The sequence below is a fragment of the Paraburkholderia polaris genome (genome assembly GCF_012927345.1).
In the GTDB taxonomy this organism is placed as follows: Bacteria; Pseudomonadota; Gammaproteobacteria; order Burkholderiales; family Burkholderiaceae; genus Paraburkholderia; species Paraburkholderia polaris.
In genome coordinates, this window is record NZ_JABBGJ010000039.1 from 1 (window position 1) to 57,671 (window position 57,671).

Here is a 57,671-nt window from a genome sequence, read left to right on the forward strand (position 1 = left end):
GCCACCCCCGAAAGGGGGTAGCACGTGACGGTTGAGATCAGTGTTGTGCCAGAAACAACACAACCCCAACAGCTTTACCCCTCTGGTGAGCATCACCAGAAACTACTTCTTCCAGATTGGTTGTGCCGCCCACAAAGGCGACACGACAACAAGTCATGCCTGATGACCATAGCGAGTCGGTCCCACCCCTTCCCATCCCGAACAGGACCGTGAAACGACTCCACGCCGATGATAGTGCGGATTCCCGTGTGAAAGTAGGTAATCGTCAGGCTCCCCAGCAGCAAGCAAAAACCCCACCCCACAAGGTGGGGTTTTTGCGTTTGCGGCCGTAAAAAACCGCACGCAGAGCGAGCCTCGCGTCCAGCCGTGCCATCACGACTGCGATAGCACGCTCACACCGGGACTTCGTCCGGGTGTCTGTCCGTCATAACGGCCGGAGCTGAAAGCATCGCGCGACCTTGCCCGATGCGATCCAATTCCTCCGGCATCACTCCTTCCCGATCCGGAGCGCGTTCGCGTAACCCGTCAACTCCAGATAAGCACGTCCGACGTCAGTCCACCCAAACCACCTTATTTCTGCTCTGCCAGGAATCGTTGTGCCAGCTGAACCCAGTACGTTGAGCCGATCGGCAGTAGCTCGTCGTTGAAGTCATAGCTCGCGTTATGCAGCATGCAAGGCCCTGCACCATGTCCTGAGTCTCGGTGACCACCGTCGCCATTACCGAGAAACGCGTAACAGCCCGGCTTCGCCAGCAGCATGAACGAAAAATCCTCGGCGCCCATCGTCGGCTCGACCGAGTCGTCGACATTTTCTGCTCCGACAATTTCCTTCATGACTGCCACAGCGAAGCGGGTCTCTTCGCTACTGTTGATGGTCGGCGGATAGTTGCGATGGAAGTGGATATCGACCGAGCAATCGTAAGCCTCAGCTGTGCTCTCGGCGATCTTGCGCATGCGTGCTTCAATCAGATCGAGCGTTTCGGTGGTAAAAGTCCGCACGGTGCCTGCGATCCATGCATCGTCCGGAACAACATTGACGGCGTCGCCAGCGTGGATCTGGGTGATCGACAGTACCGCGGTATCGAGCGGCTTCTTGTTTCGCGTGATGATGCTCTGCAGCCCATTCGCGATCTGCACCACCGTGAAGACGGGGTCGCGGCCATTATGCGGGAGCGCCGCATGCGCACCCACTCCTTTTATTTCAATACGAAATTCGTTGCTGGACGCCATGATCGGGCCTTCGGTCACGCCGAAGTGGCCTGCCGGCATGCCTGGCCAGTTGTGAACTCCGAAAACCGCATCGACCGGAAACTTCGTAAACAGGCCATCGTCGATCATGGCCTGTGCGCCGGCACCCCCTTCTTCTGCCGGTTGAAAGATGAACACGATCGTGCCGTCAAATTCGCCGTGCTTGACCAGATGCCGCGCCGCGCCGAGCAGCATCGCGGTATGTCCGTCATGGCCGCACGCGTGCATTTTGCCGTCGTTCTGCGAGCGATGGTCGAAACTGTTGAGTTCCTGAATCGGCAGCGCATCCATGTCGGCGCGCAGTCCGATCGAGCGCGATCCGTTGCCGCGTTTCAGCACGCCGACTACGCCCGTTTTGCCCAATCCGCGATGAGTTTCGATGCCCCAGGACTCAAGTGTCCTGGCAACCAGATCCGCAGTTGCTGTTTCTTCGTAACGCAACTCGGGGTGCGCATGAATCGTTCGTCGGAGGGTTTGAATTTCGCCGCGGGCGGCCTGGATTTCTGGGATCAGTTTCATGATGGTGCACTTGTGCTTTGCTTTGCGTGGAATCGCTCGGGGCCATATCGCCCGGGCACGTTGATAGTCGATTCTACGCCGAAGCCATTTTTGGCGGCACTATGCGGATCAACGGCCAACGGACGTAATAAAATCCGGAGTCACCCCACCGCTTACCGTTCTCATGGACGGACCGCCGATCAATGCCCCGACTGAATTCGCCCGCGCGGTATGCCCGCACGATTGTCCCGATACCTGTGCGATGCGCGTAACCGTCGAAGGCGGACGGGCGGTCAAGGTCGTCGGCGATCCCGATCACCCTCCGACTCAAGGCGCGCTATGTACCAAGGTCAGCCGCTATGCCGAGCGGGTACACCATCCGCATCGGTTGACGACACCGATGAAGCGCATCGGCCGCAAAGGCGAAGGCCGTTTTGAACCGATCAGCTGGGATGAGGCGTTCGAGCTAGCCGCAGCACGCCTGTCGGAGATCGCAAACCGAGCGCCAGAAGCCATCATGCCGTACAGCTATGCCGGCACGATGGGCCTGGTTCAGGGTGACAGTATTGCGCAGCGGTTCTTTCACAAACTCGGGGCATCACAGCTGGACCGCACGATTTGCGCAGCCGCTGGTGCGGCCGGGCTGAAATATACCTACGGCGCCAGCCTCGGCATGCTCACCGAGTTTTTCGCTGAGAGCGAGGTCATCCTGATTTGGGGCTCAAATCCAATCGCGTCGAATCTGCACTTCTGGACGCGCGCCCAGGAAGCCAAGCGGCGGGGTGCACGGCTGATCGCAATCGACCCGTACCGCTCGCTGACGGCGGAAAAATGCCACCAGCACATTGCATTGAAACCCGGAACCGACGGCGCTTTAGCGCTCGGCATGATCAACGTGTTGATCAACGAAGATCTGCTCGATCACGCCTACATCGCGGCCCATACGCTGGGCTTCGATGAACTCAAGGCGCGCGCGCTCAGTTATCCGCCCTCACGTGCTGGTCAAATTTGCGGTGTGGACGAGCAGGTGATCGTCGATCTTGCACGCCTTTACGGCAGCACGAAAAAGGCCGCGATTCGGATGAACTACGGCATGCAGCGGGTGCGTGGCGGCGGTAATGCCGTACGCGCAATCGCCTGTCTGCCTTCGCTGACAGGCGCGTGGCGCGAGCGGGCGGGCGGTGCGCTGTTGTCCTCGGGCGGGTGGGCGCCGGTGGACTCGCACGCGTTGCAGCGCCCGGACCTGATGCCGGGCTGGCCCGCCAAGGCATCGCGCGTCATCAATATGAACGCAATCGGCGACGCGTTGCTGCACTTGGGCGACGCCACGTTCGGTCCGAAAGTCGAGGCGATCATCGTCTATAACTCGAATCCGGTCGCGGTCGCACCGGACTCCGAACGGGTTGCGGCAGGTTTTGCACGCGAAGACCTGTTCACGATCGTGCTCGAGCACTTTCAGACCGACACCGCGGACTACGCCGATCTGCTCTTGCCTGCCACGACGCAACTCGAGCACCTCGACGTGCACAAGTCGTACGGGCACACCCACGTGATGGTCAACTTGCCGGCGATCGCGCCGGTCGGCGATGCACGCCCGAACACGGAGATCTTTCGCGGCTTGGCGCGCCACATGGGCCTGCAGGAGCCGGCGCTTTACGATAGCGACGACGCCATCGCGCAGTCGGCATTCCGCTGGAATGACAAAACGCTCGAAGGCGTCAGCTGGGATTCGCTCAAGAAAACCGGCTGGGCCGCGCTGAACCTGCCTGACGCGCCATTCGCCGAGGGCGGTTTTCGCACGCCGTCCGGTAAATGCGAGTTCTTCAGCGAGCGCCTTGCGCAGCAAGGGCTCGATCCGTTGCCGGACTATCTGCCGCCTTACGAATCCGCAGACGGAGCGCCCGAGCTCGCCGCCCGTTACCCGCTTGCAATGATCTCGCCGCCTGCCCGCAATTTCCTGAACAGCACCTTCGTGAACATCGAAAGCCTGCGCTCGACGGAAGGCGAGCCGCACCTGGACATCCATCCGGCCGACGCGCAGCAGCGAAACATCGCCGAGGGTGACCAGGTGCGCATATTCAACGATCGCGGCGCAATGCAGGCGCGCGCTCGCGTCACCGACAAGGCACGTAAAGGGCTCGTGGTCGGCTTGTCGATCTGGTGGAAGAAGCTCGCGCCCGACGGCCGCAACGCCAATCAGGTCACCAGCCAGGCGCTCACCGATCTGGGCGGATCGGCCACCTTCTACGACTGCCTCGTCGAAGTCGAACGCGCCTGAAAATACGCTCAAAAATCTCGCAGCAGCGGCCCCCAATGGGTTCGAGGCTGCAGTCTAACTCAGCCGCTTTTCGCGAATAGCAAAGGGATGCCCATGCTACGATGCATTTTTAGCACGACCATTCGAAAATAAAGGAGGAGACGCTGCATGGACAAAATCTGGCTGAAATCTTATCCACCCGGCGTTCCCGCAGAGATTGATCCGACTCGCTATTCGTCCGTCGCCGAACTGCTCGAAGAAGCCTTCCGCGACCACCGCGCCAAACCGGCGTTCGTGTGCATGGGCAAGGAGATCAGCTACGGCGAACTGGACGCGCTCTCGCGCAAGCTGGCCGCATGGTTTCAGTCAAAGGGACTTGCCCGCGGCGCGCGCATCGCGATCATGATGCCGAACGTGCTGCAATATCCTGTCGCCATTGCGGCGATCTTGCGCGCGGGCTACGTGGTGGTGAACGTGAACCCGCTTTACACCCCGCGGGAGCTCGAGCATCAGCTCAAGGACAGCGGCGCGGAAGCGATCATCCTGCTCGAGAACTTCGCTGTCACGCTGCAGGCGATCGTGCGCAATACGTCGGTCAAGCACATTGTCGTCGTCGCAATGGGCGATCTGATGGGCGTGAAGGGCACACTGGTGAACTTCGTCGTGCGCCGCGTGAAGAAGATGGTGCCGGCATGGAGTCTGCCCGGCCACGTCAAATTCAACACCGCGATCGCCGAGGGCGGCCGCCAAAGTTTCAAGTCGGTCCAGCAAGGCCCGGAGGACGTCGCGTTTCTACAGTACACGGGCGGCACGACCGGCGTGGCCAAGGGCGCGACGCTCTTGCATCGGAACCTGATCGCCAACGTACTGCAGTCGGAAATCTGGCTCGATCCGGTTCGCGCTAACCGCACGGACATCGATCAGTTCATCACGGTTGTCGCGTTGCCGCTTTATCACGTCTTTGCGCTGACGGTCTGTGGACTGCTGACAATCCGTACGGGCGGCCTCGGCGTGCTGATTCCAAATCCGCGCGACATCCCCGGCATGATCAAGGCGCTGGAAGGCTATTCGATCACGACGATTCCGGCCGTCAACACGTTGTACAACGCAATGCTGAACAGCCCGGACTTCCACAAACTTGATTTTTCGAAGCTGATCGCCGCAAATGGCGGCGGTATGGCGGTGCAGGAAGCCGTCGCCAAGCGCTGGTTCGAGCATACCCATACGCCGATCATCGAGGGCTACGGTCTGTCGGAGACGTCGCCGTGCGTCACCTGCAATCCGGTCACCGTCACGGAATATAGCGGCACGATCGGTTTGCCGCTGCCATCGACGGAAATCTCGATTCGCGATGATGAAGGCAACGAGGTGCCGCTCGGCCAGCCGGGAGAAATCTGCATTCGCGGCCCGCAGGTGATGGCTGGCTACTGGAACCGTCCGGACGAAACGGCCAAGGTCATGACGCCGGATGGCTTCTTCAAATCGGGCGATGTCGGCTTGATGAACGAAAATGGCTTCGTCAAGATCGTCGACCGGAAGAAGGACATGATTCTGGTCTCCGGCTTCAACGTCTATCCGAACGAGATCGAAGACGTGGTCGCCAAGATGCCGGGGGTGTTCGAAGTTGCCGCGGTCGGCGTGCCGGATCAGCATTCAGGCGAAGCGGTAAAGCTGTTCATCGTGAAAAAGGACCAGGCACTTACTGATGCAGACATCTTCACGTACTGCAAAACGCAGTTGACCGGCTACAAGCGGCCGAAGATCGTCGAATTCCGGACTGAGCTGCCCAAGAGCAATGTCGGCAAGATTCTGCGTCGCGAATTGCGCGACGGCCGGGCGTAAGCGCGTCATGCGCGTCGAGCCTGCCGGCCTGAACAGAGCTGAGACGAAGTAACGCGCATTTGCGGCGAAGAAAAAGAAGGCCCGGCAGACGAACGTCTGCCGGGCCTTCTCTCTGAGCCGTCGTCTCCACGCAAACCAGCCGACAATGCGCGGCGCGCGGCTATAAAAAAAGGCGCCCGAAGGCGCCTTTGAGGCAAACTGCTTTATTACGACTTATTAGAACTTGTGGCGGATACCGATGCGAGCCGTGAACTGGTTCTGGTTCGACGAACCCGTCAGGCCGTTGATGCCTGCCGTTGCGTCAACCACGCCAGTGCCAGCTTGATTCAGCACTTCGCCCAGAGCGTGTTGGTACACACCCGTCACGTACACGTCGGTACGCTTGGACAGGAAGTAGTCCACGCCAACCGCGCCTTGGTGATACTGGGCGGTCGATGCGCCGTCGATGCTCGCGCCGCGGGTGTAGTCATATGCAGCGCCGACCAGCAATGCCGGGGTCAACTGATACTTGAAGTTGAGTTCCGCATTGTTGAACGTAGCCGATTGACCACGGACCGCCGGTTGTGCGAACGCCACGCCGAGGTTCGAGAACTTGATGTTCGAGTACGTCAGGCCAATCGTTGCGGCGCCGAACGTGTATGCACCACCCGCACCGATCACTTGGTACGTGTTAGCCGAAGCGTAGCTGGCATAGACCGGCGACTGCACGGCGAAGTTCGAGAGGGCACCCGCGTTCGTCGAAGCCGTGCCACCGTCGTTGAACAGGCCGCCCGATGCTGCCGGGGTGCGCGCGTTCAAGTAGCCGACGCCCAAGACCAACGGACCGTTGTTGTAGCCAGCGCCCAACGACCAGATCTGGTTGCCGGTGAAGTTGCCTGCCTGGCCACCGAAGCTGTACGTGCCGCCGAACGTCAGGCCGTTGTAGTTCTGGCTCGTGTACTTAACCGTGTTGTTGGTGCGGTACGCGTTGTTGAAGTTGTCGATGTCGCCCGGGTGAGCAGCGATGTAGCCGCCCCATTGGTCGCCCGCTTCCAGCGGACCGACGTAGTCAACGACGGAGTCGTACTGACGACCCAGCGTGACCGTGCCGAACTGGCTCGACAGGCCGACGTAAGCTTGACGACCGAACATCAGGCCGCCTTGACCCAGCTTGCCGCTGTTCACGTCAAAGCCGTTTTCCAACACGAAGATTGCCTTCAGACCGCCGCCCAGATCTTCCGTGCCGCGCAGGCCGAAACGCGAACCTTGCAGAACGCCGCTGGACAGGTTGTACAGGTGCTTGCCACCCGAGTTGGTGTTGATGTTGAAGCCTTCGTCAATGATACCGTACAGGGTCACGCTGCTCTGAGCATGAGCGACGCCTGCGAATGCGCCCAGTGCTGCGAGAGCGAGAAGCGACTTTTTCATCGAATGATCTCCAAGGATTACGAATCTTTTGTACAAGGCGAATATTTGTCTAGCGTTGAGGCCTTGCTTGTCCAACTTCGCGAGAAGTTGCACGTAATGTAACAAAAGGCATACATGCCACAAAGAAAAAGGAGATGGCCAGCACGGTTCCTGTTTCGTTTACGCAACATGGTCTAAAATTGGACGTTGGCCGTCGGAATCGTTTGAATTCAAGGTCTTCGCGAAATCGGTTTTGCCGCGCAAAGCCTTGTCGCGTGTACCCATCAGCGCGGCGGGCCGGTTGTCGAATCAGGGAGTGCTGAATGTTTCTGGACGAGTTGATTAGCGAGTTTGATAGGGGTTTACGCTCGATGACCGGCGTGTCACGGATGAGTCGTCCGTTGCCGGTTCCGCAAGAATCGGCGGCGGAGCCTGCGGAACTCTCCCCGGCGGAACGCGCGCACGCGGCCGGTTTGATGCGCGTGAACCATGTCGGTGAGGTGTGCGCTCAGGCGCTTTACCAGGCTCAGAAACTCGCTACCAGGTCGCCGTCTTTGCGGGCCGTGTTTAATCACGCTGCCATAGAAGAAGAGGATCATCTGGCGTGGACCGCCAAACGCCTCGCGGCGCTCGATTCGCGTCCAAGCCTGTTGAACCCGCTCTGGTACACAGGTGCGTTGGCAATCGGCCTCGCGGCAGGCCGCCTGGGTGATCGGGTGAGTCTCGGCTTCATGGCCGAAACCGAACGCCAGGTTGAACAGCATCTGGATAGCCATCTGGATCAGTTGCCCGCGGCTGACCGTGAGTCGCGCGCAATCGTCGAACAGATGCGCGTCGACGAGGCGGAGCATGGTAAGTCCGCTATGGACGCAGGCGGCGTCGAGTTGCCGTTCCCGGCGCGCGCGTTGATGCGCGCTGTATCGAAAGTCATGACTCGCACCGCTTACTACATATAAGTTCGAGACCTCTGCTCACGCACCGCCTGAAAGTGGGGCGGCGCTTCGCGCGCCGTCCGCCCGAAATACCTGGAACGCCAGCAAACACCTCCCGATCCCGCTTCACGATCTCTTACATTCCGCGCCTTTCCCTCGTACTTTTCACGTATCACCTTCACAAGGTTCACTAGCTCATTCATTTATAACGGTTTTCCGTTTTATGTCTGACGTGAAGGAGTCGCGCTAAGTCCTTGTTCTAACAAACAAAATTCGCTCGAAAAGCGTGTATCTCCCTTGACCCCTGTTTAGCGTTACTCTAAAGTGGGAGACAGTGTGAGAAAGTGTATTTTTGTGTGATCTCACCGGCAGTTTCGGGTAGATTTTCACGAATCGGGCAGCCGGCGCAAAAACGCCGCGAGCAACTACGTTGCATGGGACCAGAGTAAAGCGCTAAAGCGCTAACTCTGGTCGACAGGGGAGAGCGAAGTGTTCCAAGGGGCGTCGGCGCTGACGCTCGATGCGAAAGGGCGGATGTCGATTCCCTCTCGCTATCGGGATGCGCTGCAAACACAGGCAGAGGGCCGGGTGACGATCACCAAGCACCCGGACGGCTGCCTGTTGCTCTTTCCGCGCCCGGAGTGGGAGATCTTCCGCGACAAGGTCGACAAGCTGCCCATGAACGCAGCCTGGTGGAAGCGCATTTTTCTCGGTAATGCCATGGACGTCGATATGGACGGCGCGGGCCGTGTGCTCGTGTCGCCGGAATTGCGCGCGGCCGGCTCGCTGGAGAAAGAAGTGAACCTGCTCGGCATGGGTCGTCACTTTGAATTGTGGGATGCACAAATTTACGCAGCAAAGGAACAGGCAGCGATCGCCGAGGGCATGCCCGAAGCGTTAAAGAATTTCACGTTCTGATCGCGGACTACATATATGGCACCTGCGATGGGAAATGAATTGCAGCATCGCACGGTGCTGCTGGAAGAAGCGGTCAGCGCGCTGGTTACACGCGCGGACGGCGTTTATGTGGACGGTACGTTCGGGCGCGGTGGCCATAGCCGGTTGGTGCTGGAGAAGCTGGGTGAGTCGGGGCGCCTGATTGCGTTCGACAAAGACCCGCTCGCCATCGCCACAGCTCAGCAGATCGCCGATCCGCGCTTTGGCATCGTGCACGAGAGTTTTGCTTCACTGCGTGACGCGATTGCGGAGCGTGGAGTAGGGCGGGTGTCGGGTGTTTTGCTGGATCTGGGCGTGTCGTCGCCACAAGTCGACGATCCGGAGCGGGGTTTCAGTTTCCGCGCCGACGGCCCGCTCGACATGCGGATGGACCCGACGCGCGGCGAGTCCGCAGCTGACTGGCTGGCGCGGGCCACGGTGCAGGAACTGACGGAGGTGATACGAGATTATGGGGAAGAACGGTTTGCTTTTCAGATTGCAAAGGCGCTTGTTGCTCGCCGGGCAGAGTCCGACCGTCTTGGGCCTCTCGTCAGCACGGGCGAGCTTGCCCAAATCGTGGCTAACGTCGTCAAAACCCGTGAGAAGGGCAAGGATCCGGCAACCCGCACCTTTCAAGCTATACGGATTCACATCAATCAAGAGCTTGCGGAGCTGCAAGTCGTTTTAGAAGCAGCGTTGTCGCTGTTGGAGCAAGGGGGGCGGCTGGTGGTCATCAGCTTTCATTCGCTCGAGGACCGGATCGTCAAGCGATTCATGCAGGCGCACGCCAGTACGCCAGCGGTAGACCGCCGTCTGCCGATTCGCGCAGTCGATCTGCCGAGCCCTCCGCTCAAAATCATCGGCCGCGTGTTCGCAAGCGACGCTGAAGTCGCCGCGAACCCGCGCGCCCGTTCTGCCGTGATGCGTGTGGCGGAGCGGATCGCACCATGAGTCGCCTCAATATCTTCCTGCTGATGATCGTGATGGGCTGCGCTTTGTCTGTCGTCAACGCAACCAATCAGCAGCGCCAGATCTTTATTCAGTTGCAGCGCGCGCAATCGCAGGAGCGCCAGCTGCAGCAGGATTATTCACAGCTTCAATATCAGCAGAGCGCGTTGTCGAAGACTTCGCGCATCGAGCAGATCGCCACTGATTCTCTGAAGATGCAATCGGTCACGACCGGGCGCACCCAGTACCTGACGCTCGACCCGGGCGCCGCCAGGGCTGAGGACGCGCCGATCCCGACTTCCGGCCCAGCCTCGGCGCCGGTTGCGACCCGTCGCGGAGGCGTGCGATGAAAAAATCGTCGACTCGCAAAAGTGTCGCCTTTTCGGCGAACCCGATTCTGTCGGTGCGCCTGCCCATGTGGCGCTCGAAACTCGTCGTGTTCATGCTGTTCATGGCGTTTGTCGCGCTGACCGCGCGCGCCTTCTGGATTCAGGGGCCGGGCAACGCCTTCTATCAGAAGCAGGGTGAAATCCGCTATCAGCGCCGCCTCGAACTGCCGGCCACGCGCGGCAAGATTCTCGACCGCAACGGCCTCGTGCTCGCCACGAGTCTGCCGGTGCGCGCGATCTGGGCGATTCCCGACTCGGTGCCGGACGACCTCGGCGCCGACAAGCTGAACCAGCTCGGCACGCTGCTCGAAATGACGAACAAGGAATTGCGCGCCAAGCTGTCGGAGGACAAGAACTTCGTCTACGTGAAGCGCCAGGTCCCGGTCGACGTCGCCGCGAAAGTCACCGCGCTGGACATCCCCGGCATTTACGCGCGCGACGAGTACAAGCGCTTCTATCCGGAAGGCGAGATCACGGCTCACCTGATCGGCTTCACCAACGTGGAAGACGAAGGCCAGGAAGGCGTCGAACTCGGCGACCAGAAGTTGTTGGCCGGTATGTCGGGCAGCCGCCGCGTCATTAAAGACCGCATGGGCCACATCATCGAGGACGTGGACGAACAGGTTGTGCCGCATAACGGCCAGGACGTCGATCTCTCGATCGACAGCAAGATCCAGTACATCGCTTATACGAACCTGAAAGCGGCCGTCGAAAAATTCAAGGCGAAGGCCGGCGCGGCGATGGTGATCGACGTGCGGACCGGCGAAGTGCTTGCGCTGGTTAACTACCCGACGTACAACCCGAACGACCGTTCGCACCTCACGGGCGACCAGCTGCGCAACCGCATTCTCACGGACACCTTCGAGCCGGGCTCGATCATGAAGCCGTTTACGGTGTCGCTCGCGCTCGACCTGCACCGCGTGACGCCGACTACACTGGTAGATACGGGACCGGGCCGCTTTGTGCTCGACGGTGCGCCGATTACCGACGACAGCGCGTTTGGCGTGCTGACGGTGGGCGGCGTGATCCAGAAGTCGAGCAACATCGGCGCGACGAAGATCGCCATGCAGCTCAAGCCCGAAGAGATGTGGAACATGTACACCAGCATCGGTCTCGGCCAGGCGCCTAAGGTCGGCTTCCCGGGCGCGGCGGCGGGCCGTCTGCGTCCATGGAAGAGCTGGCGCCGCATCGAGCAGGCGACCATGTCGTACGGCTACGGCTTATCGGTGTCGCTGTTCCAGTTGGGCCGTGCGTACACCGCGATCGCGCATGACGGCGAGATCATGCCGGTGTCGATTTTCCGCACGCCAGGCGATCAACCGGCAACGGGGCCGCAAATTTTTGCGCCCACCACCGCTCGCGAAGTGCGCGCGATGCTCGAAACCGTCACGGCGCCCGGCGGCACGTCGCCGGATGCGGCCGTGCCGGGCTATCGCGTCGGCGGCAAGAGCGGTACCGCCTACAAGCACGGCGCTCACGGCTACGACCACTCCAAGTACCGCGCTTCGTTCGTCGGCATGGCGCCAATGCCGAATCCGCGCATCGTCGTCGCCGTGTCGGTCGACGAACCGACTGCGGGCAGCCACTTCGGCGGTCAGGTGTCCGGTCCGGTGTTCTCGGCGATCGTCGGCGATACGCTGCGTTCGCTGAATGTGCCGCCGGATATGCCGGTCAAACAGATGGTCGTGTCGGACGATTCGGCGCCTGCCGCGCCGAGCGCGCCGCCCTCACCCGCGACGGTCAAGAAACTTTCCACCAGCAGCGGGGCGAAGAAGATGACGATCTCCGCCAACGCGAAAATTCATCCTGGAGTTGTGCGATGAGCGCGCTGCGTAAGAAGCATCCAGCGCACCGGCAGATCGCCGACGCACTTAACTGGCTGCACGCCCGCGTGCAGCCAGGCGCGCATCTGCACGCCGACACGCGCTCGATCGCAGCGGGCGATGCGTTTTTTGCCTACGCGGTCGACGGCGCTGACAACCGCCCGTTCATCGACGGCGCGATCGAGCGTGGCGCAGCAGCCGTGTTGGTTCAGCCCGAAGGCTTTAGCGGCGCGATCGATGCGTCCACGACACTGGCCGTGCCGGCGTTGAACGAACTCGCAGGTTCGATTGCGAGCGCCTGGTATAACGATCCGAGCGACGGCATGCTGACGGTCGGCATCACCGGCACTAACGGCAAGACCTCTTGCAGCCAGTGGATTTCCGCAGCGCTGACCGCGCTCGGCAAACGTTGCGCGATCATCGGCACGCTCGGCACCGGTCTGCCGGGTCACCTCGTGCACACCGGCTTCACGACGCCTGACGCGCCGCAACTGCAACGCAGTCTCGCGCAGCTGCGCGACGCCGGTGCGCAAGCAGTGGCGATGGAAGTGTCGTCGCACGCCTTGCATCAAGGTCGCGTGAACGGCACGGCGTTCGACATCGCCGTGTTCACGAATCTCACGCAAGACCACCTCGACTATCACGGCACGTTCGAAGCCTACGAAGCTGCCAAGGCGCGTCTATTCGCATGGCCGGAACTGCGTGCCGCGGTGATCAACCGTGACGATGCCGCCGGTCGCCGTCTGCTCGCGAGCACGAAGGGCCACGCGCGCACGATCGCCTACGGCCTCGACGAATCGCTCAAAGACGCGCCGCAAGCCGATGCGTCGGGCGCCGCTGCGTCGAGCGCCGATGCGTCGGGCGCCGCCGCATTGTTGCTCGCCTCGAATGTGCGCGCAACCGCGACTGGCACCGCGTTTCATCTGGCCACATCAGACTGGGGCAACGCCGAAGTCGAAGTGCAAACACTCGGCGCATTCAACGTCAGCAATCTGCTCGGCGTACTCGGCGCTTTGCTTGCAGCCGACGTGCCCTTTGACGCCGCGCTTGCCGAACTGGCGAAGCTCGAACCGGTGAATGGCCGCATGCAACGTCTCGGCGGCCGCTTGCAGAACGATGAGCCGCTCGTCGTGATCGACTACGCGCACACCCCGGATGCGCTGGAAAAGACCCTGGAAGCACTGCGCCCGATGGCGGCGGCACGCGGTGGCGAACTGATCTGCATGTTCGGCTGCGGCGGCGACCGTGACGCGACCAAGCGTCCGCTAATGGGAGCGATCGCCGAGAAGCTCGCCGACGGCGTGGTCGTGACCAGCGACAACCCGCGCAGCGAAGATCCGCAGTCGATCATCGAGCAGATTGCCGCAGGTATGAAAGACGCGTCGAAAGCACGCCGCATCGAGGACCGCGCCAGCGCGATCCTGCAAGCGATCCGCGGCGCAGCGCGCGAAGACGTCATCGTGCTGGCCGGCAAGGGGCATGAAGCAACACAGGAAATCATGGGTAAGAAACGCGCTTTCTCCGATCAGGACCACGCTCGCCTTGCGCTCGCCGCACGAGCGACGCACGCACGCGGAGGTGGCGAATGACCCAGCGAGGTGTCGCGATGTTTTCGCTGCGTGAAGCCGCCGCGCTGATCCCCGGCGCAAACGTGCTGGGGGACGATAGCGTCACGTTCGAACGCGTTTCGACCGATAGCCGTAGCGCTGGTCCGGGCGATCTGTTCGTCGCGATCAAGGGTGACCGTTTCGACGCGCACGATTTCCTGCCGGAAGTCGCGTCGCGCAACGTCAGCGCCGCGCTTGTCGCTCGCACGCCTGACGACTGGCATGTGCCCGCGTTGCGCGTGGCCGATACGCGTGTGGCGCTCGGCGCACTCGCGCGCGGCTGGCGGCGCAAATTCAGCATGCCGCTTGTCGCCGTGACGGGCAGCAATGGCAAGACGACGGTCAAGGAAATGATCGCGTCCATCTTCGCCGCTGCGGTTGGCGCGGACGCACGCCTCGCGACTGCTGGCAACTTCAACAACGACATCGGCTTGCCGCTTACGTTGTTCCGTCTGCACGCCGCGCATCAACTGGCGGTGGTCGAACTCGGCATGAACCATCCGGGCGAGACCTCGCTGCTCGCGAAGATTGCCGAGCCGACGGTCGCGGTGGTGAACAACGCACAGCGCGAGCATCAGGAATTCATGGCGACGGTCGAAGCCGTCGCGCTCGAACACGCCAGCGTGATTCACGCGCTGACGCCGGAAGGCGTCGCCGTGTTCCCGGCCGACGATGCCTACGCGAGCATCTGGCGCGTCGCGGCAACTGGCAACCGCATCATCGACTTCGCTTTGAACGCTGCCGAGCGCGTGACCGAAGCCGCGGTAACGGGCACGTTCGCAGGCAATGTTCTGAGTATCGACACGCCGGAAGGCCACATCGACGTCACGCTGCAAGTGCTTGGCAATCACAACGCGCACAACGCGTTGGCTGCGACTTCGGCTGCGCTTGCCGCAGGCGTGCCGCTCGACGTGATCAAGCGCGGCCTCGAATCGTTCGGCGCCGTGAAGGGCCGGTTGCAGGTGAAGCGCGCCGCGCTCGGCACACTCGCCGGCGCAACCGTGATCGACGACACCTACAACGCAAACCCCGATTCGATGCGCGCGGCGATCGACGTGCTCGCGTCGCGCGAATCACCGCGCGTGCTGGTGATGGGCGACATGGGCGAGGTCGGCGACAACGGCCCGGTGTTTCACCGCGAAGTCGGCGCCTACGCAAAAGAACGCGGCATCGACGCGCTATACGCCGTGGGCGACGCCTCGCGCGACGCCTGCACCGCGTATGGCACGGGCGCGCATCACGTGGCCGATGTCGGCACGCTGGTCGCGCAATTGCAGCAAGCCGGTTACGGCCCCGCTGCAACGCTTCTCGTGAAAGGCTCGCGCTTCATGCAAATGGAACGCGTGGTGGACGCCGTAACGAGTCCACAACCCAACGCAGCGGGCAATACGCCCGCCGCACATTGAAATAGAAGGACCGAAGCATGCTCCTGGCGCTGGCGCAATGGCTGCAGAATGACGCAAGCTTCTTGCGCGTGTTCAGTTATCTGACTTTCCGTGCGGTGATGGCCACCATCACCGCGCTGCTGATCGGGCTCGTCTGTGGCCCGGCGGTGATCCGCAAGCTGACCGCGATGAAGGTCGGCCAGGCCGTTCGTAAAGACGGCCCGCAAACGCACCTCGTTAAATCCGGTACGCCGACCATGGGCGGCGTGCTGATCCTGCTCGGTATTGCCGTGGCGACGCTGTTGTGGGCCGATCTGACCAACCGCTTCATCTGGATCGTGATGCTGGTCACGTTCGGGTTCGGCGTGATCGGCTGGGTCGACGATTACCGCAAGGTGGTCTACAAGGACCCGCGCGGGATGTCGTCGCGCGAAAAGTATTTCTGGCAGTCGGTGATCGGCCTGTTCGCGGCGGTGTATCTCGCGTTCAGCGTGTCCGAAGCGAGCAACGTGCGCGTGTTCGACCTGTTCATGGCGTGGGTGCGCAGCGGCTTGTCGATGGGCTTGCCGGCGCGCGCCGATCTGTTGTTGCCGTTCGTCAAATCGATCAGCTATCCGCTCGGCGTGTGGGGCTTCATCGTGCTGACGTATCTGGTGATTGTCGGCGCGAGCAACGCGGTGAATCTCACCGACGGTCTCGACGGGCTCGTGATCATGCCGGTCGTGCTGGTCGGTGCTTCGCTCGGCGTGTTCGCTTATGTGATGGGTAGCTCGGTCTATTCGAAGTACCTGCTGTTTCCACATATCCCCGGTGCGGGCGAATTGCTGATCTTCTGTTCGGCGATGGGTGGGGCAGGGCTTGCGTTCCTCTGGTTCAACACGCACCCGGCGCAGATGTTCATGGGTGACGTCGGCGCATTGGCGCTGGGCGGCGCGCTCGGCACAGTTGCGGTGATCGTGCGTCAGGAAATCGTGCTCTTCATCATGGGCGGCATTTTCGTCGCGGAGACGCTCTCCGTGATGTTGCAGGTTACGTGGTTCAAGTTCACCAAGCGCCGCTTCGGTGAAGGGCGTCGTCTCTTCAAGATGGCGCCGCTGCATCACCATTTTGAATTGTCGGGCTGGAAGGAAACGCAGGTGGTCGTGCGTTTCTGGATCATCACGTTGATGTTGTGTCTGTTCGGTTTGTCCACGCTCAAGTTGCGTTAAGTCGTATTTAGGGGAAGCAGGCGATGTTTGGCGAGAAGTTTCGGGATCGGCAAAAGCCGATGGTGCTCGTGCTGGGACTCGGTGAATCCGGTCTCGCGATGGCGCGCTGGTGCGCGCGGCACGGCTGTCGGCTGCGTGTGGCCGATACGCGCGAGGTGCCGCCGAACCTGTCCGCGATGGAAGCGCACAGCGTCGATGCCGAGTTCGTCGGCGGACCGTTCTCGCTCGCGTTGCTCGAAGGCGTCGAACTCGTGGCGATCAGCCCGGGTTTGTCGCCGCTTGCCGCCGACTTGCTGCCGCTGATCACAGCGGCGCGTGAGCGCGACATCCCTGTCTGGGGCGAACTCGAATTTTTCGCGCAAGCACTGAAGACGCTCGGCGAAAGCGGTTACGCGCCGAAGGTGATCGCGATCACCGGCACTAACGGCAAGACCACGACGACGAGCCTGACCGGTCTCCTGTGCGAACGCGCCGGCAAGAAGGTCGCGGTGGCGGGCAACATCAGCCCAGCCGCACTGGACAAGCTCAGCGAAGCGATCGACAACACCGCGTTGCCCGACGTGTGGGTACTGGAACTGTCGAGCTTCCAGTTGGAAACCGCCCATACGTTTACTCCGGATGCAGCGGTCGTTCTGAACATTACGCAAGATCACCTGGATTGGCACGGCGGCCTCGATGCATACGCCGCCGCAAAGGGCCGCATCTTCGGTACACAGACCGTGCGCGTGCTGAATCGCGACGACTCGCGTGTGATGGCGCTTGCTCCTTCGGCCGACGCTGATGCAGCGATGATCACCTTCGGCGTTACCGAGCCGAAGAACGACGGCGACTACGGTCTGTTGCGCGACAACGGCATGATCTGGCTGGTCGAAGCGCACGATCGCGCCGCCAGCGACGAACCCGCGCCGACGCGCCGTCGCAAGAACGAAGTGGCGGCACCGAAGAACATCGCGCTCAAACGCCTGATGCCGGCGGACGCGCTGCGTATTCGCGGCCTGCACAATGCCGCAAACGCATTGGCTGCGTATGCACTGGCTCGCGCAATCGGTCTGCCCGGCGCGCCGCTTCTGCACGGCCTGCGCGAATACCGCGGCGAGCCGCATCGCGTGGAATTGATCGCGTCGATCGAAGGCGTCGATTACGTCGACGACAGCAAGGGCACCAACGTTGGCGCGACGGTTGCCGCGCTCGACGGTCTCGCGCAACGCGCGGTGCTGATCGCCGGTGGCGACGGCAAGGGCCAGGAGTTCGAACCGCTCGCCGCACCGGTGATGCGTTGGTGTCGCGCCGTGATGCTGATCGGGCGCGACGCACCGCAAATCCGCGCCGCGCTGGCGGACACCGGTATCGCGATGACCGACCACGCGACGCTCGAAGAAGCGACGCGGGCCGCCACCGCATTGGCGCAACCAGGGGACGCCGTGCTGCTGTCGCCGGCTTGCGCGAGCTTCGACATGTTCAAGGGTTACGCACATCGCGCGGCGGTGTTCCGCAGCACGGTGGAAGACATCGCGGCTGAACGGGGGACGATGATATGAGCTGGTCGGAACGCTTCGGCTCGCGCCTCGCCGGCGCTCGTGCGGGCGACGGCGATACGAGTAACGCGGGCAGCGCGGGTCGCGCCTCCAGCCGCACCGGCGGCAGCGGTCTTGCGAGCGCCGTGAATGGCGTGCGTCCGCTGCGCTCGCGGATGCTCGACTACGATCACTCGCTGCTGTGGGTGGTCGTCGCGTTGCTCGGGCTCGGCGTCGTGATGGTGTATTCGGCGTCGATCGCGATGCCCGATTCGCCGAAGTACGCGTCGTACCGCGATTACGCATTCCTCGTGCGCCAGATCATTTTCGTGGTGATGGGCTCGGTGATCGGCGTTGTGTCGTTCCGCATCCCGATCTCGACGTGGGATAAGTACGCGCCGAAGCTTTTCCTGATCTCGCTGGTCGCACTGGTGATCGTGCTGATTCCACACGTCGGCAAGGGCGTGAACGGCGCGCGTCGCTGGATTCCGCTCGGCATCACGAACATGCAGCCGTCGGAAATCATGAAGCTCGCCGTGACGATCTACGCGGCGAACTACACGGTGCGCAAGCAGGAATACATGCACAGCTTTGCCAAGGGCTTTCTGCCGATGGCAGTGGCGGTGGGGCTCGTCGGCGCGTTGCTGCTGCTCGAACCGGACATGGGCGCGTTCATGGTGATCGCCGCGATTGCGATGGGCGTGCTGTTCCTCGGCGGCGTGAACGGCAAGCTGTTCGGCGGCCTGGTGGCCACCGCGGTCGGCACGTTCAGCTTGCTGGTGTGGGCGTCGCCGTGGCGTCGTGAGCGGATCTTCGCTTACCTCGATCCGTGGGACGACCGTTACGCGCAGGGCAAGGCTTATCAATTGACGCACTCGTTGATCGCTTTCGGGCGCGGCGAGTGGTTTGGCGTGGGCTTGGGCGGCAGTGTCGAAAAGCTCAACTATCTGCCGGAGGCGCATACCGACTTCATCCTCGCGGTGATCGGCGAAGAACTCGGTTTCGTTGGCGTGCTCGTCGTGATCCTGATGTTCTACTGGATCGTGCGCCGCTCGTTCGAGATCGGCCGTCAGGCACTTGCACTCGACCGCACGTTTGCCGGGCTGGTCGCGAAGGGCATCGGCATCTGGTTCGGTGCGCAGACCTTTATCAATATGGGCGTGAACCTTGGCCTGCTGCCGACTAAAGGTCTCACGTTGCCGCTCGTCAGCTACGGCGGCTCGGGCATCTTGCTGAACTGCGTGGCCGTGGCCGTTTTGATGCGTGTCGACTATGAGAACCGGGTGTTGATGCGTGGAGGGAAAGTATGACCGCTCTGCCGCAACGCACGCTGATGGTGATGGCCGGTGGCACCGGGGGACATGTGTTCCCGGGGCTCGCGGTCGCGCACCTGATGCAGGCGTGGGGCTGGAAGGTCGTATGGCTCGGCAATCCTGCGGGCATGGAAGCCACGCTGGTGCCGAAACACGGCATCCCAATGGAATACGTGCGCTTTGGCGGACTGCGCGGCAAGGGTCTGAAGACCAAGCTGATGTTGCCGCTCAATCTGCTGCGCGCCTGCTCGCAAAGTCTGAGCGTGTTGCGTCGCGTGAAGCCCGACGTCGTGCTCGGCATGGGCGGTTACATCACGTTCCCGGCGGGTTTGATGACCGCGTTGAGCGGCCGTCCGCTGGTGCTGCATGAACAGAATTCGATTGCGGGTCTCGCCAACAAGGTGCTCGCGAAAGTCGCCAAACGCGTGCTGGTTGCATTCCCGAATGCGCTGCCGCACGGCGAATGGACCGGAAATCCAATTCGTGCGGAACTTGCGCGCGCAATTGCACCCAAAGCACGCTACGCGCAGCGCAGTGGTCCGCTGAATGTGCTGGTGGTGGGCGGCAGTCTGGGTGCGGCGGCATTGAATGAAGTGGTGCCGCGCGCCGTTGCGCTGCTGGCGCCGAACGAACGTCCGCGCATCGTGCATCAGGCGGGCGCGAAGCATATTGAAGCGCTGCGTGAGAACTACGCGGCAGCGGGCCTGCAAGCCGGCGCCGATGTAGAACTCGTGCCTTTCATCGACGACATGACGAGCGCGTACGCGAACGCGGATCTGGTGATCTGCCGTTCGGGTGCGATGACCGTGTCGGAGATTTCAGCGGTAGGGGTGGCGGCGTTCTTCGTGCCGTTCCCATTTGCAGTAGACGATCACCAAACCACTAATGCAGCGTTCCTCGCCGATAACGGCGCGGCGCTGGTCGTGCAGCAACGCGATCTGTCGGCGGAAACGCTCGCCGACTGGTTGCGCAGCCAGACGCGAGAGACCCTCGCGGAGATGGCGGAGCGTTCGCGCTCGCTCGCGAAACCCGACGCCACGGAACAGGTCGCGCAGATTTGCGCGACTGTGGCGGGTTCGATTTCGGGCGCGAGCCCAGAAGGAAAGCAATGAAACACATCGTCAAACATATTCACTTTGTCGGCATCGGCGGTGTCGGCATGAGCGGCATCGCGGAGGTGCTGGTCAACCTCGGCTATCAGGTGAGCGGCTCGGATCTTACGAGCAACGCGATCACCGACCGCCTCGCCGCGCTCGGCGCGCGTATCGCGATTGGCCACGCGGCGGAGAACATCGAAGGCGCAAACGCCGTGGTTGTTTCCACTGCGGTGCGCAGTGACAACCCGGAAGTGCTGGCCGCGCGTCATCGCCGCATTCCGATCGTGCCGCGCGCCGTGATGCTCGCGGAACTGATGCGCCTGAAGCAGGGCATCGCGATTGCCGGCACGCACGGCAAGACCACGACCACCTCGCTGGTGGCGAGCGTGCTGGCAGCGGGCGGGCTCGACCCGACGTTCGTGATTGGTGGCCGGCTGATCAGCGCGGGCGCGAATGCGCGTCTGGGTACGGGCGACTTCATCGTCGCCGAAGCGGATGAGTCGGATGCATCGTTCCTGAATCTGTTCCCGGTGATCGAAGTCATCACGAACATCGACGCCGATCACATGGACACCTACGGCCACGACTTCGCGCGGCTCAAGCAGGCGTTCATCGAATTCACGCATCGTCTGCCGTTCTATGGCATCGCGGTGCTGTGCGTCGACGATCCGAACGTGAAGGAGATCCTGCCGTTCGTGTCGAAGCCGATCATCCGTTACGGTTTTGCGCCGGACGCACAGGTGCGCGCGGTCAACGTAGAAGCGCGCGGCGGCAAGATGCATTTCACGGCAATGCGCGAAGACGCGGCGCCGATCGACATCGTCTTGAACCTGCCTGGCGAGCACAACGTTCAGAACGCTTTGGCCGCAATCGCAATTGCGACTGAACTTGAAGTGAAAGATGCCGATATCCAGCGAGCGCTAGCAGATTTCAACGGCGTGGGCCGACGCTTCCAGCGCTACGGCGAAGTGCCGGTGGTGAGCGAAGGCAACACTACCGGTGCGTACACGCTGGTCGACGACTACGGTCATCACCCGGTCGAAATGGCGGCAACGGTGGCGGCGGCGCGCGGTGCGTTTCCGGGGCGGCGTCTGGTGCTGGCATTCCAGCCGCACCGCTTCACGCGCACGCGCGATTGCTTCGAAGATTTTGTGAAGGTGTTGTCGACCGTCGATGCCCTTGTGCTGACCGAAGTCTATTCGGCCGGTGAGGCGCCGATCGTCGCCGCGGACGGCCGCGCCTTGGCGCGCGCGCTGCGCGTGGTGGGCAAGGTCGAGCCGGTGTTTGTCGATACGGTGGATGAAGTGCCGGACGCGCTCTCAGCAGTGGTGCGCGACGGCGATGTGGTGATCACGATGGGCGCGGGTTCGATCGGCGGTGTGCCGGGTCGCCTGGCACAAGAAACGAAGGTGTGAGTGAGATGAGCGGTATCGATCCGAAACAATTCGGCAAAGTGGCAGTGCTGCTCGGTGGAGACTCCGCCGAGCGCGAGGTGTCGCTCAATTCCGGCCGCCTCGTGCTGCAAGGTCTGCGTGACGCCGGTATTGACGCGCATCCGTTCGATCCGGCCGAGCGTCCGCTCGCCGCGTTGAAGGACGAAGGCTTCGTGCGCGCGTTCAACGCGCTGCACGGCGGTTATGGCGAGAACGGCCAGATTCAGGGCGCGCTGGATTTCTACGGGATCCGTTACACCGGTAGCGGCGTGCTCGGCTCGGCGCTCGGTCTGGACAAGTTCCGCACCAAGCTCGTGTGGCAGCAACTCGGCATTCCGACGCCGCCGTTCGAGGCCGTACTGCGCGGTGACGACTACGAAGCACGGGCGAAAGACATCGTCGCGAAGCTCGGTTTGCCGCTGTTCGTGAAGCCGGCCAGCGAAGGCTCGAGCGTCGCGGTGATCAAGGTGAAAAGCGCCGACGCATTGCCGGCAGCGCTGCTCGAAGCGGTCAAGTACGACAAGATCGTCGTGGTGGAAACGAGCATTGAAGGCGGCGGCGAATATACCGCGTGCATCGCCGGCGATCTGGACCTGCCGGTGATCCGCATCGTGCCGGCCGGCGAGTTCTACGACTATCACGCGAAATACATCGCCAACGACACGCAGTACCTGATTCCGTGCGGTCTGACGGCGGACGAAGAGTCGCGCCTGAAAGTGCTGGCGCGCCGCGCGTTCGACGTGCTCGGCTGCACCGATTGGGGCCGTGCCGATTTCATGCTCGACGCCGACGGCAACCCGTATTTCCTCGAAGTGAACACGGCGCCTGGGATGACCGATCACTCGCTGCCGCCGAAAGCGGCGCGCGCGGTGGGCATCAGCTATCAGGAACTGGTTGTCGGCGTGTTGGCGCTGACCCTTGCGGACTAACCGGGGTAACCCGAAAGCAACACCATGTGGAACAACGTTCGCCAGCTCAATTTCGCCGCCAACGCATTGCATGCGTTGCTGGTGCTCGTGCTGCTGGCGGCAGGCGGTTACTGGCTGATCCAGCGGCCGAATTTCGCGCTGCGTGAAATTCAGATCGACGGCGATACCGAGCACATCAATTCGCCGACGGTGCGTGCCGGGGTAGTCGGGCGCTTGAAGGGCAACTTTTTTACGGTGGATCTCGACGTCGCACGCCAGGCGTTCGAGCAGATGCCTTGGGTGCGGCACGCGAGCGTGCGGCGAGTGTGGCCGAATGCGCTGGCTGTCACGCTTGAAGAGTACAAACCGCTTGGGACGTGGGGCAGCGATCAGTTGGTGAGCGTGGACGGCGAACTGTTCACCGCGAACCAGGGTGAGCTCGAAGAAGAGCTGCCCGCGTTCGACGGCCCGGACGGTACGGCAAAAGAAGTCGTCGCGCGCTATAGCGACTTCAAGAAGTGGTTTGCGCCGTTGGGCGCAACGCCCGAAGAAGTCACGTTGTCGCCGCGGTACGCGTGGACGGTGAAGCTGTCGAACGGAATGCAGGTGGAACTTGGGCGCGAACGCAATCAGGACACGTTGCTCGATCGGAGCAGGCGCCTGACCGCGGCGTGGAACGCGGTGACGCAACGTTGGGGAAAGGATATCGAGTATGCGGACTTGCGCTATCCGAACGGTTTCGCGATTCGTGCCGCTGGCATGCGCTTTATCAGCGAACCCGACAAGGGCAAGAAGTAAAGGGACATCACACGCAATGAGCACGCTATGAGTAAAGACTATAAAGATCTGCTGGTCGCCCTCGACATTGGGACGTCGAAGGTAGTGGCTATCGTCGCCGAGTTGAAGGGCGAGGGTCACTACGAGGTGATCGGCCTCGGCCAGAGCGAATCAAAGGGACTCAAGAAAGGCGTGGTGGTGAACATCGAAGCCACCGTGCAGTCCATTCAGCGCGCACTCGAAGAGGCCGAGCTGATGGCCGACTGCAAGATCACGAACGTATTTACCGGGATCGCCGGCAGCCATATCCGCAGCTTCAATTCGAGCGGCATGGTGGCGATCAAGGAAAAGGAAGTCACGCAGACGGACGTCGCGCGCGTGATCGAGACGGCGAAGGCGATCAACATCCCGACGGATCAGCAGGTGCTGCACATCCTGACGCAGGAATTCATCATCGACGGTCAGGAAGATGTGCGCGAGCCGATCGGCATGAGCGGCATCCGCCTGGAAGTGAAGGTGCATATCGTCACCGGCGCGGTGAGCGCGGCGCAGAACATCGTCAAGTGCGTGCGCCGTTGCGGGCTCGAAGTGAACGATCTGATTTTGCAGCCGCTCGCTTCGTCGCTGGCGGTGCTGACGGAAGACGAAAAGGAACTCGGCGTGGTGCTGGTCGATATCGGCGGCGGCACGACGGACATCGCGATTTTCAGCGAAGGCGCGATTCGTCACACGGCGGTGATTCCGATCGCCGGCGACCAGATCACCAGCGACATCGCGATGGCGCTGCGTACGCCGACGCCGGACGCGGAAGACATCAAGGTCGACTACGGCATTGCGAAGCAAGCCTTGGCCGATCCGGACGAAATGATCGAAGTGCCGGGCCTCGGCGAGCGCGGGCCGCGCACGCTGTCGCGCCAGGCATTGGCGGCGGTGGTCGAGCCGCGCGTCGAAGAACTGTTTTCGCTCGTGCAGCAGGTGGTGCGCGAGTCGGGTTACGAGGAACTGCTGAGCTCCGGCGTGGTGCTGACCGGCGGCGCGTCGATGATGCTCGGCATGGTCGAACTCGGCGAGGACATTTTCCTGAAGCCGGTGCGGATCGGCGTGCCGGAATACGCCGGCGGTCTGGCTGACGTCGTGCGTAACCCGCGTTATTCGACGGCGATGGGTCTGCTCGTCGAAGGACGCTCGCAACGGATGCGCGGCCGCAAGGTCGCCGTGCAGTCGGGGTCGATGGGCCAGGTCTTCACGCGAATGAAAGACTGGTTCCTCGGCAACTTCTAACGAATTCTGGTTTTGAACGGTTTTACGTAAATACGCGTTGGTGCCGGCGGCTGGCGCGCGACAGGGGGTTGCCCGATCTCCTGCCGAATAACGGCCGAAGTGGCTGTAATTTTTTATCTTGACGGAGGCAACATGGAATTCCAGATGCTGGAAACCGAAACGAACGGCACCATCATTAAGGTGATCGGAGTAGGCGGCGCTGGCGGCAATGCCGTTCAGCACATGATCAACAAAGGCGTGCAAGGCGTCGACTTCATCGTGATGAACACGGACGCGCAAGCGCTGTCGCGTTCGCGCGCCTCTGCGGTGATCCAGCTCGGCAACACGGGTCTGGGCGCTGGCGCCAAGCCGGAAATGGGCCGCGCAGCAGCAGAAGAAGCACGTGAGCGCATCGCCGACGCACTGCGCGGCGCGCACATGGTGTTCATCACCGCCGGTATGGGCGGCGGCACGGGCACGGGCGCAGCACCGGTGGTCGCGCAGATCGCCAAGGAAATGGGTATCTTGACTGTTGGCGTGGTCAGCAAGCCGTTCGAATTCGAAGGCGGCAAGCGGATGCGCGTCGCAGAAGCGGGTTCGCAGCAACTGGAGGATCACGTCGACTCGCTGATCGTCGTTCTGAACGACAAGCTGTTCGAGGTGATGGGCGATGACGCCGAGATGGACAAGTGCTTCCAGTGCGCAGACGACGTCCTGAACAATGCAGTTGCCGGCATCGCGGAAATCATCAACGTCGACGGTCTGGTGAACGTCGACTTCGAAGACGTGAAGACGGTGATGGGCGAGCAGGGCAAGGCGATGATGGGCACGGCGACGGTTGCCGGTGTCGATCGCGCACGTCTGGCTGCTGAGCAGGCTGTGGCCAGCCCGCTGCTGGAAGGTGTGGATCTGTCGGGCGCGCGTGGCGTGCTGGTCAACATCACGTCGAGCCGTTCGCTGCGTCTGTCGGAAACGCGCGAAGTGATGAACACCATCAAGAGCTATGCTGCAGAAGACGCAACCGTGATTTTCGGCGCGGTGTACGACGATGCAATGGGCGACGCGCTGCGCGTGACGGTCGTGGCAACGGGTCTGGGCCGTGCAGCGAAGAAGCAGCAATCGGCACCGATGACGCTGTTGCGCACCGGCACGGACAACCAGCCTATCGGCGCGATGCAGCACGCTGCTTACGCACCGTCGTCGTCGCATCATGCAAGCACGGCCGATTACGGCGCGCTGGATACGCCGGCTGTGTGGCGCACGTCGCGCGATACGGCGGCTTCGCACGTGCAGGCGCTGCAGGAAAAGGGCGTCGATACGTACGACATTCCGGCATTCCTGCGCAAGCAGGCGGACTGAGCGCACGAGCAGGCTTTCGTTGCCGCGCTGTTTTAGTAGCGCTGGCGGACGAATGCACGAGCGTGGCGGGTGAACGGCGAACACGCCGCGTATCGTCTGATTCGCGGCAAGGACAAGTGCCCTCTTCGGATTCGCGAAGCGGATGGGGCAACTGTCGCCGGATGGCGGAGCCTTTGTTAGGCAGACGCTGAATTCACTGCGACACGACAACGTGCGAGCGTGCTTCGCATCGATGCAAAGGACTGAGCATGATTCAGACAGGTGAAAAGCTGCCCGACGCGACGCTCTTCGAGTTCGTCGAAGACGCGCGGGCGGGCTGCACGCTGGGGCCTAACAGCTTCGACGTGCGCGAGCAGACGGCGGGTAAGCGCGTGGTGATCTTCGGGTTGCCGGGAGCGTTTACGCCGACCTGTTCGGCCAAACATGTACCGGGTTACGTCGAGCACGCCGAGCAGTTGCGCGCGCTCGGCATTGACGAGATCTGGTGCGTGTCCGTCAACGACGCGTTCGTAATGGGCGCGTGGGGACGCGATCAGCACGCCTCGGGCAAGGTGCGCATGATGGCGGACGGCAGTGCGGCTTTCACGCGGGCGCTCGGTCTTGAGCAGGATTTGTCGGCGCGCGGCATGGGAATCCGTTCCCAACGCTACGCGATGGTTGTCGACGACGGCGTGGTCAAGACGTTGAGCGTCGAGGCTGCCGGCAAATTCGAAGTCAGCGATGCAGGGAGTATCCTCGCTACGTTGAGCTAGTTACGCTTGCGTTAGATGCCAACGCCCCGAGCCTGCGCGGTTACCGCGTTGTATCAGGGCAACGGCGTATAAGACGCTTTTGTGACGGGCCGTTACGCGGGCCGATGACCGGAAACGCCTCCGTTCCGGACATCGGCCCGTCACGCTTTCCCTGACGGGCGCCCATTGGGTAATGCAGCGAAACAGATTGATACGTTCCGCGCAACGACGCTCCTTAGGGTATTGGAGTATACTTCGCGCTATGGAATAAAAAGTCCCGATTGGGATTTTCAATCGAATAGAAGATCACCATGTTGAAGCAGCGCACTATCAAATCAATCGTCAAGACAGTCGGCATCGGCCTGCACTCCGGCCGCAAGGTCGAACTGACGCTCCGCCCGGCGGCGGCGGGTACTGGCATCGTGTTTTCGCGCGTGGATTTGCCCACGCCGGTGGACATCCCCGCGTCGGCGATGGCGATTGGCGATACGCGTCTCGCTTCCGTGTTGCAGAAAGACGGCGCGCGCGTGTCGACTATCGAGCATTTGATGTCCGCATGTGCAGGCCTTGGCATCGATAACCTTTATATCGACGTCACCGCTGAAGAAATTCCAATCATGGACGGCAGTGCGGGTTCGTTCGTGTTTCTGATTCAGTCGGCCGGTATTGAAGAGCAGAACGCGCCGAAGAAATTCATTAAGGTCACCAAGCCGGTCGAAATTCGCGACGGCGATAAATTCGCGCGTCTCGATCCGTATTTTGGTTTCAAGCTCAAATTCACCATCGATTTCCGTCACCCGGCTGTGGATAAAACCGGTCAGGCGCTGGAAGTGGATTTTGCCAATACGTCGTATGTGCGGGAAATAGCCCGTGCGCGTACGTTCGGCTTTGCGCATGAAGTGGAAATGATGCGCGAACTCGGTTTGGCGCGCGGCGGCAGCATGGATAACGCCATCGTGCTGGACGAATACCGCATTCTGAACAACGACGGACTGCGTTACGACGACGAATTTGTGAAGCACAAGATGCTCGACGCGATCGGCGATCTGTACGTGATCGGCCATCCGTTGCTGGCTTCGTACACGGCATACAAGTCGGGCCACGGCCTGAACAACGCGCTGCTGCGCGAGCTGCTGGCACATGAGGATTCATACGAAGTCGTTACTTTCGACGACACGCAGAAGGCGCCGCGCGGCTTTGCATACGAAACGCAAACGGCGTTCGCGTGATGTGAGTAGCGCCTTCGGATGAACTTTCCGAAGTGAATGGATGAAAAATAAGCGGCCCATCTGGGCCGCTTATTTTTTGTTCAGCGATTTCTCCGATGCCGCGCGGCCATTTTCGCCAAAGCTTCCTGCAGCGGCGAGGGTGCGAGCGATTGGGAGAGCGCGTGCAGCGCATCCGCGCCGACCGGCGTCATGCGCGCCTGCTTGACCGGCGGCGGTTCCTTCAAAGGCTGCGGCCGCACGCGAATCCTCAGCGCATTGACCGGCCAGCCGCGCTGCTGCAGATCTGACAGCAACCGCGGCTCAATCTGGCGCAGGCGGGCGGCCAGTGCGTTGTGCCCGGTAAACAGGGCCAGCACGCCTTCCTTGATGAAGCTCGGCTCCACGCTCGTTGCCAGATAGTCCGGCAGCAGCTCGCGCAGATCCTTTTCCAGCGCCGCAATCTGCTCGACGCCCGCGCGCAGGGCCACGAACGCGTCGGTGCGATTCAGCACTTCGGCGACGGGCTGCGGGCGGCGCGCTTTGAACTGCTTGGGCGGCGGCCTTGAAAAGGACGGAAAACGGCTCATGTTTGACGGTGACGGCGTGTTTGCACCCGATGTGCGCTCACGCCGCGATTGTACCGCGCGGGATGCACGCGGACCCGCCTCAATGCGTACCGCCGGAGGTCGCTGCGGCGGGCTTCCTGTGCCTTGCCGCCGTCGCGCCGCTGACACAGGCGCGGCCGGGGGCGCGTGCTAAAATGCCCGATTCGAATTCACTCTTGGACTAAGCCGCCGAGGCCCTTCCGACCCCGGAGCGCACGTGCACGAACCGCACGCCGCGAACCAGCCGAAGCCGCGACGCAGACACCGATCCGATGACCACCGGTTTTCTACAGAAGATTTTTGGCAGCCGCAACCAGCGGCTAGTCAAGCAATATCAAAAGACCGTCACGGCGATCAATGCGCTCGAGCCGCAGATCGAGCAATTGACGGACGACCAACTGCGCGCCAAAACGGGTGAATTCCGCCAGCGTGTTGCGAGTGGCGAGTCGCTCGACAAGCTCCTGCCAGAGGCCTTTGCGGTGTGCCGTGAGGCCAGCAAGCGGGTGCTGAAAATGCGCCACTTCGACGTGCAGCTGATCGGCGGCATGGTCCTGCACTACGGCAAGATCGGCGAAATGCGCACCGGCGAAGGCAAGACGCTCGTCGCCACGCTGCCGGTGTACCTGAATGCGCTGTCGGGCCGCGGCGTGCACGTCGTCACGGTGAACGACTACCTCGCACAGCGCGACGCCGAATGGATGGCGCGTCTGTACAACTTCCTGGGTCTGTCGGTCGGCATCAATCTGTCGCAGATGGATCATGGCGCGAAGCAGGAAGCGTACGCCGCCGACATTACTTACGGCACCAACAACGAATTCGGCTTCGACTACCTGCGCGACAACATGGTCTACGAGACCGACGCGCGCGTGCAGCGAGCCCTGAATTTCGCGGTGGTCGACGAGGTCGACTCGATCCTGATCGACGAAGCCCGTACGCCGCTGATCATCTCCGGCCAGGCCGAAGATCACACTGAACTCTACGTGCGCATGAATGCGCTGCCGCCGCTGCTCGAACGCCAGATCGGCGAAGAGAAGGCAGACGGCACCGGCGTCGAAAAGCCGGGCGACTACACGCTGGACGAGAAAGGCCGCCAGGTCTTCCTGACGGAATCGGGCCACGAAAAGGCTGAGCGTCTGCTCGCCGAATGGGGCCTGATCGGCGAGGGCGAAAGCCTGTACGCGCCGCAGAACATCACGCTGATGCACCACGTGTACGCCGCACTGCGCGCGCACACGCTGTTCTTCAAGGATCAGCACTACGTCGTGCAGAACGGCGAGGTCGTGATCGTCGACGAATTTACCGGCCGTCTGATGTCGGGCCGCCGCTGGTCGGACGGCTTGCACCAGGCGGTTGAGGCGAAGGAACACGTCAAGATCCAGAGCGAGAACCAGACGCTCGCGTCGATCACGTTCCAGAACTACTTCCGTATGTACGCGAAGCTGTCCGGCATGACCGGCACGGCCGATACCGAAGCGTACGAATTCAACGAGATCTACGGTCTCGAAACGGTCGTGATCCCGACCAACCGTCCGCCGAAGCGGATCGACAAGCAGGATCAGATCTACAAGACCGCCAAGGAGCGCTATGACGCGGTGATCCGCGACATTCGCGATTGCCATGAGCGTGGTCAGCCGGTACTGGTCGGCACGACGTCGATCGAAAACTCGGAACTGCTGTCGCATCTGCTGAAGCAGGCTGGGTTGCCGCACGAAGTGCTGAACGCCAAGCAGCACGCGCGTGAAGCTGAGATCGTCGCCGAAGCGGGCCGTCCGAAGCGTGTCACGATCGCCACGAACATGGCCGGTCGCGGTACCGACATCGTGCTTGGCGGTAACGCCGAAAAGCAGGCGTCTTTCATCGAAAAGGATGAAACGCTTTCTGACGCAGAGAAGCAAACCCGTATTCAAAAGCTGCACGACGAATGGCAAGCGCTGCACGATCAGGTGAAGGCCGCGGGCGGTCTGCACATCATCGGCACCGAACGTCACGAATCGCGCCGGATCGACAACCAGTTGCGCGGCCGTGCAGGCCGTCAGGGCGACCCGGGTTCGTCGCGCTTCTATCTGTCGCTGGAAGATCCGCTGCTGCGCATTTTCGCGGGCGATCGCGTGCGCGCGATCATGGACCGCCTGAAAATGCCTGAAGGCGAGGCGATCGAGGCGGGCATCGTGTCGCGTTCGATCGAATCGGCGCAGCGCAAGGTGGAAGCGCGCAACTTCGACGTTCGCAAGCAATTGCTCGAATACGACGATGTGTCGAACGATCAACGCAAGGTGATCTACCAGCAGCGCAATGAATTGCTCGAAGCGAACGACATCACCGAAACCATCGGCGCCATGCGTCATGGCGTGATCGCCGATATCGTTCACCAGTTCGTGCCGGCTGGCAGCATCGAAGAGCAGTGGGACGTGCCCGAGCTGGAGGAAGTGCTGCGCAACGAATGGCAGCTCGACCTCGCGATCCAGGAAATGATCAACGAGTCGAACTCGATCAGCGTGGACGAGATTCTCGAAGCTGTCGAAGCCGCTGCGGACGAAGCGTATGAATCAAAGGTCGAACAGGTCGGCCGCGAATCGTTTAGCGCGTTCGAACGCTCGATCATGCTGCAAACGCTGGACCGCAGCTGGCGCGAACATCTGGCCGCGCTCGATCACCTGCGCCAAGGTATCCATCTGCGCGGTTACGCGCAGAAGAATCCGAAGCAGGAATACAAGCGCGAGGCGTTCGAACTGTTCGCCGCCATGCTCGACGCTGTGAAGCTCGAAGTCACCCGTGTGGTGATGAACGTGCAGATCCAGTCGCCTGAACAGCTGGAACAGGCCGCCGAGCAGTATGAAGAGCAAGGTAGCCACCTCGAAAACGTCGAGTTCCGTCACGCAGAATTCGCCGAAGCGGCAGCAGCAGCGCCTGCTGCTGCGGAAGCGGCCACTGCCGCGATGATTGGCGACGCGATGAGCCATGGCTCGTCGCATGCCGTCGCATCGGATCTCAGCGGGGACAATGTGCCGAAGGTTGGCCGTAACGACCCGTGCCCGTGCGGTAGCGGCAAGAAGTACAAGCAGTGCCACGGCAAGATCGCGTAATGGCGAAGGCGGCGCGCTTTAAGCGCGCCGCTTCGTTTTACACGCTGTTTTGCTGGTGATTTCGCGATGGTTCGGCAACATGCCCGAGCCATCAGTTTCCGTTTCCTTCGATGCCGGCGTCTGCCGGCATTTTCTTCGACAGGTCGCGACCATGGCTGTCAATTTCCCCTCGATCGATCCCGCTCAACTTCACCCTGTCGCCGGCGTTACGCTGGGCTGGGCGGAGGCGAATATCCGCAAGCCGAACCGCAAGGACGTGCTGGTCATTTCCGTCGGCGAAAGTGCGACGGTAGGCGGCGTGTTCACGCAGAACCGCTTTTGCGCTGCACCCGTCACGGTGTGCCGTGAGAATCTGGAGCGCGTGCGCGCAGGCTGCAAGCCGATTCGTGCGCTGGTAATCAACACCGGTAACGCAAATGCAGGCACGGGCGAACCAGGCCTCGTGGCTGCGCGCGAAACCTGCGACGAACTCGCGCGTCTCGTGGACATCACGCCGGAACAGGTGTTGCCGTTTTCGACGGGCGTGATTCTGGAGCCGCTGCCGGTCGATCGTCTGAAGGCCGGTTTGCCGGCCGCGCTGGCGAACCGCAAGGAAGCCAACTGGTACGACGCCGCCCAGGCGATCATGACCACGGACACGCTGCCGAAAGCCACCTCGCGCCAGGTCACGATCGACGGCCACACTGTCACGCTCACCGGCATCAGCAAGGGCGCCGGTATGATCAAGCCGAACATGGCGACTATGCTCGGCTTCCTCGCGTTCGACGCCGCTGTCGCGCAACCGGTGCTCGACGCGCTGGTCAAGCATGTGGCGGACCGTTCGTTCAACTGCATCACGATCGACGGCGATACGTCGACCAACGATTCTTTCATCCTGATCGCCTCGGGCCAATCGAGCCTGCCGGCGATCACGTCCACCGATTCGCCCGCTTATGCAGCGCTGCGCGACGCGGTGACCGAAGTCGCCCAGACCCTCGCACAACTGATCGTGCGCGACGGCGAAGGCGCGACCAAATTCATGACCGTGCATGTCGAAGGCGGCTCGAGCGTCGGCGAATGCCGCCAGATCGCTTACGCGATCGGCCACTCGCCGCTCGTGAAGACGGCCTTCTATGCATCGGACCCGAATCTCGGCCGCATTCTCGCGGCCATCGGCTATGCCGGCGTGGACGATCTCGACGTCGGCAAGATCGATCTGTATCTGGACGACGTGCTGGTCGCCACTGCCGGCGGCCGCAATCCGGCCTACCGTGAGGAAGACGGCCAGCGCGTCATGAAAAAGAGCGAGATCGGCATTCGCGTCGTACTCGGGCGCGGCAATGCGCAAGCCACGATCTGGACTTGCGATCTGTCGCACGACTACGTGAGCATCAACGCCGACTATCGTTCGTAACCAGGTTTATTACGCGGCCCTTTGGCCGCTTACCTTACAGCCATGGACAAACTCGAACAGTTTCTGACCCGGGCCGAAGCCGTGCTCGTCCGCCTCGAAGCGATGCTTCCACCCGCCCAACCGGAGATCGACTGGTCGGCGGCGGTCGCCTTTCGCTGGCGCAAGCGCCAGGGGCGCGGCTATCTGCAGCCGGTTCCCGCCATTTCGTCGATCACGCTCGACGACCTGCAAAACATCGACCGCCAGAAAGGGCTGATCGAGCAGAACACGCGTCAGTTCGTGCACAAGCAGCCGGCTAATAACGTGCTGCTGACGGGCGCGCGCGGCACCGGCAAGTCGTCGCTGATCAAGGCGTGCCTGAACGCCTATGCGAAAGACGGCCTGCGCCTGATCGAAGTGGATAAAGACGATTTGCACGATCTCGGCGACATCGTCGATCTGATCGCGCAACGGCCGGAGCGCTTCGTGGTGTTCTGCGACGACCTGTCGTTCGAAGACGGCGAGTCAGGCTACAAGGCGCTGAAGGTCGCCCTCGACGGCTCGATCGCTGCGCAGTCAGACAACGTGCTGATCTACGCAACGTCCAACCGCCGCCATCTGCTGCCCGAGTACATGAGCGACAACGAGACGTACAAGCACACGTCCGACGGCGAGATTCATCCGGGCGAACTGGTCGAAGAAAAGATCTCGCTGTCCGAGCGCTTCGGGCTGTGGGTCAGCTTCTACCCGTTCAAGCAGGACGACTACCTGTCGATCATCGGCCACTGGCTGCGCCATTTCGGCTGCGACGACGCGGAAGTCGAGGCGGCGCGTGGCGATGCGCTGGTGTGGGCGCTGGAGCGCGGTTCACGCTCGGGCCGCGTCGCGTGGCAATTCGCTCGCGACTGGTCTGGCCGGAAGACCTCGGCATGAGCGACGCGCAGAAGAACGCGGCTGGCCGCCCGGTGACCGAGGTGGCTGTCGGCGTGCTGATCCAGCCGGACGGACACTATCTGCTGGCGCAGCGCCCGGCCGGCAAGCCGTACGAAGGGTACTGGGAGTTTCCGGGCGGCAAGCTGGAGGCGGGCGAGTCGGTCGAGGCCGCACTAGCGCGTGAGTTGCACGAGGAACTGGGTATCGACGTCGAGGCGAGCCATCTTTGGCACACGCTCGAACACGACTACCCGCACGCCTATGTGCGGCTGTTCTTCTGCAAGGTGACGCAGTGGTCCGGCGAGCCGCACGGGCGTGAAGGCCAGGCATTTGTCTGGCAGACGCTGCCAGCGGATGTCTCGCCGTTGTTGCCGGCGACGATTCCCGTGCTGGAATGGCTCGCGGCTGAGAAAAACTAGAGAAATGACGCGATTGCAGGGGGCGCTGCATAAGTAGCGTCGTCCCGCGCGACTGCAGCACGCCCTGCGTGTGTCTACAGCCTGCCGCCGTGCTCAATGCGGGTTGTAGTCTCCGCCAGGCGATTCATCCGCCGGCGCTTCTTCAGCCGTGCCGCCTATTTTGTACTTCTCAGCGGCCCAGGCGCCGAGGTCGATCTGCTTACAGCGATCGGAGCAGAACGGGCGGAAGCGGTTTTCAGGGGTCCAGCGGACATCCTTCCCGCAAGTGGGGCATTTGACGACGGTAGGCATACGGTCAGGCAGTCGATCGGAAACGGAACAAGTAATGAATATAGGGGCATTTTTCGCTGCTTTAAAGGCGCAGCCCCGCGCTTCAGTTCTACGAGGCGGCCCTTGCAGGCCAGTTTACAGGCTGCACAGCGTGAGCTGGAACGGTACGTCGACATCCACCGCGCGAGGACGCAGATCGCCGTCCTGCACCGTGAATCGCACCCAGAGCATGTACTTGTTAGCGCTGGCCTCTGGAATCACGCGCAATTCAGGTGCCACCCGTACTTGCATCAACTGGTATGAACGGCCTGACAGCATCTGCTGATAGCTACCCTGCATCGCCATGACTTTGGACGCCTGACCCGATTCGCGCGCGAGGCGCAGCACGATTGTCGCCGCATCGCGCAACGGCAGCAGCGGCGTGACCCATTTGGCGATGTCCTGCCGACGCTGATCAGGATGGATCTGCTGCCATGCGTAGTACGAGGGCAAATCGAACTTGCAGGTGCCGCCCGGGATGATCGCGCGGCTGCGGATACTGGCGAGCCATTCATTGTCTGCCAAATGCTGGCCGGTCTTGCCCTGCATCTGTGAAAGCCCCGCCAGGGTTTGCTCGATTTCCCCTAGCACCGCCTCCAGCGCGTTCTGCTCGATACCCGGATTGCCCCGGAACGGCGCCAGGGTTTGCCGTTGGCGCTCGAGTTCCTTCATCAGATCGGACTTCAGATCCGCGCGACCCGCAACCTCGGAGATTTCGAACAACGTTGTCAGTGCGACGTGATGTTCACGGGCGTCTTCCTGAGTCAGAAAGAACGTGAAGCGCTCGAACAGATCTTCGAGGCGCAATAGCGTCCGGATTCGCTCGTTGAAGGGATACTCGTAAAGGATCAAGCGGGCTCGCCTCGGGCGTGGTCGGTGACGGGAATGCAGAACATTCTAATGCCGTGAGACTACCCTAGCAATCACGCACTTTTTCAGCGCGCTTTTGCAACTTTTTTCACGTGTTTCGGGCGGTTTTCTGAGTGCTTCGGCTCGCGTGTTCTCAGGCGCCCGCTAGCGACAGATAGACGCGATGCTGCGCATCGACGTGCGCTTTGAGCGCTTCGAGCGGCGCGTTGTCGTTGTTGATTACGTCGTCGGCTGCAGCGAGGCGTGCTTCGCGCGTCGCCTGGCGGGCGATGATCGCCAGCACCTGTTCACGGCTAAACCCGTTGCGACTCATCACGCGCGAGATTTGCGTCTCGACGCTGCAATCGACCGTCAATACACGATTCACGCGTGTCTTCCAGCTACCCGACTCCACCAGCAGCGGTACCACCACGATTACATACGGCCCTTGCGCCTCACGCTGTTCGCGCTCGGTCTCCGCACGAATTAACGGATGCGTGATGCCTTCGAGGCGTTTGCGCGCGCCGTCGTCGCTGAACACCAGCGTGCGCATACGGGCGCGGTCGAGCGAGCCGTCTGCCGCAACGAACGAATCGCCAAACTCCGCGGCGATCTGCGGCATCGCAATGCCGTGCGGCGCCGTGATGCGGTGCGCGATCAGGTCCGTGTCGACAAGCGGCACGCCGTGCGCGGCGAACAGGTCGGCCACGGTCGATTTGCCGCTACCGATGCCACCGGTCAATCCCACAGCAAACATGCTTCAGCCTCCCAACGCCAGATAAAGCGGTGTGCCGAGAAATAGCGTAACAGCACCGCCCGCTGCGAGAAATGGCCCGAACGGCAGCGGCTCTTCGAAGCGCATGCGGCCGCGCCATGTCGCCACGAGACCGACCACCGCGCCCGCGACCGCCGCGATCAGCACAATCTGCGGCAGCGCCGCCCAGCCGAGCCATGCGCCGAGCGCAGCCAGCAGTTTGAAATCGCCATAACCCATCCCTTCAACGCCGCGCACCAACCGGAACAGCCAATGCACGGCCCACAGCACCAGATAGCCGAAGATCGCGCCCAGCACGGCATCGTGGAGGCTCGCGAACATGCCGTTGAAGTTGACGATCAGGCCAGCCCACAGGAGCGGCAGTGTCATCGAGTCCGGCAGCAGATGAGTGTCGATGTCGATCGCGCTCATCGCGAGCAGTGCGGCGCATAGTCCGAAGGCGGCGAATGCCATGCCGGTCGGCCCGTACAGCGCGAGCGCCCCGGCCGCGAAGGCGGCGCTCGCGATTTCCAGCAGCGGATAGCGCAGGCTTATGCGTGTCTTGCATGCCGAGCAGCGCCCGCGCAATATCAGATAGCTCAGCACCGGCAGATTCTCCCACGCGCTGAGCACATGGCCGCAATGAGGGCATGCGCTGCGCGGCACCCACAGGTTGTAGCGGGCGGGCAAGCCGTCGTTTTCGAGCGGTTGTTCGGTGGCCTCGCTGACCTCCTCGCGCCACGCACGCTCCAGCATGATCGGCACTCGATGCACGACCACGTTCAGGAAGCTGCCGATCACCAGACCGAATACGACCGCGAATGCGATCTGCAGGCCGCTGGGCAAGCTGCCGAACGCGAGCCCGAGGCCGGTTGCGAAGTGGCCGGGCAGCAGGCCCGAAAGCAGGCTGGAAGAGGTATCTGACACGAGCGGAATGGTGGCCTGCATATATAAAGGGTGGGATTCGGCTGCGATGCTACACCACGTTGCCGAGTTGAATAATGGGAAGATACATCGCGATCACCAGGCCGCCGACCAGCGTACCTAGCACGATGATGACAAGCGGCTCGCACAGGCTCGAGAGCGTGCCGATCTTTTCGTCTACCTGACGATCGGCGAGCGATGCCACATCGATCAGCATTGTGTCGAGCGCGCCGGACTCCTCGGCAACTGCAACCGGCTGTACGACCTCCGGTGGAAAGCAGTGCGCCGCGCGCATTGCTGCGGCGAGCCGTTCGCCGCGCCGCAGCCGGGCGGCAATCTCCACGGTGGCGCGATCGAAGAAAGCGTTGCCGGTGGCGTGAGTCAGTGAATCGAACGCGTCCGCGAGCGGAGTGCCGGCCGACAGCAAGGTGCCGAGCGCGCGGCTCCAGCGCGCCGCGCACAAGGTGCGCAGCAACGGACCGGCGACTGGCATTGTCAGGGATATGCGCGCGAAACGGATGCGTGTTGCTTCGGAACGTCGTACCAGAAATGTCACAGCCGAGCTTGCTGTGAAGGTCATGATGACCAGAGGAATGCTCCATTGCGCGGCACCTGCGGACAAAGCCAGCACGAACTGCGTCGGTGCGGGCAGCTTCGCTCCGAAGCCGTCGAAGATCTGCTTGAAGGTAGGCACAACCCAGATCAGCAACGCCGCGGTAATCGCAATGGCGAGCAACAGGATGGCCACCGGATAGGTCAGCGCCGCGCGCACCTTGGCACGCTGCGCGGCAGCACGTTCGCGGTCGTCAGCGAGCCGGGCGAGGACTGTCGCCAATGCGCCGGCCGCTTCGCCGACCTCGACAAGCTGGCAGTACAGCGCATTGAATTGCGCCGGATGCCGCTGCAATGCCGCCGAAAAACGCAGGCCACCGGTGATATCGCGCGCCAGCGCGCCGACGATTCGCGGCATGCCGGGCTGGCGCGAACTCTGCGGTTGAGCGAGAAGATCGAGTGCAGGTGCAAGCGGCAAACCGGCGCGCAGCAGACTGGCAAGCTGGCGGGTGAATATCGTCACGTCGGTGGTGCGGGTTTTGGGACGTGGCGCCGGCCCGCGGGCCGCCAGTTCTACGATGAACAGCTTTTCGCGCTTGAGTATGGCTCGCGCGGCGCTTACGTCTGGCGCAATGAGGGCACCGGCCTTTTGTACGCCGTCGGTATCGACGCCGCGCCATCTGAAGCGCATCTCGGCCGCTGGCGGTGGGTGAGTCGTCGCGGCGCTCATGCGACCTCCGTGGCGGCCAGCGCTTCGGCAAGGCTCGTCGTGCCGTCGCGCACACGCGCCAAGGCTGCGTCGCGCAAGGTGGCGACATGTTCAGTTTGCGCGAGCCGGGCCAGTTCATGGGTGCCTGCGCGTGCCACGATCAACTCGCGCATCGCATCGGAGACAGGCATCACCTGATGAACCCCGACGCGGCCGCGGTAGCCGATGCCGTGGCAAGCGGCGCATCCGGTGGGGCCGAATGGTTGCCAGCCGTTGAGATGATCGTCGGTGAAGCCCGCTGCGCGTAGCGCCGCCGCCGATTGCGGCGCGGGTGCGCGGCACGCCACGCACAGCCGCCGCACCAGCCGTTGTGCCGTCACCATCCTTAGCGCGGCGGCCAGGTTATACGGCTCGACACCGATGTCGATCAGACGCGCGACGGCAGCAGGCGCGTCGTTCGTATGCAAGGTGGACAGGACGAGGTGGCCGGTTTGCGCGGCCTTCACGGCGACGTCCGCGGTTTCGTCGTCGCGAATTTCGCCAACCATGATCACATCGGGGTCCTGACGAAGAAACGCACGCAGCGCCACCGCGAATGTCAGGCCGGCCTTTTCGCGCACGCTCACCTGATTGATACCCGCCAATTGAATTTCCGCCGGATCCTCCACCGAGCACAGATTGCGCGCCTCATTGTTGAGCATGTGCAGGAAGCAGTACAGCGACAGCGTCTTGCCGCTACCGGTGGGCCCGGTGACCAGCACGAGGCCGTGCGGCGCGCGAATCGCGGCATCGACTGCTTCACGTTGTTGTGGATCGAGGCCGAGCGAGTCGAGCGAAAGATCGGTGGGTAGCGCGTCGAGCCTGCGCAACACCAGCTTTTCGCCGAACAGCGTAGGCAGCGAGTTGACGCGATAGTCTTCGACGCGGCCGGGCGACGTAGCAATACGCAGCCGGCCGTCCTGCGGCACGCGCCGTTCGGCGATATCCATGCGCGCCAGCACCTTCACGCGCGTGATGAACGCGTCGCGCAGATGCGCCGGTGGCTGCGGGATTTCGTGCAGTACGCCGTCGATGCGCAAACGCACGCGCCAGCCATGCTCCTCCGGTTCGATGTGCAGGTCCGACGCATTGCGGCGGGTTGCCTCCTGCAACGTGTCGGTCAAGAGGCGTACGGCAGGCGCGTTGTCGGAATCGGTGAGACTCGCGTTGAGGTGAGCGCTGACACTGGCGTCGGCAGCAAAGGCGTTGTGCCTGGGTTTGGCTGGGCCTTCGCTATCGACGGCGACAGGGCGCAACGACGCCGCGCGTTGAAAAGAACCTTGCATGAGAGACCGGTGATGAGCCGCCTGTAGAACACGACGACTCCATCATCCGGTAAGGCCGCTGACATCACCATTCAGCCAATCGGCTAATGGCGCGCGCTGCGCCCGTGTGCGATGCTGCGGCGTGCAGGGCTTAGCCGCGCGCGGCCTTGACGGCTTTCGCGCCCGCGCGAGTGGGCGGTCTGAACAGCTTGACGGTGCGAATCGCCTGGTCGTCGCTGCGCATCACTTCGAGTTTCATCTCGCCGATCTGAACGCACACGTCGCCATCGGGAATCTCTTCGAGTATTTCGAGAATCAACCCGTTAAGCGTCTTGGGTCCGTCGGTCGGCAGCGTGAGATGCAGCCAGCGGTTCAGCTCGCGCAGCGGCATGCTGCCGGCAACGATACATTCGCCGTTCTCGTTCCAGCCGCCGCGCGAATTGGCGCCGCGCGGAATCGACGTGGTGAATTCACCGATCAGCTCTTCGATGATGTCTTCCGGCGTGACCAGTCCTTGCAGCTCGCCGTACTCGTTGACGACCAGCGCCGTGCGGTGACGGCTCTCCTGGAAGTACTGCAGCTGCTGGAATACCGGCGTGCCGCTAGGCACGAAATACGGCTCGGCCAGCAACTCGCGCAGCGTCTCGCGCTCCAGTTCCTGATTGTGCAGCGCAGCCAGTGTCTTGCGCACGTGCAGCACGCCAAGCACGCGGTCGATGTCGCCTTGATAGACGATCAGCTTGTTGTGATAACAGGTTTCCAGCTGATGCAGAATCTGCTCGAACGGCGCGTCGAAGTCGAGCGCTTCGATGCGGCGGCGCGGGATCATCACGTCGTCGACGGAAATGTTCTCGAGATCGAACAGGTTCAACAGAATGCTGCGGTGCTTGGTCGGCATGAAGCTGCCTGACTCGAGCACGATGGTGCGCAGTTCTTCGGTGGAAAGCCGCTGATCGTGCGCGCCTTTGGTGTTGATATGCAGGACTCGCAAGATCGTGTTCGCGAACAGATTGACGAACCAGACGAGCGGCTTGCCGACTCGCATCATCGGTGCGATCAGCAGGCTGGCCGGCAGCGCGATCTTCTCGGGGAACGTCGCGCCGACGATTTTCGGCGTGATTTCCGCGAACACAATGATCAGAAACGCGACGATGCCGGTCGCGATGGACAGCACGACGTTATTGCGGCCGAACGTATGCAGCGCGATCGAGGTGGTGAGCACCGGAATGATGGTATTGAACAGATTGTTGCCGATCAGGACCACGCTTAACAGCTGGTCCGTGTGCGCCAGAAGTCCCTGAGTGGTCTTCGCGCCGAGCGCATTCTGGTTGGCAAGGTGTTTCAGGCGATGGCGGTTGATCGCCATCATCGCCGTTTCGGAAATCGAAAAGAAGCTGGAGCAGATAAGCAGCAGAAAGACGGCGCCGATCTGCGCCCATAAGGGAAGTTGTTCCACGCGCGGTGAAGGATAGGGGACGGGATGGAGAGAATATAGCAGAGGGGGCTGCGCGAACCGCCAGGCTGGGTGGCCTGAGGCGCGGCAGCGGCGTCCCTACCGTTCCCTCAGCGCGCGCGCGATCGCGCCGAGGGCGCGCATGAATTCAGGCGTGAGGCCCGCTTCGATGTGCCTGTCGGGGTGTACGCCCGCGCCGTCGAGAAACGCCTCGCTCAGTGCGAGCAGCGCCCACGGGGTGGCGTCGCGGCTGCCCGGGTGCGGCTCTTGGGGTTCGTGCGGTGCGTCGTTCAGGTTCACCGGCGTGTGCGCGCAGGTGAGCCTGATGAGGCCACCGTGGCGAAGCGCCGCTTTCACTTGGGAATGTTCACCGTATTGAGGAACAGCGACTTTGGCGGGACGTTCAGTCGCCGGCGCGGATTCGTTAGACGCAGGGTGAGCGGCTGCCATGGCGGTTGCAATCGTGGCAGGCGTGCTGTCCGGCGGCACCGGCGTTTTTGCGTTCGCAATCTTGAGCCGCAGCGGCGCGCTGTGTTCCGGCGCGTCGTCCCGCAGCGCGAAACCGTGCAGTCCGTCTGTTAAGCCGGCTTCAAAGCCGCTAGCGGCCCTGCCGCCCGTCAGGTCGGCGAATAAGTCTGATGAACTCGCTTCAGTTGGGTTGTTCCAACCCTGCCTTGGCGCGCCAAATAGCGCAAGCGGGTCGACCGGCGTGTCGAGCAGCCCGTCCAGGCCGCCGGACGGCGGCTCGCTAGCAGACTGGCCGTCAAGGCGTCCGAATACCAACGGTTCCATGGGCGGCGTTGCCAACCTGGCCGATTCGCCTGCATTGTCTGGCCGCGGCAAGTTCGGATCCTGTGGGGTGGCGCCGGATGGCCTGCGCATCTGCATCTGAAAGTCCCATGCCGGCGGCGACGTCTCGGTTGCCTGCAAGACATAACTGCCGATATTGACGATATCGCCGGACTGCAAATGGATCTCCTGACCCACGGCGATCGGCTTGCCGTTCACCGTCAGCGCCGCGTGCCCGCCGATATTAAGGAGGCACCATGCGCCGTATTGCGCGCGTATGACGGCGTGGCGCTCGGCGACGGTATCGTCGTCAGGCAGCCTGAGCGTGCTGTCGGCAGCGCGGCCGATGTTGCCGCCTTGGGGCGCGAAGCTTGCACATGCGCCGCTGGCAAGCGCTTTACCGTGGCTAGCGAGAATGGTGAGCTTAAGAGACGGCTGGAGCATCGTAATGTTTCCTGCAGCGAGCGATTCTCATGGACACGAGAACGCTTTGATTTGAGGTAGCTGGAACGGGTTGTAACTACTGCTCGCGCTCACGCGAAGCGCCAGTTTCCGGCCGCTGAAATCAAAGGTGGCGATAAAGCTTTCGGGCGCGGCGCCCGGCGTGATGCGCGCCTTGTCGAATAGTCGATAGAGGGCCCACGGACCTTGGGCCTGCACGCCGTCGGAACCGCTTTGCGTGCTGATTTGCAGGCTGACGAGGCCGGCGCCCCGCTCGCCCGGCCATTTCACTGCCATTGGGAGTGGCGGCCCATGCGCATAGCGCATCGTCTGCCCGTCAATATTCAGCGCGTATTGTGTGATGGCCGGGTCGAGTTCAAGCGGTGTCAGTTCGATCTGTATTGACGGTGTCGCCGCGCCGGCGGCAAAGAAGACGTTGCGAATCGTTTCCGCGTTCTGGAAAGCGCCGAGCAGATGGCTGTCCGCGATCATCTTGCCGCTGGCGTCGCGCCGGAATGCCCAGCGGCCGTCGCGGACGTCGACCTGCGACGCCAGATTCTTCTGGAAGAAACTGTCCATCAGCCCGCCTGACGCGAACAACCGCGTGAAATCGTCCAGCGCGACGTCGCGGTTCGAGCCGCGTGCAAACGGGTAGCGCCCGGCGATGGCCTGCCGGCACAGTGGGCCGAGGCTGCCTTGCGCATCCTGCGCGACGTTGCGCCGTGCCCCCCCGCTGACCTGCACCGCGCTCGTCTGCGACAAGTCGCCGACAATCTTTCTCAACGGCGCCGGCAGACGTCCCGCGTCGGCTTGCAACTTATTGAAGACGTCGGTTTGCGGCGGCGGACTGCCGCTTGCCAAGGCGGCATCTGCAGCGGTGAGATAGCTATACAGTTCGTCGAGCACACGCAGATTGCCTTCCAGCGGGGTGACGCCTGCCGCGCTGGCGCCGCTGGCTGTCACCAGACGCCGCAAGGGCTCGAAATGACTGTCGACGATGCCCTCCGGTTGGTCGTCCGCGAGGGGCGGCGACACGTCAGGCGAAGCGTGGCCGAACATCGCGCTCAGCGATTCTTTCGCTTCGCCAATGCGTTTTTGCAGTGCGCCCGGCGCGGGCCGCTCGCTGCCGCCGCGGGCGCGCAACAAGGTTGTTTCGTCGGCGGCGGCTTGCAAAAATTGCTTGAGCGGCGAATCGGGCGCGGACAAGGTACGCGCTATCTGCATGCTTTGCGCAAGCGATTGGCTATCCACGATGCTTAGATCGTTCAGGTAAGCGTCCCACGCCTGGATGTAGTCGTTCAGGAACGTGCGGCGGATTTCAAGGGCGAGGTGTGCGTTGTCGGTCGCGGGCGTCGGGTGGATGCCGAGCACCCACGGGTCTTCGCTTTGCAAGCGGGCTGCCGCCGCGGCGACGCGCGGTTCGAAACCATCCCAGTAGCCGCGATAGGTGTAGAGGCTCGGCATGCCGTCGGTCAACGGCTTGCCGCTTCGGCGTGTCAATACGAGCGCTGCTTGCGGGCCACCGGCGCCGGCCACCGTGACGGGCTCGTTGCGCATCGTGCGCAGCAGTTCGCGACTGAGCTGGTGGTTGGCCCGTTGCGCGGGCGATTCGTGCGCGAGCCTCGCGCGCACTGCGTCCACGAGTGGCGCGTTGTACGCGAACGGCGACGTGACGACGCGTGACGCGAACAGGTTCGCAAGATGCGCTTCCAGGCGTGCGCGTTCGTCCTGCGTCAGGTCGGAGGGCAACGCGCCACGGCTGTCGAGGGTCAGCCACGCGGTGAGAAAACCGGCGTCGTAGCGGGACGCGTCGTAAAGCATCAGATAGGCTTTGAGCGCTTCGTACGAATAGTCGGCGTCGTCGGCCGGCGCGTCGGCCAGCATGCGCTCGATGCGTGCAGCGGCCTGCGGCAACAGTTTTTCGTCGAGTGCGCGGCGGTAGAGCGCGTCGCTTGCTTCACGGATCCTGGCGCCCTGATAAAGCCCCATACCGTAACGCCATCCAGGCGACGCGTCGGTGTCGACATTTTCGCTACGCGGCAACGCCCGCAGGGTATCGAGCAACGGCGATAACGGCTGCAATTCGCCGGCTGTCAGCGCGATGGGTTGCGCTGACAGTCGATTCAATGCGCCAACGCGCATGGACACTTCATCGAGGTAAGCTCGGTTGTGCGCGTAACTGATCGCCCAGCCGGCCAGCAATCCGACGAGCCCGATGCCGACCACTGCGGCGATCATCGTGTGCACGACGAAACGCCGCCGTTGCGAGCCGCGGCTTGAACCCGCGAATCCCGCGTCGGCGAATACGGCCTCGCGCAGCCATTGCTTCAGAAAGTAGCTGTGCTGACCCGGCGGCTCGGCCGCTGCGGGCGGTGAATCGGCGATGCCCATCTGCTGGCGGGTCGCCGGCAGCACGCGATCGATACCCGGGCCGCCTTGTAGCGCGCTCGTGAAATAGACGCCGCGCGGCAGCAGATTGGTTTCAAGCGGTGAGGGTCGAAACAGCGCCTCGCAGAAGTCGACCAACGGCTCCTCGATGCTCGCGAATTGCTGCGGAAACAGAAAGGCGCGCGCCCGGCTAACCGGATCGGGCTCGACGATCAGCACGTCGCGCAGGCCATCCGTCAGGCGTTGCAGCAACGCTTGAAAAGCGCGATGGCAGGTCGCGGTCAACGCGCTGTCGCCGGATTCCAATGCCGCACCCCAAACCTGCGCCCGGCCGTCGCGATTCAGTCCGGAAAAATAGGCGCGGAAACCATCGAGGCGATCCATCCGGGTGATGCACAGATAGACGGGTACACGCATGCCGAGCGTGCTCTGCATCAGTTGCAAAGGCTTTCGCAGCCGCGTTGCATAAGCTGCGCGCCCGGCTTCGTCGAGTGTCAGCAAGGCGTCCACGCCGACTGCGAGGATGACGCCATTGAGCGGCTGGCGTGGGCGATGGCGCTTGAGCAACGCCAGCAGTTCGCGCCATTCCCCGTTGCGCGCGTCGGCGGCATCGGCCGCATCGAGGTAGGCGCCAGGCGTATCGACGAGAACGGCATCGTTGCTGAACCACCAGTCGCACGCGTGAGTCGGTTCCGTGCGCCGGCTGGCGGCGCGCGCGGCCTGCTCGGCGATCGACAGTTCGAGCCCGCCATTGAGCAGTGCGGCCGTTTTGCCGGCTCCGCCGCTGCCCACGACCAGATACCACGGCAACCGATACACGTGCCGCCCAGTGAGTCTGTCGAACGCCCTGGCAAGCCGGCCGGAAGGGACGGCGGCGTGCCGCAACACATAGCGCGCATGATCGAAGCGCGCGCGCAGATCGTCGAGGCGTTGATGCTGGGCGTCGGCGGCGGGGTCGGACTGCGATACGGAAGACGCACGGCGCAACGGCTCCGGCAGCCGTGACTCGCGCATGCGCCGAACGTGCCGCCACGTCCATGCGAGCAGCACCAGAGCGATCAGTGCATAGCGGGATCGTTCTGGTTCCAGTGGCCGCGTATCGCCGATCGCCAGCATCGGGCCCGCGATCCAGATCAGCGAGATGAGAAGCGCGAGCCACGCCAAACTTGCCCAGCCGAGTTGGCGCAACAGGGCCGCCAGCCATTCGGCAATGCGTTTCAGGCTATTCATCGGTCCGCCTTGGGCACAAGCTCCGGGCGCGCGGACGAGGCGGGATACACCGCGATCTCGACGCGCCGGTTGCGCGCGCGGCCGGCCGCTGTCCCGTTGCTGTCGATCGGTTGCTGCTCGCCGCGTCCGGCGACTTTCACGGGCCGGCTGGGGTCGAGACCGGCCGAGATCAGCCATTGCCTGACAGCTTCGGCGCGGGCCAGCGAGAGCGCGAGATTCGAGGCGAAGCGCTGGTCGTGGATCGGCTGATTGTCGGTGTGTCCGGTGATCAGGATGTCTCCCGGCACGCGATCGAGCGTGGCCGCAAGATGGCTGAGCACCGGTAATGCGGCCTCGCTGGCGACCGCGGATCCGGAGGCGAACAGTCCGTCGCCGCGCAACGCGATGACACTGCGATCGCCTTCGTCGCGCACGCTAAGCGCGCCGCTCTGCACGTCGGCCTCGAGCAGCGCGGCGACGTGCGGCACAGGGTCGAGCGCGCGCTGCGAAGTCACTTCCGGCAGGCGGATCGCATTGATCGCCGCAGACGTGCGATCACCGTACGCGTTGGTGGCGAGCAGAAACGCGATAAAGCTCGCGCCACCAAGCAGGGTGGCGCCTGCCAGCCACATCCACAGTGGCATTCCGCGGCGGAGTGCGCGCGCAGGCGTGCGGTCGGCGGCGCACCAATGCGGCGATAGCGGCAATGCGTAGCCGCCTGCCGTCTCATGCAGCAACTTGTGCAGGCGCCGCGTCAGCGTTTCGAGTTGTGCGGCGCCGTTCTGAATCACGCGATAGCGTCCTTGAAATCCCAGCGCGAGACAGAAAAACTGCAGCTCGATGAGGTCTCGATGTTCGCGCGGCTGTGCCGACAAACGGGCGAGCAGGTGGAAGAACTTTTCGCCGCCCCACGTTTCGTTATGAAACGCGACGAGCAGACTGTGCGCGGACCATGCGCCGCTGCCGCCCCCTGGCGCGAGTGCGGCGGCTTCGTCGAGCGCGGTGCACAGGCAATAGCGCGCGCCGACGATCGTTTCGATCGACACGGCCGCCTGCTGGGCGCGCGTCTGAAAACGCCGGATTTCCGCGACGAGGGATGCGCGCAGACGCTCCGGTGTCACCGTCGCGTTGAGACGGATCTGCGCAAGCGCGTCGAACAGTGGCAGCGCGGCGGCGACGAGCGGATTGGACGCATGGGCCGAGGGTTGCGCGACGGATGACGCGAACGGCGTCTCGAATCGAGAGTCAAGCCGCGATTCAAGCCGTGAGTCAAGCCGCGACTCCAGTCCTGCCCCGGCTGCCGGCGATGATTGCGTGGTTCCTGTGCGCTGCGCAGGCGCTGCTGCGATGGATGACATGTTTATTCGCCTTTCTTTCGCATACATGAGATCAGCCGCGAATGGCCCAGCATTCCATCGTCAGGCCCGGCAAGTCGCCGGCCACATGCAGCGCAAGGCCGCTGGACTGTTCGAGTTGCTTCCAGAGTTCACCGCCGGCATCGAGTTCGAAATAGTGATAGCCCGCGTGATACGGGATCTGCCGCGGCGCGACCGGCAGGCTGCGCATGCCGATGCCCGGCAACTGCAGGTGCACCAGTTCCGCGAGCCGTTCGACCGGGCCGACCTTCACTTGCGCCGGATACCGCGTGCGCACGGTTTCTGCCGGTAGATCCGCATGGACTGCGAGCACGAAGCCGGCATGGTGTAGAAGCTCGACGCTCGGGATCTGTGCCACCCAGACGCGGTGCGCGCGCTCCTGCAATTCGAGTGCGAGGGCGTTCTGTTCGAGCACGGTCGACAGTGCGCGGCGCAATTCGGCCATCAAGGGCCCAAAACTGCCTTGTAAATCGTCGTGCTGGTAGCAGGGGTAAAGCGGCGGCCGGCGCTCCTCGGCCGTGTAAGTGGACAGCTCGAACGCAAGGCGCAGCCATTGCTGGAACAGGCGCTCCGGATGCAGATGGGGCGTGTGCAGCGCGTGCCACGTATCGGCCTGTGCCCGGTTGATCAGGGCGAGCAACAAGAACTCCGAAACCTCGGCCACGCCGCCGCGCCCCGGCCTTGACTGGCGCTGCGCGAGCGCCTCGCTGCGCTGTTCGAGCAGCCCGTGCAACTCGCGCAGGTATTGGGCGAGCACCGGATGTTGATCCGCACTCAGCATCGGCGGAATGTAGTGCTTGTCGAGCACCAGTTGGCGATCGCTGCGGCGCTCCAGCACGCGCAGCAAACCGATGCCATGCCATTGGCTGCCAAGTTCGGCAGCGAGCATGAGCCGCATCCGCGGCCGGGCCAGTTGCAGAGCCGCGGGCCCCAACGCAACGGCATTGCTATCGGCGATGTCGCGCGAATAGACGGCGTGGCGCGCGAGTGATCCGGCTTGCTCTTCGAAGATCGTGTCGTCGGCGCCGGCTCGCCTGCGCGGCAGAGCGAGCAGCACCGTGAGGTCTTTGGCGTCGGCCGGGATGTCGAGCGGCGCAGGCAATTCGTCGGGCTCGGTCAGCAGAAACGGCGTGCCGTCGGGCAACACGCCTTGCGCGTTCGCGAGCGCCACTTTGCCGAGCGCCAGCGCGGCGTGGTCGATCTCGACGCTCTGGAACCCCCAGAACGCGGCATGCGACGCCAGGCAACGCTGCTGCACATAGGCTTCGACATAACGTTCGAGTTGCTGGAAATGTTGCGGCCGCAGAAACATGCCTTCTGACCAGACAACTTTGCTGCGGGCGGTGCTGCCGTTTTTGAGTGGCGAATGGTGGTCGTTCATCGGTGTGCCCAATCCATGGTTCTAACGATCAGGCCGCCGCTGAGCTTCACTTGCACGGCAAGCCGCTCATGAGTGGACGGCCAGAATGAAAACACGCTGCCCGCGCCGTCGGCGGGGAGCGCGTAGGTGGCTTTCCAGCTGTGCCGGTCGAGCTCCCGATAGCCCGCGACGACGCCGAGTGCCCGCACGCCGGGCTCGGCGCTTCGCTGGATCAGCTTGCGCTCGCCCGGCAGCAGGATGATTTGTTCGAACGAGACGAGGTCGTCGGCGAGGACCGCTTTAGCGCGGTCCTGCAAGGACGGGAAGTCGCTCGCTTCGAATACCGCCGTCGATTTCAGCGTGTAGAGGCCGATCAGAATCGGCGCTGGCCGGCCGTGGCCGTCGGGATTCACGTTGGCGGCGGCTTCGAGATAGATGTCCCAAGCGCGTGCTTCTGGCTTCGCGGGCGATGCGCATGCGCCGGCTAACAAGGCCGTGCCCAAGGCGAGCCAAAGGCGTAGGCGTAATCGGAGGCGTAATCGGAGGCGTGAGCGTAGACGTAGGCGCTTCATCGAGGTGCGATCATGTGAGGCTTAACCCGCCAGATTCAGAATATGCGTCTGGCTCGGCGATGTGCCGGTGCCGATTGCGTTGGTCGCGTTCTGCTGCGTGGGGTCGGTCATGCGGGTGGTCGGCATGCCGTGCAGCAACACTGTGTTGGCACCGTTGATGTTGCGCGAACTGGCGCATACGGTGCCCGAGATGACGCCACCCATCGAGCCCGGGGCATCGCCGCTCGTGACGGGAATGATCGTTGCCAGGTTGTGCGCGGGCGCGGCGGCGATCAGGATGTTGCTGACATTGGGAATGGCCTGAGGCCGCTGTGCATTGTTGTCGTAAGCAACCGGGACGCCGACGGGCGGCGTCAGGTTGACGCAGACGGCGTCGTTGGCGCCCCCGGCGCTCGAGTTGACCATCACCATCGTCTAGTCCTATCCCAGGTGAATCTGTTCGGCGTCGAGCTTCGACAGATGCTCGGCGCTCAGCAGGGTGTTCTTGCCGTGCAGGCGCACGCTTTCCGACGCGGCGTAGTCGATATGCGCGGCACGCAGATGGTCGACGGTGTCGATCGAGCGGAAACTGGTCTTACTGATCTGCACGATGTGTTCGACCACCGCTTCGATCGTTTTGCCGAGCAGACGCACGAGACCGATGCGTCCTTCCAGTTCATCGCAGACGAGCGTGCTCTTCGTGGCCGTGAGTTCCGCGTCGTGCGTGGTGATGGCAAGGCGCTCGCCCTCCAGCGCGATTTCGCGCGCCGCGCTGACACGCACGTCACCGGACGCGTCGAGGCGCAAGTCGCCTTCCACGCGGATGCATGTCTCGCTGCCGGCGGCTCGTTCGAGTATCGCCGCCACGTAGCCGTGCCGCGGGCCGTTGCCGCAGACTGCCACCCGGTCGCGGATCGCAGGCGTGATCAGGCAACTGAACGCGCGCTTGCAGGTGAGCAGTGCGCCGTCGTCGCTGGTTACGAGAAAGACGTCGTCGTGCAAGACGGCGATCACCGTGCCGATGCTGTTATGCGGGCGTTCAGGACGTTCGGAGCGTTCGGAGGGTTCAGAGCGTTCGGAGCGTTCGAGACGTTCGAGACGTTCGGTGAGTTCGAGAGCTTCGAGAGCTTCGAGAGGTTCGCGAGGTTCGAGACGTTCGGCATGTTCGGAGCGTTCGGCACGTTCCACACGTTCCACACGTTCCACACGTTTCGCGCGCGTGGCATGTTCGACATTTTCTCCGCGTCCAACACACGCGATAGGCTCGACACGCTCGACTCCGGTGGCATCCTCCGGCATGCGCCGCTGCACTGTGGTCGTTGTCATGGCTAGGGCTGCTCCTTGATGAATGTGTGCCGCCGACGGGCGTCCCGCTGTCTCGACCATTCCTGCGCGGCGAGGAGGGCAGGCTCAGCGGCGATCACGCCTGGGCGGCTGGGAGAGATTGCCGGTTCGGCGCCTTGCGCGCCGTGGAAAGAAGTCCGTGCGAACACGGCTTCGTGAAAGTCCGCGCCGGCCAGTGCCGCATGTGAAAAGTCAGCCGCATTCAGGCGAGTCCGCACGAACCGCGCGTGCGCCGCATGGGCGCGTTGAAATACGGCCCCGCGCAGATCCGCGTCCGAGAAATCGGTGTGCTGCGCGTGCGCGCCGACCCAGATGCTGTTCTCCAGCTGGGCATGAACGCAACGTGCATGACCGACGTTCGCACCGAAGAAAATGGCCGACGGCGCCTGCACATGCTCCAGCACTGCGTGGTCGAGTCTCGCGCCCTGAAAATTGCAGTGGGGCAGATTGGCCGACGTGAAGTCGGCACGACTCAGATCGGTGGCGATGAACTGGCAGCGGACGAACGTCTGGCCGTTCAGACGCTGCCCGCTCAGGTCCGATTCCGTGAACACGACGCGATCGAATTCCGTGCGCGCGAAGCCGACATCACGCAGATCGAGCCGATAGAAGAAGCACCGTTGCAGATGCGCTGCGGAGAAATCGGCGCCACGCAAAGGCGTTTCGTCAAAGAAGCCCTGGTCGATTTGCGCGCCGTCGAATCGGCACGCCTGAAGCTCGGTATGCAGACACGCGAGGCGCGCGGCACGCACCTCGCTGAAACGGGTACCGCTCGCGCGCGTCCCGTTCAGACGGCAGTCGTCGAGCAGACTGCCGGACAGATCGGTGCCGGTCAGCGCTCCGTTGATGAAGGCACTTTTCGACAGATCCGCGCCGCGCAGGTCGACGTCGGTGAACAGGCAGTCGGTGAAGACGCTCTCGGCCAGGCGGGCCTGCGCAAGCCGGGTCCCTTCGAACGTGACCTTTTCGAAGATGCCGCCCGACAGATCGCATCCCTCGAGAGCCAGTGCGCCGATCGAGCGGTTGCTGATCGCTTCGCCGTTGCGCACGGCCTGCTGCAATTGTTCACGCGCGGACATCATGCGGCTCCTTGCGTAACGGATGAAACACGGTCTGCTCGAGGTAGGCATGGTCAAGGCGCGTGGATGCATCGATCGATGCTTCGGCAAGATTGGCGCGGAACAGATTCGCTTCATTGAAGTCGGCGTCGTGCAGCACGGCGCGGCGCATTTGCGCGCCGATCAGATCGGCGCCGGCGAGGCTGGCGCCGCTCAGGTCGGTGCGAACCAGATGGCCGCCGTCGAACTTCGCATCGCTCAGGTCGGCTTGCTGCAGACCGGCATCCGAAAAGTCGCATTGACTGATCGTTGCGCCGCTGAACCGCGCGTTGCGGGCCTGTGTATGTCGCAGATTCACTTCGGTCAGCGACGCTCGGGAGAAGTCCGCACGATCCAGTACGGTGTCTTTCGCAAAACACGCTTTGCGAAGCCGCGCGTGGTCGAAACGGATCTGCTGCGCAATGGTTTCGACAAAGCCGAAACCTTCGATGTCGGCGGCCGTGAAAGCAACGCGATCGAGCCGGCACTGAATGAACGCGAGCTTGCGGATCGTCGCCGCGTGGAAGGTCACGTCGGTCAGTGTCTGCTCGATGAAGACCAACTCGCTGAGCGTGCCTCCAGTGAAATCGACCGCTTCGAAACGGCAGCCGCTGAACTGGACTCGCCTCGCCGAGGCTCGCCGCGCGTTGCAGTTTCGCCAGACCGCACGTTCGAACAGACAGCGATCAAGGACGGCTTCGCTGAAGTCGGTTCCCTCGCAATCGGTGAGCGAAAGGTTGGCGCCTGAGAGATCGGCCTTGGCGAAGGTGGTCCCGGCGAGGGCGGCGCGCGCGATGACCGCGTCGCGCAAGTTAGCGCCTGTCAGGTCGGTGCCGCTCAGGTCGGCGCTTTCGAGCAGCGCACCGGCAAGGTCCACGTGGCGCAAATTCATCCCACTCAGATCGGCGCCGGTGAGGTCGAGGCCGGCGAGCGATTCGCCGCGACCATGGCCGGCAGCAACGCGTTCGCGCAGTGCGGCGGACGACGCAGTGTCGAGGCGTGCCGCGGCTTCCTGATAGTGGGCCGACTGCAGATAGGATGCACGCAGTTTGCGCTCGGCGTCTCGCTCCTGTTCGAGCATCTCGGGCCGTGCAGGGTGCTGGGCGCGATTGCTTGCGAAAGACTGGGGAGGTCCACGTCTTGCCGCAGCGTTTCGGCTCGCGGTGAGTTCGGGATGCTTGGCCTCGATCTGCTGACGCGTCTGTTCGAGCGCGGCCAACTGAGTCTCGGCGAGCTTTTCGTTGCGCTCGACGAACTCGGCCAGTTCGTCGAGACGCGGTGGGCGTGTGGTGGCCACTTCTGGCGCGGAGATGACTGCGCCGGCAGCGGCCGCCTGGCTAGCCTGCTCACGGGCGCGTTGTTGCAGATTGCGCTGCAACGCGCTGACTTGTAGGCCGGCTTGCGCGTGGCCGTTGCCGTCGCCGTCCGCATCGCCCGCGGCGGCTAGCATTGATTGCGGCGCGAGGTCCAGGTCGCGCAGGGCGTGCAAGGCGCCGCGCTTGCTGTCCATGCGCAGATCGAACACGCGCCGATAGTGGGCGTCGCTGCGTGGTTCGTTATGGCATTCGACGGCGAGCAGCAGGCACGCCACGTCTTGCGCGTCGAATTCCTGGACTCGCGCCACGCCATGAAAAATCATGATGGCCCGTTCGCGGTGTGGAATGAACCATACCGTCGTCAGCCGCATGGCGACTTCGGTCAAGTCCGACTCGCGTATCCGCTGTACGAAGCAACGCGCGCGGAGAGGCGGCAACTCGCCGGCCAGTGTCGGGCGCTCCGGATGCATATGGGTCAATTCATACGCGGCACCCGGCGGAAGCGAGTCGAGCTGAGGGAATTGCTGATCGCGCGGCGCGACGTTGAAATAATCCGGATGCATCGTGCGCGGAAAGCCCGGGCAATCCTCCTTGAGCCACCGCTCGTCCATCTCGCCATATAGCGCGCAGCGCTGCGGCCAGTCAGCGGCGATCGGCGTGAAGGCCACCGGTGCGGTGCCGCGTTCGCGCGTGACGACTGGCGCGTCCGGATATGCGATGTGCGGAAGCAACTGCGCGCTGCCCGGCGCGCGGGTGGGGTAACCGATGCCACGTGGATTTTCGGCATAGCCGGCACCGCCATAGGCCAGCGGCCAGTCGAGCGGCAAGCATTCGAACGGCGCGGCTTGCGACGGCGTATTGCCGTTCCACTCACGTGCGCCCGACACCTGCAATTGCTTGTGGAGGCCGGCGAATCGAATGCCGACACGGCACATGTGTGCCGTATCGCAATACTGGCCGTAGGTGCGCCCCGCGACCAGAAACTCGGCATGCTGTTTCGGCAGTGCGGCGTCGAGTGCATAGCCGCCCAACTCGCTGCCAACCGTATTCCACAGTTCCGACTCGCTAACGAGGCCGGGCGCGTTGCCGAGCGTCACCATCACCGGTATCGCGATGCCGAGATGCTCGTTGCCGGCCTGCCGATACGTGCGGGTCAGAATGCCGACGGGGGTAGGTTTGATGATTTTCATCGGATATCAGGCGCGCAGCAGTTTCAGAAAGTCACCGAAAAGCCGACGGTCGAAAACGACACGCCGGTCGCGCTGACGCTCGATCCCGTACTGCTGACCGACGACCCCGTTGTAGACACCGAACTGCCGACTGCGCCCACCGCCGACCCGGTCGCGCTGACGCTCGAACCCGTTGCACCGACGCTTGAGCCGGTCATCGCGACGACTGAGCCGGTCACGAAGAGCTGCGCCGTGGTGATGCCCGTTTGCAAGCCAATCACGATCGAGGTCGAGCTGCCGCTGACCGTGACGGCCGAGTTGCCGCCCACGGTGCTGGTGGAGTCGGCGGCCACGCTGGATGTCGAATCGGCGCCCACACTGGTGGTCGAGTTACTGGCGACGCTCAGGCTGTGGTCGCTGCCAACGCTCAGGGTGTGGTTGCTGCCAACGCTCAGGCTGTGGTTGCTGCCAACGCTATGCGTCATGTCGCTGGCGACCGTCAGCGTGTGTTTATGGCCCACCGTGTGGGTCGAATCGTTCGAGACATTCAGGCTGTAGTTGCGGCCGATGGTATGCGTCTCATCGTTAGCCACCTCGGCGCTGGAGTTGTTGCCGACCTTGCGGCTCTGGTTGCTGGCGATCGACGCGGCATAGTCGTTACCGATCGATACCGTATAGTCGCGGCCGACGCCGCGCGTCGCATCGTTACTTACATTGACGGCTTCGTCGCGGCCGACCTGGCGCGTCGCGTCGTTCTCGACGGAGACGTCATAGTTGCGCTCCGCGTGGAGGGCAATCTGCTCCGCGCCCGCTTTGTCTTCGAAACGAAGCATGTTGGCGTTAGCGCTGCTGCCGCCTGGTGTGCGCGTGACAAAGCCGCTTTGCGTCGCGGCTTCCGGCAGCGCGAACGGCGGCATCTGATCGGCGTTATAGATGCGCCCGGTGATGACCGGGCGGTCGAGCGCGCCGTTGAGAAAATCGACCACCACTTCCTGGCCGACACGCGGAATATGAATGCTGCCGAAGCCGGCGCCGGCCCACGCGTCGGACACGCGAATCCAGCATGAGCTGTTCTCGTCTCGTTTGCCGTAGCGGTCCCAGCGGAATTGCACTTTCACGCGGCCGTATTGGTCAGTCCAGATGTCCTGGCCTGCCGGTCCGACGACCACCGCGGTTTGTGGGCCCGTGGCTTTGGGCACCGGCGTCACGCTGGGCGCGCGAAAGGGCAGCGAAGCAGGTTGCGCAACGAGATCGAAGTCGTATTGCGCGTGGCTGCTGCCGCTTGCATAGCCACCTTCCTGCAAGCGGTAGGTCACGCTCACCAGCAGGTATTCGCGATTCTCCGCTTGCCGGGGGCAGTCCTGCAGCGTGAAGCGATAGCCCGGCGCGGCTTCACGCAAACGGGTGTGGGCGCGTACGCGCGCGTTCGCCGCCTGTTCCTCCTCGAGACGCATGCGCACGTAATGCTCGCCCTGCTCGGCTTCGATGTAGCCGCCTTGCCACGCATACCTGGCATACCCGCCGTGCTCGGCGCTCGAAGACTGGGCCCGCATTTGCGACAGATCGGCTCGCGGTTTGCGGAAGTCGTAGTCGTCGACGGCGAACGCGCCCGCGCTGATCTGGGTGGCGGGACGCCACTCATCAATACCCTCTTCGCGCGGCAGTGCAAGGCGGTCGGGCGACTGGTACGGCAGCATGGCGTGCTCGGGCAACGGGTCGTGCGCGCTGGTGTCGTCGGCAAGCACCAGGACCTGCTGACCGGCTTCGTGGCGGAAGTAGTAATAGATGCCTTCCTGTTCCATCAGGCGGCTGACGAAGTTGAAATCGCTTTCCTGGTATTGCACACAATAGTCCCAGCTTCGATAGCTCGCGAGCAGGCGTTCTTCGACGGGAAAGCCATATTTGCCGATGACCTCGCGCAGAATCTCGACCGCCGTGTGGTTCTGAAAAATGCGGCAGTCGGTTGTGTTCGTCAGATACCACAGCCATGGCCGCAGCGTGACCGCATAGATGTAGGTGCGCGGCGTAACGGTCTCGCGTCCGGCGAATTCGCAGCGCACGATCTGGCCGCCGAGGTATCGCGTGCTGCCATTGAGCGTGACGATGTTGAGCGTCAGCGGCTTGCCAAGCAGCGCGTTCATATCGAGCGAAGCGGACGGGCTCACTAGTTCCACGTTGAATTCATACAGCGCCGACAGTGTCTCGTCGCCGCGTAGCGAGCGGAATCGAAGCATCTGCGGATCGAGCGGCGTGTGCGCGATGATGATGTGGTTCATGGCAAATTCTTCAAAGACCCGACTGAGCGCTGGCCGCGCGGGAGGCGCGAGTGTTGCGGGTGTCGCGAGTTTCAGGTTGATAGACGAGATCGTCGGCAGCGAGCGTGCTGGTTCGCGTGCCGAGCCAACTGGCGAAGCCCAGCGGCCGGCCGACGGCGAGTGCGGTGCCGGCAACCTGATCGGCGGCCATCAGCAGGCGCACGTCCCACGACCACTCGACACCGGCGTATTGCCGCACCCAATCCGTCAACTGCTGCGTAAGCGGGGCGCCGGGTAGCAAGGCGGCGTATTGCTCGCGTGACAGGGGGCCGAGCCGAACCTCGAATTTCGTCTGCGCGTCGCGAACCGCTGCCCCCAACATGGCGTCGGCACCAAGCCGGCGGGTGGTCGCGCGCGCGCGTAACGCGGTGCGCTGCGGCTCTTCGACCGGCAGCCATTGCGGCAGCCATTCGACGATCTGGACGGGTACGCCGAGGCCGGCGCGCAGGATGCTCCGCAGACCCTCCGCGTTGCGCGTCTGTCGCACCAGGTGGCCGGCCATGAAATATCTGGCGTGATCCGACAGCGTGTCGGGTCGCCGCGCCTCTCGCCGCGCCAGATGGATGAGGCTCGCCAGGTAGCGATCGAACCGCCCGCCCTCGCCACGGTCGAGGCTGACCGTAGGTTGTGCATCGGCCCAGGCGCGGTAGAACAGCAGGATCAGCCGATGATGAAACAGATCGACGAATGCGGTCAGCGCGTGGTCGTCGTGATGGCGAGCACGCTCGCGCACGAACTCGGTCAGATGCAGGGGCAGAGGACCGTTCGGTCCGAATAGACCGAAGCTGTGAATCAGGACACGCGGCTTCGCGCCTTCTGCTGGCGCAGTCGCGGTGGCGAGCGTTGCCGGCGCGAAGGCCAGCGAAGGCAGCTGCCCGATCCGCAGCGGTTCATCGGCCGGATGCGCCGAGCGTCCCAACGGCGCCGGGGCCGCCGCGCGTGCGTCCAGCCAGCGCAACAGGTTGTACAGATCGTACTTGTATGGCGCATC

At 63.0% G+C, this 57,671-nt stretch carries 45 protein-coding genes and 1 rRNA gene (1 of these 46 running past the window's edge); 25 read left to right on the plus strand and 21 right to left on the minus strand.

The genetic code is table 11. The features are described 5' to 3' along the window. Positions 1–158: 158 nt before the first annotated feature. Positions 159–271 (plus strand): 5S ribosomal RNA (rrf, locus tag HHL24_RS30945). Positions 272–570: 299 nt separating this feature from the next. Here rrf and HHL24_RS30950 read toward each other — a convergent pair. After that, positions 571–1,767 (minus strand): M20 aminoacylase family protein, encoded by a 1,197-nt coding sequence (locus HHL24_RS30950; RefSeq protein ID WP_169489130.1) that lies wholly within the window; start codon positions 1,765–1,767, stop codon positions 571–573. A 178-nt stretch (positions 1,768–1,945) separates the two neighbouring features. Here HHL24_RS30950 and HHL24_RS30955 point away from each other — a divergent pair, with 178 nt between their 5' ends. Then, positions 1,946–4,024, plus strand: coding sequence for a molybdopterin-containing oxidoreductase family protein (locus tag HHL24_RS30955; RefSeq protein WP_169489211.1), 2,079 nt, complete (start codon positions 1,946–1,948; stop codon positions 4,022–4,024). 147 nt (positions 4,025–4,171) lie between these two features. Beyond that, positions 4,172–5,845 carry a long-chain fatty acid--CoA ligase gene (locus HHL24_RS30960; RefSeq protein ID WP_169489131.1) on the plus strand — a complete coding sequence of 558 codons (1,674 nt, stop codon included), beginning with the start codon at positions 4,172–4,174 and terminating at the stop codon, positions 5,843–5,845. A gap of 216 nt (positions 5,846–6,061) precedes the next feature. Here HHL24_RS30960 and HHL24_RS30965 read toward each other — a convergent pair whose 3' ends face one another. Beyond that, positions 6,062–7,252, minus strand: coding sequence for a porin (locus HHL24_RS30965; protein ID WP_169489132.1), 1,191 nt, complete (start codon positions 7,250–7,252; stop codon positions 6,062–6,064). Positions 7,253–7,554: 302 nt separating this feature from the next. Here HHL24_RS30965 and coq7 point away from each other — a divergent pair, with 302 nt between their 5' ends. The 18 genes from coq7 (at position 7,555) to lpxC (ending at position 28,080) form a co-directional block, all read left to right on the plus strand. Then, on the plus strand, positions 7,555–8,187 hold the full coding sequence (coq7, locus tag HHL24_RS30970) for a 2-polyprenyl-3-methyl-6-methoxy-1,4-benzoquinone monooxygenase (protein WP_169489133.1): 633 nt from the start codon (positions 7,555–7,557) through the stop codon (positions 8,185–8,187). A 465-nt stretch (positions 8,188–8,652) separates the two neighbouring features. Further along, the gene (gene mraZ / locus HHL24_RS30975) at positions 8,653–9,081 is read left to right on the plus strand and encodes a division/cell wall cluster transcriptional repressor MraZ (RefSeq protein WP_025647927.1); all 429 of its coding nucleotides are present in this window, start codon (positions 8,653–8,655) and stop codon (positions 9,079–9,081) included. A gap of 15 nt (positions 9,082–9,096) precedes the next feature. Then, a complete protein-coding gene (gene rsmH / locus HHL24_RS30980; RefSeq protein ID WP_169489134.1) occupies positions 9,097–10,050 on the plus strand; it encodes a 16S rRNA (cytosine(1402)-N(4))-methyltransferase RsmH in 954 nt (317 codons plus the stop codon). Beyond that, positions 10,047–10,397, plus strand: a complete 351-nt coding sequence (ftsL, locus tag HHL24_RS30985) for a cell division protein FtsL (RefSeq protein ID WP_169489135.1) — start codon at positions 10,047–10,049, stop codon at positions 10,395–10,397. The genes rsmH and ftsL overlap by 4 nt, the downstream gene beginning before the upstream one ends. Beyond that, positions 10,394–12,259 carry a peptidoglycan D,D-transpeptidase FtsI family protein gene (locus HHL24_RS30990; RefSeq protein WP_169489136.1) on the plus strand — a complete coding sequence of 622 codons (1,866 nt, stop codon included), beginning with the start codon at positions 10,394–10,396 and terminating at the stop codon, positions 12,257–12,259. Before ftsL ends, HHL24_RS30990 begins: the two co-directional genes overlap by 4 nt. After that, on the plus strand, positions 12,256–13,848 hold the full coding sequence (locus tag HHL24_RS30995) for a UDP-N-acetylmuramoyl-L-alanyl-D-glutamate--2,6-diaminopimelate ligase (protein ID WP_169489137.1): 1,593 nt from the start codon (positions 12,256–12,258) through the stop codon (positions 13,846–13,848). Before HHL24_RS30990 ends, HHL24_RS30995 begins: the two co-directional genes overlap by 4 nt. After that, entirely contained in the window at positions 13,845–15,272 is a 1,428-nt protein-coding gene (locus HHL24_RS31000) for a UDP-N-acetylmuramoyl-tripeptide--D-alanyl-D-alanine ligase (RefSeq protein WP_169489138.1), read from the plus strand. Before HHL24_RS30995 ends, HHL24_RS31000 begins: the two co-directional genes overlap by 4 nt. Positions 15,273–15,289: 17 nt before the next feature. Further along, complete coding sequence (mraY, locus tag HHL24_RS31005) at positions 15,290–16,459, plus strand: phospho-N-acetylmuramoyl-pentapeptide-transferase (protein ID WP_169489139.1); 1,170 nt, start codon at positions 15,290–15,292, stop codon at positions 16,457–16,459. Between the two features lie 23 nt (positions 16,460–16,482). Continuing rightward, positions 16,483–17,997 (plus strand): UDP-N-acetylmuramoyl-L-alanine--D-glutamate ligase, encoded by a 1,515-nt coding sequence (murD, locus tag HHL24_RS31010; protein ID WP_169489140.1) that lies wholly within the window; start codon positions 16,483–16,485, stop codon positions 17,995–17,997. Next, positions 17,994–19,283: a putative lipid II flippase FtsW gene (ftsW, locus tag HHL24_RS31015; RefSeq protein WP_169489141.1), complete on the plus strand. Its 1,290-nt coding sequence runs from the start codon at positions 17,994–17,996 to the stop codon at positions 19,281–19,283. The genes murD and ftsW overlap by 4 nt, the downstream gene beginning before the upstream one ends. Continuing rightward, complete coding sequence (gene murG, locus HHL24_RS31020; protein WP_169489142.1) at positions 19,280–20,398, plus strand: undecaprenyldiphospho-muramoylpentapeptide beta-N-acetylglucosaminyltransferase; 1,119 nt, start codon at positions 19,280–19,282, stop codon at positions 20,396–20,398. The genes ftsW and murG overlap by 4 nt, the downstream gene beginning before the upstream one ends. Next, entirely contained in the window at positions 20,395–21,798 is a 1,404-nt protein-coding gene (gene murC / locus HHL24_RS31025) for a UDP-N-acetylmuramate--L-alanine ligase (protein WP_169489143.1), read from the plus strand. Before murG ends, murC begins: the two co-directional genes overlap by 4 nt. A 5-nt stretch (positions 21,799–21,803) precedes the next feature. Beyond that, positions 21,804–22,745, plus strand: a complete 942-nt coding sequence (locus HHL24_RS31030; protein ID WP_169489144.1) for a D-alanine--D-alanine ligase — start codon at positions 21,804–21,806, stop codon at positions 22,743–22,745. Between the two features lie 24 nt (positions 22,746–22,769). Further along, positions 22,770–23,522, plus strand: a complete 753-nt coding sequence (locus tag HHL24_RS31035) for a cell division protein FtsQ/DivIB (RefSeq protein ID WP_169489145.1) — start codon at positions 22,770–22,772, stop codon at positions 23,520–23,522. 27 nt (positions 23,523–23,549) lie between these two features. Continuing rightward, positions 23,550–24,782: a cell division protein FtsA gene (gene ftsA, locus HHL24_RS31040; RefSeq protein WP_007180311.1), complete on the plus strand. Its 1,233-nt coding sequence runs from the start codon at positions 23,550–23,552 to the stop codon at positions 24,780–24,782. A gap of 132 nt (positions 24,783–24,914) precedes the next feature. Then, positions 24,915–26,120, plus strand: coding sequence for a cell division protein FtsZ (gene ftsZ, locus HHL24_RS31045; RefSeq protein WP_169489146.1), 1,206 nt, complete (start codon positions 24,915–24,917; stop codon positions 26,118–26,120). A 248-nt stretch (positions 26,121–26,368) separates the two neighbouring features. Beyond that, on the plus strand, positions 26,369–26,872 hold the full coding sequence (locus HHL24_RS31050; RefSeq protein ID WP_169489147.1) for a peroxiredoxin: 504 nt from the start codon (positions 26,369–26,371) through the stop codon (positions 26,870–26,872). A gap of 290 nt (positions 26,873–27,162) precedes the next feature. Beyond that, entirely contained in the window at positions 27,163–28,080 is a 918-nt protein-coding gene (lpxC, locus tag HHL24_RS31055; protein WP_169489148.1) for a UDP-3-O-acyl-N-acetylglucosamine deacetylase, read from the plus strand. Between the two features lie 80 nt (positions 28,081–28,160). On the opposite strand, the gene HHL24_RS31060 is transcribed toward lpxC, so the two are convergent. Next, complete coding sequence (locus HHL24_RS31060; RefSeq protein ID WP_169489149.1) at positions 28,161–28,646, minus strand: DciA family protein; 486 nt, start codon at positions 28,644–28,646, stop codon at positions 28,161–28,163. Between the two features lie 290 nt (positions 28,647–28,936). Here HHL24_RS31060 and secA point away from each other — a divergent pair, with 290 nt between their 5' ends. The 4 genes from secA (at position 28,937) to HHL24_RS31080 (ending at position 34,471) form a co-directional block, all read left to right on the plus strand. Then, entirely contained in the window at positions 28,937–31,747 is a 2,811-nt protein-coding gene (secA, locus tag HHL24_RS31065) for a preprotein translocase subunit SecA (RefSeq protein WP_169489150.1), read from the plus strand. A 151-nt stretch (positions 31,748–31,898) separates the two neighbouring features. Continuing rightward, on the plus strand, positions 31,899–33,140 hold the full coding sequence (gene argJ, locus HHL24_RS31070) for a bifunctional glutamate N-acetyltransferase/amino-acid acetyltransferase ArgJ (protein ID WP_169489151.1): 1,242 nt from the start codon (positions 31,899–31,901) through the stop codon (positions 33,138–33,140). Positions 33,141–33,182: 42 nt separating this feature from the next. After that, entirely contained in the window at positions 33,183–34,052 is an 870-nt protein-coding gene (locus HHL24_RS31075; protein WP_169489152.1) for an ATP-binding protein, read from the plus strand. Next, a complete protein-coding gene (locus HHL24_RS31080; protein ID WP_169489153.1) occupies positions 34,049–34,471 on the plus strand; it encodes an NUDIX domain-containing protein in 423 nt (140 codons plus the stop codon). Before HHL24_RS31075 ends, HHL24_RS31080 begins: the two co-directional genes overlap by 4 nt. A gap of 93 nt (positions 34,472–34,564) precedes the next feature. On the opposite strand, the gene yacG is transcribed toward HHL24_RS31080, so the two are convergent. The 18 genes from yacG to tssG all read right to left on the minus strand — a co-directional run. Then, entirely contained in the window at positions 34,565–34,762 is a 198-nt protein-coding gene (yacG, locus tag HHL24_RS31085) for a DNA gyrase inhibitor YacG (protein WP_169489154.1), read from the minus strand. A gap of 114 nt (positions 34,763–34,876) precedes the next feature. Further along, positions 34,877–35,632, minus strand: coding sequence for a cell division protein ZapD (zapD, locus tag HHL24_RS31090; RefSeq protein WP_091798841.1), 756 nt, complete (start codon positions 35,630–35,632; stop codon positions 34,877–34,879). Between the two features lie 151 nt (positions 35,633–35,783). Beyond that, positions 35,784–36,386 carry a dephospho-CoA kinase gene (coaE, locus tag HHL24_RS31095; RefSeq protein ID WP_169489155.1) on the minus strand — a complete coding sequence of 201 codons (603 nt, stop codon included), beginning with the start codon at positions 36,384–36,386 and terminating at the stop codon, positions 35,784–35,786. Between the two features lie 3 nt (positions 36,387–36,389). Next, positions 36,390–37,331, minus strand: a complete 942-nt coding sequence (locus HHL24_RS31100) for a prepilin peptidase (protein ID WP_169489156.1) — start codon at positions 37,329–37,331, stop codon at positions 36,390–36,392. A gap of 28 nt (positions 37,332–37,359) precedes the next feature. After that, the gene (locus tag HHL24_RS31105) at positions 37,360–38,589 is read right to left on the minus strand and encodes a type II secretion system F family protein (protein WP_169489157.1); all 1,230 of its coding nucleotides are present in this window, start codon (positions 38,587–38,589) and stop codon (positions 37,360–37,362) included. Beyond that, entirely contained in the window at positions 38,586–39,893 is a 1,308-nt protein-coding gene (locus HHL24_RS31110; RefSeq protein ID WP_169489158.1) for a GspE/PulE family protein, read from the minus strand. Before HHL24_RS31110 ends, HHL24_RS31105 begins: the two co-directional genes overlap by 4 nt. Positions 39,894–40,023: 130 nt before the next feature. Then, a complete protein-coding gene (locus HHL24_RS31115) occupies positions 40,024–41,328 on the minus strand; it encodes an HlyC/CorC family transporter (protein WP_169489159.1) in 1,305 nt (434 codons plus the stop codon). Between the two features lie 96 nt (positions 41,329–41,424). Next, positions 41,425–42,558 (minus strand): FHA domain-containing protein, encoded by a 1,134-nt coding sequence (locus tag HHL24_RS31120; RefSeq protein ID WP_169489160.1) that lies wholly within the window; start codon positions 42,556–42,558, stop codon positions 41,425–41,427. A 27-nt stretch (positions 42,559–42,585) separates the two neighbouring features. Further along, positions 42,586–46,173: a type VI secretion system membrane subunit TssM gene (gene tssM / locus HHL24_RS31125; RefSeq protein WP_169489161.1), complete on the minus strand. Its 3,588-nt coding sequence runs from the start codon at positions 46,171–46,173 to the stop codon at positions 42,586–42,588. After that, positions 46,170–47,510, minus strand: coding sequence for a type VI secretion system protein TssL, long form (gene tssL, locus HHL24_RS31130; protein ID WP_169489162.1), 1,341 nt, complete (start codon positions 47,508–47,510; stop codon positions 46,170–46,172). The genes tssM and tssL overlap by 4 nt, the downstream gene beginning before the upstream one ends. 31 nt (positions 47,511–47,541) lie before the next feature. Beyond that, positions 47,542–48,909 (minus strand): type VI secretion system baseplate subunit TssK, encoded by a 1,368-nt coding sequence (gene tssK / locus HHL24_RS31135; RefSeq protein ID WP_169489163.1) that lies wholly within the window; start codon positions 48,907–48,909, stop codon positions 47,542–47,544. Beyond that, the gene (gene tssJ, locus HHL24_RS31140) at positions 48,906–49,460 is read right to left on the minus strand and encodes a type VI secretion system lipoprotein TssJ (RefSeq protein ID WP_268966752.1); all 555 of its coding nucleotides are present in this window, start codon (positions 49,458–49,460) and stop codon (positions 48,906–48,908) included. Before tssJ ends, tssK begins: the two co-directional genes overlap by 4 nt. A gap of 21 nt (positions 49,461–49,481) precedes the next feature. Then, positions 49,482–49,871, minus strand: a complete 390-nt coding sequence (locus HHL24_RS31145; RefSeq protein ID WP_169489165.1) for a DUF4150 domain-containing protein — start codon at positions 49,869–49,871, stop codon at positions 49,482–49,484. A gap of 9 nt (positions 49,872–49,880) precedes the next feature. Then, complete coding sequence (locus HHL24_RS44195; RefSeq protein WP_230417634.1) at positions 49,881–50,765, minus strand: DUF3540 domain-containing protein; 885 nt, start codon at positions 50,763–50,765, stop codon at positions 49,881–49,883. A gap of 2 nt (positions 50,766–50,767) precedes the next feature. Next, positions 50,768–51,865: a pentapeptide repeat-containing protein gene (locus tag HHL24_RS31155; RefSeq protein ID WP_169489166.1), complete on the minus strand. Its 1,098-nt coding sequence runs from the start codon at positions 51,863–51,865 to the stop codon at positions 50,768–50,770. Beyond that, positions 51,849–54,386, minus strand: a complete 2,538-nt coding sequence (locus HHL24_RS31160) for a DUF2169 family type VI secretion system accessory protein (protein ID WP_169489167.1) — start codon at positions 54,384–54,386, stop codon at positions 51,849–51,851. The genes HHL24_RS31155 and HHL24_RS31160 overlap by 17 nt, the downstream gene beginning before the upstream one ends. Positions 54,387–54,409: 23 nt before the next feature. Beyond that, on the minus strand, positions 54,410–56,641 hold the full coding sequence (locus tag HHL24_RS31165) for a type VI secretion system Vgr family protein (RefSeq protein WP_169489168.1): 2,232 nt from the start codon (positions 56,639–56,641) through the stop codon (positions 54,410–54,412). Between the two features lie 10 nt (positions 56,642–56,651). Continuing rightward, positions 56,652–57,671, minus strand: the 3' portion of a protein-coding gene (gene tssG, locus HHL24_RS31170; RefSeq protein WP_169489169.1) for a type VI secretion system baseplate subunit TssG. The gene runs 78 nt beyond the window's last position; only the last 1,020 of its 1,098 coding nucleotides appear in the window; the start codon falls outside the window, past its right edge; the stop codon is at positions 56,652–56,654.

Bases quoted from the DNA above. Each gene is read 5' to 3' on its own strand.
- HHL24_RS30950 (WP_169489130.1), bottom strand. From the start codon at position 1,767: ATGAAACTGATCCCAGAAATCCAGGCCGCCCGCGGCGAAATTCAAACC.
- HHL24_RS30960 (WP_169489131.1), top strand. From the start codon at position 4,172: ATGGACAAAATCTGGCTGAAATCTTATCCACCCGGCGTTCCCGCAGAG.
- HHL24_RS30965 (WP_169489132.1), bottom strand. From the start codon at position 7,252: ATGAAAAAGTCGCTTCTCGCTCTCGCAGCACTGGGCGCATTCGCAGGC.
- coq7 (WP_169489133.1), top strand. From the start codon at position 7,555: ATGTTTCTGGACGAGTTGATTAGCGAGTTTGATAGGGGTTTACGCTCG.
- rsmH (WP_169489134.1), top strand. From the start codon at position 9,097: ATGGCACCTGCGATGGGAAATGAATTGCAGCATCGCACGGTGCTGCTG.
- ftsL (WP_169489135.1), top strand. From the start codon at position 10,047: ATGAGTCGCCTCAATATCTTCCTGCTGATGATCGTGATGGGCTGCGCT.
- HHL24_RS30990 (WP_169489136.1), top strand. From the start codon at position 10,394: ATGAAAAAATCGTCGACTCGCAAAAGTGTCGCCTTTTCGGCGAACCCG.
- HHL24_RS30995 (WP_169489137.1), top strand. From the start codon at position 12,256: ATGAGCGCGCTGCGTAAGAAGCATCCAGCGCACCGGCAGATCGCCGAC.
- HHL24_RS31000 (WP_169489138.1), top strand. From the start codon at position 13,845: ATGACCCAGCGAGGTGTCGCGATGTTTTCGCTGCGTGAAGCCGCCGCG.
- mraY (WP_169489139.1), top strand. From the start codon at position 15,290: ATGCTCCTGGCGCTGGCGCAATGGCTGCAGAATGACGCAAGCTTCTTG.
- murD (WP_169489140.1), top strand. From the start codon at position 16,483: ATGTTTGGCGAGAAGTTTCGGGATCGGCAAAAGCCGATGGTGCTCGTG.
- ftsW (WP_169489141.1), top strand. From the start codon at position 17,994: ATGAGCTGGTCGGAACGCTTCGGCTCGCGCCTCGCCGGCGCTCGTGCG.
- murG (WP_169489142.1), top strand. From the start codon at position 19,280: ATGACCGCTCTGCCGCAACGCACGCTGATGGTGATGGCCGGTGGCACC.
- murC (WP_169489143.1), top strand. From the start codon at position 20,395: ATGAAACACATCGTCAAACATATTCACTTTGTCGGCATCGGCGGTGTC.
- HHL24_RS31030 (WP_169489144.1), top strand. From the start codon at position 21,804: ATGAGCGGTATCGATCCGAAACAATTCGGCAAAGTGGCAGTGCTGCTC.
- HHL24_RS31035 (WP_169489145.1), top strand. From the start codon at position 22,770: ATGTGGAACAACGTTCGCCAGCTCAATTTCGCCGCCAACGCATTGCAT.
- ftsA (WP_007180311.1), top strand. From the start codon at position 23,550: ATGAGTAAAGACTATAAAGATCTGCTGGTCGCCCTCGACATTGGGACG.
- ftsZ (WP_169489146.1), top strand. From the start codon at position 24,915: ATGGAATTCCAGATGCTGGAAACCGAAACGAACGGCACCATCATTAAG.
- HHL24_RS31050 (WP_169489147.1), top strand. From the start codon at position 26,369: ATGATTCAGACAGGTGAAAAGCTGCCCGACGCGACGCTCTTCGAGTTC.
- lpxC (WP_169489148.1), top strand. From the start codon at position 27,163: ATGTTGAAGCAGCGCACTATCAAATCAATCGTCAAGACAGTCGGCATC.
- HHL24_RS31060 (WP_169489149.1), bottom strand. From the start codon at position 28,646: ATGAGCCGTTTTCCGTCCTTTTCAAGGCCGCCGCCCAAGCAGTTCAAA.
- secA (WP_169489150.1), top strand. From the start codon at position 28,937: ATGACCACCGGTTTTCTACAGAAGATTTTTGGCAGCCGCAACCAGCGG.
- argJ (WP_169489151.1), top strand. From the start codon at position 31,899: ATGGCTGTCAATTTCCCCTCGATCGATCCCGCTCAACTTCACCCTGTC.
- HHL24_RS31075 (WP_169489152.1), top strand. From the start codon at position 33,183: ATGGACAAACTCGAACAGTTTCTGACCCGGGCCGAAGCCGTGCTCGTC.
- HHL24_RS31080 (WP_169489153.1), top strand. From the start codon at position 34,049: ATGAGCGACGCGCAGAAGAACGCGGCTGGCCGCCCGGTGACCGAGGTG.
- yacG (WP_169489154.1), bottom strand. From the start codon at position 34,762: ATGCCTACCGTCGTCAAATGCCCCACTTGCGGGAAGGATGTCCGCTGG.
- coaE (WP_169489155.1), bottom strand. From the start codon at position 36,386: ATGTTTGCTGTGGGATTGACCGGTGGCATCGGTAGCGGCAAATCGACC.
- HHL24_RS31100 (WP_169489156.1), bottom strand. From the start codon at position 37,331: ATGCAGGCCACCATTCCGCTCGTGTCAGATACCTCTTCCAGCCTGCTT.
- HHL24_RS31105 (WP_169489157.1), bottom strand. From the start codon at position 38,589: ATGAGCGCCGCGACGACTCACCCACCGCCAGCGGCCGAGATGCGCTTC.
- HHL24_RS31110 (WP_169489158.1), bottom strand. From the start codon at position 39,893: ATGCAAGGTTCTTTTCAACGCGCGGCGTCGTTGCGCCCTGTCGCCGTC.
- HHL24_RS31120 (WP_169489160.1), bottom strand. From the start codon at position 42,558: ATGCTCCAGCCGTCTCTTAAGCTCACCATTCTCGCTAGCCACGGTAAA.
- tssM (WP_169489161.1), bottom strand. From the start codon at position 46,173: ATGAATAGCCTGAAACGCATTGCCGAATGGCTGGCGGCCCTGTTGCGC.
- tssL (WP_169489162.1), bottom strand. From the start codon at position 47,510: ATGTCATCCATCGCAGCAGCGCCTGCGCAGCGCACAGGAACCACGCAA.
- tssK (WP_169489163.1), bottom strand. From the start codon at position 48,909: ATGAACGACCACCATTCGCCACTCAAAAACGGCAGCACCGCCCGCAGC.
- tssJ (WP_268966752.1), bottom strand. From the start codon at position 49,460: ATGAAGCGCCTACGTCTACGCTCACGCCTCCGATTACGCCTCCGATTA.
- HHL24_RS31145 (WP_169489165.1), bottom strand. From the start codon at position 49,871: ATGGTGATGGTCAACTCGAGCGCCGGGGGCGCCAACGACGCCGTCTGC.
- HHL24_RS44195 (WP_230417634.1), bottom strand. From the start codon at position 50,765: ATGACAACGACCACAGTGCAGCGGCGCATGCCGGAGGATGCCACCGGA.
- HHL24_RS31155 (WP_169489166.1), bottom strand. From the start codon at position 51,865: ATGATGTCCGCGCGTGAACAATTGCAGCAGGCCGTGCGCAACGGCGAA.
- HHL24_RS31160 (WP_169489167.1), bottom strand. From the start codon at position 54,386: ATGAAAATCATCAAACCTACCCCCGTCGGCATTCTGACCCGCACGTAT.
- HHL24_RS31165 (WP_169489168.1), bottom strand. From the start codon at position 56,641: ATGAACCACATCATCATCGCGCACACGCCGCTCGATCCGCAGATGCTT.